The organism is Pseudomonas sp. WHRI 8519, from assembly GCF_040224055.2.
Classification (GTDB): domain Bacteria; phylum Pseudomonadota; class Gammaproteobacteria; order Pseudomonadales; family Pseudomonadaceae; genus Aquipseudomonas; species Aquipseudomonas putida_X.
The window spans coordinates 4,733,201-4,788,025 of record NZ_CP167996.1 but is presented as its reverse complement, the minus strand read 5'-3'; the positions used below and the strand labels follow the sequence as shown (position 1 = coordinate 4,788,025).

Genomic DNA, 54,825 nt, shown 5'->3' with positions numbered 1-54,825 from the left:
TGCGCCATGTGGTCGGCATCGTCCAGGCCAAAGGCTGGAAAGTCGGTAATGTCGACACCACCATCGTTGCCCAGGCGCCGAAAATGGCCCCGCATATCGAAACCATGCGGCAACGGATCGCCGAGGACCTGCAGGTCGAGCTCGACCAGGTCAACGTCAAGGCTACCACCACCGAAAAACTGGGCTTCACTGGCCGCGAGGAGGGTATTGCCGTGCACGCGGTCGCCCTGCTGCTGCCAGCATGACCGAAATGGAACTGCTGGGCCCGCGCGCATCGGGCCAACCCCTGGGCACCGCGATACTCAAGGCTGTGGCCGAAGATTTCCAGGTCGACGAGGTGCTTGACATCCCGCTCTCTGGCCAAGGGGAGCACCTATGGCTGTGGGTGGAGAAGCGTGACCTCAACACCGAAGAAGCTGCCCGCCGCCTGGCGCGAGCCGCAGGCGTGCCGGTGCGCTCGATCAGCTATGCCGGCCTCAAGGACCGCCAGGCCCTGACGCGCCAGTGGTTCAGCCTGCACCTGCCGGGCAAGGCAGACCCTGACCTGTCGCGTGCCGAAGATGCCACCCTGCGCGTGCTCAAACAGGTGCGTCACCAGCGTAAACTGCAGCGCGGCGCCCATTCGGCCAATGGCTTCACCCTGCGCCTCAGGGCGCTGGCGGCTGATCATGCTGCCCTTGATGCCCGCCTGCAGACGCTTAAGCAGCAGGGTGTGCCGAATTACTTCGGCGGCCAGCGTTTCGGGCATGGCGGCGGCAACGTTCAGGATGCCCAGCACTGGGCGGCCCGCAAAGCCCTGCCCGAGCAGCGCAACGTGCGTTCGCGGTTGCTCTCGGCTGCCCGCAGCTACCTGTTCAACCAGGTCCTGGCCGCCCGTGTTGCTGACGGTAGCTGGCAGCAGGCCCAAGTCGGTGATCTGCTGGCATTCACCGATAGCCGTAGTTTTTTTTCGGCGGGTGAACTGGAATGTTCAGATCCTCGCTTGGCCATTCTGGACCTGCATCCTACCGGGCCAATGTGGGGCGAAGGCCCGTCTCCTGCGGCCGGCGCGGCCTTGGCACTGGAGACGGCGATAGGCGAGCAGCATGCAGCGCTGTGCCAATGGCTGGCCAATGCAGGCATGAGTCACGAACGGCGCATCCTGCGGCTCCCTATTGGCGGCCTTACGTGGCATTATCCGGAGCCTGATAACCTGCAACTGGAATTCGTCCTTCCGGCCGGATGCTTCGCCACCGTGGTGGTGCGCGAACTTGTCGATCTGGTGCCGGCAGGGCAGACGGACAGCCCATGCGTATTCTGATTTCGAATGACGACGGTGTTACGGCACCTGGCCTCGCCGCGCTACACGGTGCGCTGGTGGATTATGCCGAGTGCGTGGTGATCGCCCCGGACCAAGACAAGAGCGGCGCCGGCAGTTCGCTGACGCTGGACAGGCCGTTGCACCCGCAAACCCTGGCCAACGGCTTCATCAGCCTCAATGGCACGCCTACCGATTGCGTGCACCTGGGGCTCAATGGCCTGTTGCCGGAAACACCGGACATGGTGGTATCGGGGATCAACCTCGGTGCCAATCTGGGTGACGACGTGATCTATTCCGGCACGGTCGCGGCCGCGCTGGAGGGGCGCTTCCTCGGCGGTACCTCGTTGGCATTTTCATTACTGTCGCGTCTGCCCGACAATCTGCCGAGCGCCGCGTTCATCGCCCGCCGCCTGGTCGAGGCGCAGTCACGCCTGGAACTGCCGCCGCGTACGGTCCTCAATGTCAATATTCCCAACCTGCCGCTGGAACACATCCGTGGCATACAGGTTACCCGTCTCGGTCACCGGGCGCGGGCGGCGGCACCGACCAAGGTGGTCAACCCGCGTGGCAAGGAAGGTTACTGGATTGCCGTGGCCGGTGATGCCGAAGACGGTGGGCCGGGTACCGACTTCCACGCGGTGATGCAAGGTTATGTGTCGATCACCCCGCTGCAACTGGACCGCACCTTCAACGATGCTTTCGAGCAGCTTCATGGTTGGCTGGAGGGCGTGCTCTGATGCGCGAACAGGACGATCTGCAGCGCCGGGGTATCGGTATGACTTCCCAGCGTACCCGCGAGCGGCTGATCCAGCGCCTGTGCGAAGAGGGCGTATCGAACCCCAAGGTGCTCGATGCCATCCGCCGTACGCCGCGCCATCTGTTCGTCGATGAGGCCCTGGCCCATCGTGCCTACGAAGATACTGCGCTGCCGATCGGGCACAATCAGACCATCTCCCAGCCTTTCATGGTTGCACACATGAGTGAGCTGCTACTGGAGGCCGGGCCGCTGGACAAGGTGCTGGAGATCGGAACCGGGTCCGGTTACCAGACGGCCATCCTTGCCCAATTGGTGGAGCGGGTATTTTCGGTAGAGCGCATCAAGGTGCTGCAGGACCGTGCCAAAGAACGCCTGGTCGAACTGAACCTGCGCAACGTGGTGTTCCGTTGGGGGGATGGGTGCGACGGCTGGCAGGCGCTGGCCCCCTACAACGGCATCATCGTTACCGCCGTGGCGCCTGAAGTGCCACAGGCACTGCTCGACCAGCTGGCTCCCGGGGGGCGAATGGTCATCCCGGTAGGCCCTGCTGGCGAAGTCCAGCAGCTGATGCTGATCGTGCGTGAGGAGCAAGGCTTCTCCCGCCGTGTACTGGGCGCCGTGCGCTTCGTACCGTTGCTCAATGGCCCGGTGGCCTGAGCTGCAGGGAATATTTGTGCTGGCGACGAATTCTTGCCGCATTGCCCTGTCTATCTGGCGGGGCATCCCGGCTCTTTACCGAGCCTGTGGCCGAGCCTGCCAATACAGTCGCACTCGGTTATAATTGCAACATTATTGCATTTCTTTGCGTATTTTCGATTTTCGGCACCATGAGGGGAGCGCGGGTGGGGCACACAGTCATTCGGCAGCGCAGGGATTGGTTGAGTTTCAAGCTTCTGGTGATTGCACTGGCCATGGGCGCCCTGCTGACTGGTTGCTCAAGCACCGGCTCAGGCGGCGCACGCGTGGTCGATCGCAGCAATGCGGCGCCCAATCGGCCGACGGTGACCTCGGGGCAGTATGTGGTCAAGCCTGGCGATACGTTGTTCTCCATTGCCTTTCGCTACGGCTGGGACTACAAGGAGCTCGCAGCCCGCAATGGCATCTCTGCGCCTTACACCATCCGGCCAGGTCAGGCGATCCGCTTCAGCAGCGGCGCTACCGGCAGTACCACAGTGGTGTCCAGCCCCTCTTCTTCGAGCAAGACGACGGTCATTCGTCGGCCTGTTGGACAACCTATCACGACCCCCGCCAGCGGCGGGAAAACGACGCCAACAACGCGAACCACGCCTACTCCGGTGGTTACCACGGTGCCCGCCGCAGAGCGCGCGGTGGGCGGTTGGACCTGGCCTGCAAATGGCGTGCTGATTGGAAAATTCGCTTCAAACGGTAGTTTGAATAAAGGCATTGATATCGCCGGTGATTTGGGACAGCCTGTTTTTGCTGCGTCTGATGGTGCGGTGGTCTACGCCGGGAGTGGCTTGCGGGGCTACGGCGAACTGATCATCATCAAGCACAGCGATACCTACGTCAGTGCCTACGGTCACAACCGCAGGCTGTTGGTTCGGGAGGGGCAGCAGGTCAAGGCAGGGCAGTCGATTGCTGAAATGGGGTCCACGGGCACTGATCGGGTGAAGCTGCATTTCGAGATTCGCCGCCAGGGCAAACCCGTCGATCCACTCCAGTTCCTGCCACGTCGTTGATTGTTGTTCCCGGCCTGTTCCTCTGAGGTAGAGGGGAGAGGCTCCAGCGATGCCAGGGATGCAGGCGCCGCTCGAGTCTGAGTTCGAACTCAGCAAAGGACTATAACAATGGCTCTCAATAAAGAAGCGCCGGAGTTTGACATCGACGATGACGTGCTCCTGATGGAGACGGGCATCGTTTTGGAAACGGATGTGGTGTCAGACGAACCTGCTGTACCGTCGGTTCGGACCAAGGCTAAATCAGGCTCTACGCTCAAGCAGCATAAATATATCGATTACAGCCGGGCGCTCGATGCCACCCAGTTGTATCTCAACGAGATTGGTTTCTCGCCTCTGCTTTCGCCGGAAGAGGAAGTGCACTTCGCGCGCTTGTCGCAGAAGGGCGACCCAGCCGGGCGCAAGCGCATGATCGAAAGCAACCTGCGCCTGGTCGTGAAAATCGCCCGCCGTTACGTGAATCGCGGCCTGTCCTTGCTTGACCTGATCGAGGAGGGCAACCTGGGGTTGATTCGAGCAGTCGAGAAGTTCGACCCAGAGCGCGGTTTCCGTTTCTCGACCTACGCGACGTGGTGGATCCGCCAGACCATCGAGCGGGCGATCATGAACCAGACCCGCACCATTCGCCTGCCGATCCATGTCGTCAAGGAGCTCAACGTCTACCTGCGTGCCGCGCGGGAGTTGACCCAAAAGCTCGACCACGAGCCTTCCCCCGAAGAGATTGCCACCCTGCTGGAAAAGCCCGTTGCCGAGGTCAAGCGCATGCTTGGTCTTAACGAGCGGGTATCGTCGGTGGATGTTTCGCTCGGGCCAGATTCGGACAAGACCCTGCTCGATACACTCACCGACGATCGGCCGACCGACCCGTGCGAACTGCTGCAGGATGACGACCTGTCTCAGAGCATCGATCAGTGGCTGGGCGAGCTCACCGACAAGCAGCGCGAGGTGGTGGTACGCCGTTTTGGTCTACGGGGGCACGAGAGCAGCACCTTGGAGGATGTAGGCCTCGAAATCGGCCTTACCCGTGAGCGGGTGCGGCAGATCCAGGTAGAGGGCCTCAAGCGCCTGCGTGAGATCCTGGAGAAGAATGGCTTGTCCAGTGAGTCACTGTTCCAGTAAGCATTCAATGCCAGTATGCAAAACGCCCCGATGACCTCGGGGCGTTTTCGTTTGGTGCGCAGGCCATGGCGGCCGGCCGTTAGCTGAGTACGAGGAATATGTAACTTGCTACCCCTGATGCACTGCGTGTAAGCCTTTGCTTACTTGTTGTGTAAGCCATACACGTAACAGCCAGTAAATCATTGTCGTTTCCAGATCCGATTTTTTCTCAAGCCGCTGAAATAATTGAACTTTTTGGATATGTGGAAATGTGTCCACGGCAATGTCTTGTGAGGGTTCGCGGTTGCCTGGCCTCCAGAAGTCGTTAGTATTCGAACTGTGCACACGGACATGCACAGGCGTTCAGGAAGAGCGCCAAGGACATCGCAAGACGCGATTCATCAGGACGATGTTCAGGACAAGCAGGGACTACGGAAAAAAATGTGGGCGGGTCAAACCGCCCCTTTTTTTCGCCCGCAGAAAATGAAAAAAGGCCCGTTGCGGGCCTTTTTCGTATCCGGGCGATTAACGCTCCAGATCGGCGATCTTGCCGGGCTTGCCATCCCACTCTTCGGCGTCAGGCAGGGCATCCTTACGCTCAGTGATGTTCGGCCAGATCTCCGCCAGCTCGGCATTGAGCTCAAGGAAGTTCTCCATGCCCGCAGGCACTTCGTCTTCCGAGAAGATGGCCTGGGCCGGGCATTCAGGCTCGCACAGTGCACAGTCGATGCACTCGTCCGGGTGAATGACCAGGAAGTTCGGGCCTTCGTAGAAGCAGTCCACCGGACAGACTTCCACGCAGTCGGTGTATTTGCATTTGATGCAGTTGTCGGTGACGACGAAGGTCATTTCTAGTTCTCTCCTCAGGCAACGGCGGCGGCCCTTCCTCTCAGGGCCGCGCGGTTTACGGGCATGTGGCTGCAGGCCAGGCTAATAAACTGCAGCACCAGCAAACCGCGGCGGATTCTACCAGCTTGTAGTGGACGCCGTTATAACAGGTTCTTTAGTTGATATAGCATTTCGATAGCTTGACGCGGGGTCATGTCGTCCAGGTCCAGCTTGCCCAGCTTCTCGATGGCCGGGTGTGGCAGGCTGGCGAACAGGTCGCTCTGGTGCGGTGCTTGTGGCTCGCCCTTGGCTTTTTTCGACACGGGTTGTTCGTGGGGCAGGCTGCTGGTCTCCAGCCGCCCAAGGTGTTCGCGCGCACGCTGGATGACCGGCGACGGCACGCCCGCCAGTTGCGCCACGGCCAGGCCGTAGCTCTGGCTGGCGGGGCCAGGCAGCACGTGGTGCAGGAACACGATGCGCTCGTTGTGTTCGGTAGCGTTCAGGTGGACGTTGGCCACCAGCGGTTCGCTTTCCGGCAGGACGGTCAACTCGAAGTAGTGCGTGGCGAACAGCGTGTACGCACGCAGCTGCGCCAGGCGCTCGGCAGCCGCCCAAGCCAGCGACAAGCCGTCGAAGGTGCTGGTGCCACGGCCGACCTCGTCCATCAATACCAGGCTGCGATCAGTGGCGTTGTGCAGAATGTTGGCGGTTTCGCTCATCTCGACCATGAACGTCGAGCGGCCTCCTGCCAGGTCGTCGCTGGAGCCGATACGGGTGAAGATGCGATCGACCAGCGACAGTTCGCAGCTGGCCGCCGGAACGAAACTACCGATGTGCGCCATCAGCACGATCAGTGCGGTCTGGCGCATGTAGGTGGATTTACCACCCATGTTCGGGCCGGTGATGATCAGCATCCGAGTGCTGTTGTCCAGGCCCAGGTCGTTGGCTACGAACGGCGTGGTCAGTACCTGTTCGACCACTGGGTGGCGCCCCTGCTCGATGCGCAGGCAAGGTTCTTCGACGAAACGCGGGCAGTTCAGGTCCAGGTTCAGCGCCCGCTCGGCCAGGTTGCTCAGCACGTCCAGCTCGGCCAGCGCCGCAGCGCTGTCCTGCAGCGGTGCGAGGTGGCTGATGAGTGTCTCGAGCAACGCGTCGTACAGCATCTTCTCGCGGGCCAGGGCACGGCTCTTGGCCGACAGCGCCTTGTCCTCGAACGCTTTGAGCTCCGGCGTGATGAAGCGCTCGGCCCCTTTGAGGGTCTGGCGACGAATGTAGTCGCCCGGGGCCTGTTCGGCTTGCTTGGTCGGCAATTCGATGAAGTAGCCGTGCACCCGGTTGTAGCCGACTTTCAGGTTGGCAAGCCCGGTGCGGGCCTTCTCGCGGGCTTCGAGGTCTATCAGGAACTGGCCGGCGTTTTCGCTGATCGCCAGCAGATCGTCCAGCTCGTTGTCGTAGCCGGCCTTGAGTACGCCGCCGTCGCGGATAACCGCTGGCGGGTTGTCGATGATCGCCCGCTCCAGCAGGCTGGCCAGTTCCGGGTAGGTGCCGGTGATGGCCGCCAGGCGCGCCAGGTGTGGGGCTTCCAGCTCGGCCATGGCGTTCTGCAGTTCGGGCAGGGCGCCGAGGGCATCACGCAAGCGTGCCAGATCCCGCGGGCGGGCATTGCGCAGGCCGATACGGGCGAGGATCCGCTCGATATCGCCAATTTCCTTGAGCTGGGGCTGCAGTTTTTCGAAGCGGTAGCCATCGAGCAGGCAGCGAATCGAATCCTGGCGCGCCTGCAAGACCTTGAGGTCGCGAAGCGGCCGGTTCAGCCAACGGGTCAGCAGCCGGCTGGCCATTGCGGTCTGGCAGCGGTCGATCACCGACTGCAAGGTATTGTCGCGGCCGCCTGCCAGGTTGATGTCCAGTTCCAGGTTGCGACGGCTGGCCCCGTCGAGGATCACGGTGTCGTCCAGGCGCTCATGGCGCAAGCTGCGCAGGTGGGGCAGGGCGGTGCGCTGGGTTTCCTTGGCGTAGGTCAGCAGGCAGCCGGCGGCGCCGATGGCCAGGGTCAGCTTGTCGCAACCAAAGCCCTTGAGGTCTTTGGTTGCGAACTGCTGGCACAGCGCCTTGCGTGCCGAGTCGCGGTCGAAGTCCCAAGGGGCACGTCGGCGTGCGCCCGGACGTTTCTCGGCCGGCAGGTCGCGGGGCCAGTCGTCGGGGATCAGCAGCTCGACAGGGTTGATGCGTTCAAGCTCGGCCAGCAGGTTTTCCCAGCCTTTGATCTCTTGCACGCTGAAGTTGCCGCTGGTGATATCCAGCACTGCCAGGCCAAACAGGCGCTCGTCCCCCAGCAGTGCGGCAATCAGGTTGTCGCGGCGCTCATCGAGCAACGCTTCGTCGCTGACGGTGCCTGGGGTGATGATGCGCACCACCTGACGCTCCACCGGGCCCTTGCTGGTGGCGGGGTCACCGATCTGCTCGCAGATCACCACCGACTCGCCGAGCTTGACCAGCTTGGCCAGGTAGCCTTCCAGCGAGTGGAACGGAATTCCGCACATGGGGATCGACTGGCCGGCAGACTGACCGCGCGCGGTCAGGGTGATATCCAGCAGTTTTGCGGCTTTTTTCGCATCTTCATAGAAGATTTCGTAAAAGTCGCCCATGCGGTAGAACATCAGCTGGTCCGGGTGCTGGTTTTTCAGCTTCCAGTACTGCTGCATCATCGGGGTGTGTGCGGAAAGATCAGACATTCAGGGCCTTACAGCGGGTATCTGGTTGGCGATTGTGAAACCGGCAATGGTACAGGCTTTTCGGCCGAGATGCAGGCGGCGGGCGAGCGCCTTTGCACCCGGCTGCATCGATTGCATTTCCTGCGGCGGCGCTGCATTATGCACGCTATGCAAAAACGCAATGTAGCTACCGTACTCAGAGAACTGCTCGCCCGCCACGGCTTGTCCCCTACAGAGCTGCATCGGCGCACGGGCGTGCCTCAGTCCACCTTGTCGCGGATCCTCAGCGAGAAGATCGTCGATCCCTCGGACAAGCACGTGTCGAAAATTGCCGACTATTTCGGCGTCAGCACTGAACAGCTGCGCGGCCGCGCGGAACTTGGCGCCTCACGCGAAGCCGCCGTGCCCGCACACGGCCATGCTGACCTCAGTGACATCAGCCTGTGGGATGATGAAACGCCCGTCGAGGACGACGAGGTGTCAGTACCCTTTCTCCGTGAGGTCGAGTTGGCAGCAGGATCAGGAAGATTCGTCATCGAGGAAAGCGAGCGCGCTCGCCTGCGCTTCGGCAAGCGCAGCCTGCGCCATAACGGCGTGCAGTTCGACCAGGCCAAGTGCGTGACCGTGCGCGGCAACAGCATGCTACCGGTGCTGCGAGATGGGGCGACGGTCGGTGTCAATACCGGCAAGTGCTCGATCGGTGACATCATCGATGGCGATCTCTACGCCATCAACCACAATGGCCAATTGCGCGTGAAGCAGGTTTATCGGTTGCCCACGGGTATCCGCCTGCGCAGCTTCAATCGCGACGAACACCCTGATGAAGACTACAGCTTCCTGCAGTTGCAGGAGGAGCAGATCAGCTTGCTCGGTCATGTGTTCTGGTGGGGCATGTACGCCCGCTGACCAGGCGTTTTTTCAGAAAAACCCGCTTTGGCGGGTTTTTTTTCGCCTGGTGAACAGTCCTACAGGCCTGATGAGCAGAGACCTTCATGCGTATCAGCAAAGCCGAGCTTACTTTTCAATGAATAAATGCATTGACTGCATATGCATGTACGCATAGATTGTGTCTCAGGTCGGGCTAGACCTTTATTACGCCGGCAGCGCGGATGCCGGTGGGCATCACACGGGAGACAGGGCAGTGACGAACGAGCACCAAGTGTTACTGGAGATGCCGCTCTGGCTGGTGATCGTCCTGGCATCGCTGGGCGGCCTCAGCGGCGAAATGTGGCGGGCCGACAAGGCGGGCGCCACCGGTTGGTCGCTGCTGCGACGACTGGCGCTGCGCTCCGGCGCCTGTATCGTCTGCGGCGTTTCGACGGTGATGTTGCTCTATGCCGGCGGCCTGTCGATCTGGGCGGCCAGCGCATTTGGTTGCCTGACCGCGGTAGGTGGCGCCGATGTTGCCATGCGCCTTTATGAGTGCTGGGCGATCAGGCGGCTGGGCTTGCGTGAAAACGCGTCGAGCGATGAGTGAATGAAGGATGTGCATGCGAAAGTGTGCGCTTGGGTAAAGCAATGCCTGTCCCGATCAGCCACCTCAAATGCTAGGGTGTGGCTCTGCCTCTCTTCCAGGAACTGCACATGGACCCGATTACCGTTCTCTCCGCCCGGCTGGGCGAGCACCTGCGCCGTTTCAGCGCCCAGGTCACCACCGCCGAATCCTGCACCGGCGGTGGTATCGCCGAAGCTATCACCCGCGTACCTGGCAGCTCCGCCTGGTTCGAGGCTGGCTATGTCACCTACTCCAACGCTCAGAAGACCCGCCAGCTTGGGGTCCCTGAACATTTGTTCGCCCAGGTAGGTGCAGTCAGTCAGGAAGTGGTCGAAGCCATGGTGCGCGGCGCCCAAGCGGCCAGCGGTGCGCGTTTCGCCGTGGCGGTGAGTGGTGTGGCCGGGCCCGATGGTGGCTCGCCGGCCAAACCCGTTGGTACCGTGTGGCTGGCATGGGCCGATGGCAGTCATGTGATCAGTGAGCGTCGCCACTTCGACGGCGACCGTGAAGCAGTGCGCCGACAGACGGTGATCGCCGCGTTAGACGGCTTGTTACAGCTTGGTGCCGAGTAAATCGACGACAGGGGTTTGCTCAAGCGCTTCCCTGTGGAATAATACTGGCTACTTATACAGGTATTCCGGCCATCAGGGCCAAGTCGAACACGTGAGGATTTCAATGGACGACAACAAGAAGCGCGCCTTGGCTGCGGCCCTGGGTCAGATCGAACGCCAATTCGGCAAGGGCGCAGTCATGCGCATGGGCGATCACGAGCGCACTGGCATTCCGGCCATCTCCACCGGCTCCCTGGGCCTGGACATCGCCCTGGGCATCGGCGGCCTGCCAAAAGGCCGTATCGTCGAGATTTATGGCCCGGAGTCTTCGGGTAAAACCACGCTCACCCTGTCGGTCATCGCCGAAGCCCAGAAAAGCGGCGCCACCTGTGCCTTCGTCGACGCCGAGCACGCGCTGGACCCTGAGTACGCCGGCAAGCTGGGCGTAAACGTCGATGACCTGCTGGTTTCGCAGCCGGATACCGGTGAGCAGGCGCTGGAAATCACCGACATGCTGGTGCGTTCCAACGCCGTTGACGTAATCATCGTCGACTCCGTGGCCGCCCTGGTACCCAAAGCGGAAATCGAAGGCGAGATGGGTGACATGCACGTTGGCCTCCAGGCCCGTCTGATGTCCCAGGCGCTGCGTAAGATCACCGGTAATATCAAGAATGCCAACTGCTTGGTCATCTTCATCAACCAGATCCGTATGAAGATCGGTGTGATGTTCGGTAGCCCCGAAACCACCACCGGTGGTAATGCCCTGAAGTTCTATGCCTCGGTGCGCCTCGACATCCGCCGTACTGGCGCAGTCAAGGAAGGCGACGAAGTCGTCGGCAGCGAAACCCGCGTCAAGATCGTCAAGAACAAGGTCTCGCCGCCGTTCCGTCAGGCTGAATTCCAGATTCTTTACGGTAAGGGTATCTACCGTAACGGCGAAATCATCGACCTGGGTGTTTCCCAAGGGTTGGTCGAGAAGTCGGGGGCCTGGTATGCCTACCAAGGCAACAAGATCGGCCAAGGCAAGGCTAACGCGGCCAAGTACCTGCAAGAGAACCCGGCCATTGGCGCCGAGATCGAGAAGCAGATTCGTGAGAAGCTGCTCAAGGCGGGTGTCGTTGCCGAAGCGGGCAAGGCTGCTGCAGCCGATGCCAACGCCGACGACGTGGCTGATGCCGACGCCGGTTATTGATAGCTGCTTGGCCTGATCATGTCCGTCGTACTCGACACCCCCGTCGCCGTTCGGCGGACAGCCATGGACCTGCTTGCGCGCCGCGAGCATGGTCGCGTCGAGCTGACGCGTAAACTGCGTCAGCGCGGCGCTACGGATGAGTTGATCGAGCCAGCGCTCGATCGGCTTGCCGAAGAAGGGCTGCTCAGCGAGGCTCGCTACCTCGAAAGCTTCATCAGGTACCGTTCCAATGCCGGCTATGGTCCAGCGCGTATTCGCGAGGAACTCGGCCAGCGTGGCCTGAACCGTGGCGATGTCGACCAGGCACTGCGTGACTGTGGTGTGAACTGGGCAGAGCGGTTACAGGATGCCTGGCAGCGCAAATATGCCGGTCAACGTCCGCAGGATCCCCGCAGCCGCGCCCAGCAGACCCGATTTCTCGCTTACCGTGGGTTTCCCATGGACATGATCGGCCGCCTGCTCAGCGGCCGAGACTTGGACGACTATTGATCTAACAGCCACATCGCAGGCAGGCGTACTCAGCTGACCTTCAGCGCCTCCCTTGCCCGCTGTGTAGTATGCATCGGCTGGGGCTTGGCCCAGTTCTCCGACAGATTGATGAAATCCACCAGCTCACGCAGGCGCCCTTGGTTGCGCCCATTGAAGGCAAAGGTCAGGCGGGTCAGGTGGTTGTAGTTGCCTACTTCATGCTCTGCGCCACTGTCGGCATGTTGGTAGTACTTACCGCTGAGCCGTAAATCGGCGAAGGCTTCCTGAATTTCATGCAGTGCTGCGTCGCTGAGCCGATGATGCATGCGGATCACGAACTGGTTCTTCAGCCAACGGCTGGAGTGGTAGTTGCTGTAGAACTGGTTGATCTCCTCCACCGCCTCGTCGGCACTGTGCACCAGGCGTAGCAGCTTGAGGTCACTGGGTAGGATGTAGCGGTTTTCTTCCAGTTGCCTGCTGATGAAGTCCAGGCAGTCTTGCCAGAAGCTGCCACCTGGTGAATCCAGCAGCACCACCGGTACCAGTGGGCTTTTGCCAGTCTGAATCAGTGTCAGTACTTCCAGTGCTTCGTCGAGCGTGCCGAAACCTCCGGGGCAAAGGACCAGGGCGTCCGCTTCCTTGACGAAGAACAGCTTGCGAATGAAGAAAAAGTGGAAGGGCAGCAGCTTGTCAGTGCCGTCCACTGTAGGGTTGGCGTGTTGTTCGAAAGGGAGGGTGATGTTGAAACCCAGGCTGTGGTCGCTACCCGCGCCTTCATGCGCAGCGGCCATGATGCCGCCACCTGCGCCGGTAATGACCATCAGGTCGGAGCGGGCCAGTGTCGCGCCCAGTTCCCGGGCCAAGGCATACATCGGGTGTTCCAGCGGTGTGCGCGCCGAGCCAAAAACCGTGACCTTGCGCCGGCCCTTGTAGCGTTGCAGGCTGCGGAAGGAGTGGTCCAGTTCGCGAAGGGCCTGCAAGGTGATCTTGGCACTCCAGCGATCGGTGTCGTCGTGGGCCATGCGCAAGATGGTCAGCATCATGTCCCGGTACAGTGGCAGGTTGGGGCTGTCCGGTGCGACCAATTGCAGTTGTTCGTCTAGCTTGCTCAGGTCGATACCACTGTCCCTGAAGTGATTGAACAGATACTCATTGGGTTGGTAAGGCATTCAACGTCTCCTTCTGCAGCAAAACCTCTGACCGAGCTGATGGCTGGGCTCGGCCGCGACACTACGTGCGTCGCTGGCTGCTCTTGCTCGAGTGTGCGTCCCGAGCATTGCAGTAGGCCTTCAAGGCCCTGATGCAGTGCGTCATTCATCTTGTCGTTTTTGTGCGCTTCGCTATCAATCTAGACCCTTGCGCCACTTCGTGCAGGCACTATCGCTGCGGCCACTCGTCGGCACGCGGCCATTGATGGCAAGGGTTTGGTTAACTGGAGAAGCGAAACGTGTCGATGCAGGAGGTGGCGGTATGCATCGCTTGGTCATCGAGGTAGACCGGCAGCTGTATCAGCAGCTGGAACATGCGGCCCAGGTCCATCATGTGAGCCTGGAAGCGGAGTGCTTGCGGCGGTTGGCTGCGTTGGAATGCCAATCACCCTATCTGCAGGCGCTTTTGGCAGAGATGCGCGCCGACGAAGAGCCGCAGCGCGCGGAGGATGAGCGGGTCAGTTGATCACTTCTTCTTGTTGCCGGCAGTGCAGCTGGCAGCGTCGAAGGCCTGGTCCATGACAGGTTCGTTGGTCTTGTAGACGGTGAAGCGATAGACCATCACGGCGCCTTTGGACATCAGGTTGCGGTAGCCGCTATTGCGGCAGACGCTGTCACCCAATTGGCTACGCACCTCGGCGGGTTTTTCCTGCATGCGTGCGGCGTGCTCGGCGCGTACGCTCAGGTGATTGACCAGTGCTCTGCCTTCAACGGTATAGCCCTGGTCGAGGATATCTTCGTTGATGGCCCTTGGGGTGCCGACGCTGCTTTGCTTGGCGACCTTTTCCAGCAGCTTGTTCAGCTCGAACTCCTGCTTGGAGGCCCCCTGGGCTGCCAGTGGCAGGGTGAGCAACAGGCTCAGGGTCGGGACGATAAGACGCAGCATGAATCTCTCCTGGTTCGGTGACTGGCGCTTCGACATGCGCAGACGGCTGGTGTTCCATGAAACCCGCAGTATCGCGGGTAGGCTCGCGGCCACCAAACGCCGATTATAAAGGACCAGCCCGTCCAGCTGCACGGCAAATGACGCCCGCTCTGATAGAATGGCGCTTTGTTTTCATCGAGTTATCGCAGTGTCCAGTCACAACCTGTTCCGAGGCTTGCCAGCATGAGCCATGCGGTAGCGCGCCTGCGCGCCGAACGGCTGGCCCGCAGCATCAAGCCGTTCATTGCTCGTGGCTCACGTGCCGAACGTTGCCCTGACTGTCGGGTTATCGCCACCCATTGTCTATGTGCCTGGAAGCCAAAGGTGCAGGCCGACTCGGGTGTATGCCTGTTGATGCATGATACCGAGCCACTGAAGCCCACCAACACCGGCTGGCTGATCGCCGACGTCATCGAAGAGACCTCTGCCTTCGGCTGGTTGCGCACGGCGGTGGACGAACGATTGTTGACCCTGCTGGCAGACCCCCAGTGGCAGCCGTACATCGTCTTCCCCGGGGAATTCGTCGCCCAGGAGCGGGTGGTCAGCGAGGTAGTTCGTGTGCCGGGCAAGCGGCCTTTGTTCATCCTGCTGGACGCTACCTGGACCGAAGCCCGCAAAATGTTCCGCAAGAGCCCTTATCTTGACCGCTTCCCGGTGCTCAGCCTGCAAGCTGAGCAGATGTCGCGCTATCGCTTGCGCCGCTCCAAGCGCGATGATCATTTCTGCACTGCGGAAGTGGCTGCCATGTGCTTGGACCTTGCGGGTGACCACCAGGCTTCCCAAGCCCTGGATGCGTACCTGGATGTGTTCAGCCTGCACTACCTCAGTGGCAAGCGTCGTCTGCCACTGGATGAGCAGGACGCTACCCACCAGCGTTTGCATACCTTCCTATAGTCCAAGGGGCACAAGCCCCACTTTGGTTCATAATGACGGGGCTGGCGGCCAGGATGAAGCGAGGCGCCGGGGCGAGTGGTTTGACCCGCCCGGTTGTGCTCGGCACCTTGGCGCCGATTCCCCGCCGGGCGCTATCATTCCGCCGCTGCGCCTGGCACAGAACAGGATCCTTAGATCGATGGCCATGTACGAAATCCTGATTGCCGATGACCACCCACTGTTTCGTAGCGCTCTGCGCCAGGCCGTCACCCTCGGCCTGGGTGCGGATGTGCGCCTGGTCGAGGTGGCGAGCATCGCCGAGCTGGAAAGCCGACTGAGCGAAAAAGCCGACTGGGATCTGGTCCTGCTGGACCTGAACATGCCGGGTGCCTATGGTTTCTCCGGGCTGGTCCTGCTCCGTGGCCAGTACCCTCAGATCCCGGTGGTGATGGTCTCGGCCCAGGAGGAGGCTGCCGTGGTAGTCAAGTCCCGTGAGTTCGGGGCCAGTGGCTTCATTCCAAAGTCCAGTGGGCTGGAAGTGATTCAGGATGCAGTGAGAAAGGTGCTCGATGGCGACGTTTGGTGGCCGCCTCAGGCATTCGAAAGGGTCGATGTGTCGGCCGAGGCCAAAGCCGCCAGCGAAGGCCTGGCCAGCCTTACGCCACAGCAGTTTCGCGTGCTGACCATGGTCTGTGAAGGCTTGCTTAACAAACAGATCGCCTACGAGCTGAATGTGTCGGAAGCGACCATCAAGGCTCATGTGACAGCGATCTTTCGCAAGCTGGGCGTGCGCACGCGAACCCAGGCGGCCTTGCTGCTGCAACAACTTGAATCTGTTGCAAGCAGCTAACTGCTTGCAGCTTCACGCTTTTTTGACTCGTTTTGGACTAGTCTGCTGGCCTTTCATCGGTGAAGTGACGCACATGTCGCCATTCAAAGGCCAGACCGGCCTCAAACGTATCTTCAATGCCGCCGGCTATTCGCTGGACGGCCTGCGCGCCGCCTTCAAAGGCGAGGCTGCTTTCCGTCAACTGGTACTGCTCAATGTGCTGCTGATCCCGATTGCCTTTTGGCTGCCGGTAAGCCGCGCAGAGCGGGCCATCATGATTGCGGTGTGCCTCCTCGGGCTGATCGTCGAACTGTTCAACTCGGCGGTAGAGGCGGCCATTGACCGTATTTCGCTGGAGCGCCACCCGCTTTCGAAAAACGCCAAGGACATGGGCAGTGCTGCGCAACTCGTAGCGTTGACGATGGTGGCGTTGGTCTGGGGCGTTATCCTGCTCTAAGCGATCGGCGGCAGAACAATTTCGTCACTGCGGGTGAAGCCTGCGGTGAAGTTACGGCATAACTCGAGAAACTCGCGCATGGCCGAGGTCTGGTATTTTTGCTTGTGCCAGATGAAATAGAACTGGCGCATCAGGTCCAGCTCCGGGGTTTCAACCGGCACCAGGCTGCCACGCCGGAAGGCATCGCGCAGTGCCAGGCGCGATATGCAGCCAATGCCCAGGCCTGATTCCACGGCGCGTTTGATCGCTTCGGTGTGCTCCAGCTCCAGGCGGATGTTCAGGTTGGCGCGATGATGGCGCATGGCCTGGTCGAACGTCAGTCGTGTCCCAGAACCCTGCTCACGCAGGATCCAGGCTTCCTGGGACAGGCTTTCGATATCTGCATGGCCCACCTCGGCCAGCCGGTGTTGCGGCGCGCAGAACACCACCAGTTCGTCCTCCACCCAAGGCTGCACCTCCAGGTCTGGATGGCTGCAGTCGCCTTCGATCAGACCCAGATCAATTTCGTATTGTGCAACCTGGTGCACGATATGGGCGGTGTTCTGCACGTGCAGTTTGACCTGGCTTTCCGGGTGTACCTGCATGAAGCTGCCGATCAGCAAGGTGGCCAGGTAGTTGCCAATGGTCAGTGTGGCGCCGACTGCCAGTGAGCCAAAACCGGACTTGCCGTTGAGCAGGTCTTCGATCTCCTTGGCCTGGTCGAGCAGCGCAACCGCTTGCGGCAGCAACTGATGGCCCAAGGCATTGAGGGCCAAGCGTTTACCTGCACGGTCGAACAACTGGCAGCTCGATTGCCGCTCCAGTTCAGTGATGGACGTGCTGGCAGCCGACTGCGACAGGGCCAGCACGCTGGCGGCTCGAGAGACGCTCTGATGCTGGGCCACGGCGACGAATACCTGTAGCTGACGAAGTGTGAATCGCATATCTATATAACCGATAACACATATCTTGATAATTCAGTTAACAGATATTGTCGCTGCCCCTAAACTATCGCGCAACTGTGCGCTTTGCGCGCTGCGTTTTCTTCAGGAGCCCCATCGATGAGCAACATGAACCACGAACGTGTCCTCAGTGTGCATCACTGGAACGACACTCTGTTCAGCTTCAAGTGCACCCGCGACCCGGGCCTGCGCTTCGAGAACGGTCAGTTCGTGATGATCGGCCTGCAGCAGGACAGCGGCCGTCCGCTCATGCGCGCCTACTCCATCGCTTCGCCCAACTGGGAAGAGCATCTGGAATTTTTCAGCATCAAGGTGCCGGACGGTCCGCTGACCTCCCAGCTGCAGCACCTGAAGGAAGGCGACGAGATCATCATCAGCAAGAAGCCTACCGGCACGCTGGTCCTCGACGACCTCAACCCGGGCAAGCATCTGTACCTGCTGAGCACCGGCACTGGCCTGGCGCCGTTCATGAGCGTCATTCAGGACCCGGAAACCTACGAGCGCTTCGAGAAAGTGATCCTGGTGCACGGTGTGCGTTACGTGAATGAAGTGGCCTATCGCGAGTTCATCACCGAACACCTGCCGCAGAACGAGTTCTTCGGTGAAGCGGTGCGTGACAAGCTGATCTACTACCCGACCGTGACCCGCGAGCCGTTCGAGAACCAGGGCCGTCTGACCGACCTGATGCGCAGCGGCAAGCTGTTCAGCGACATTGGCCTGCCACCGATCAACCCGCAGGACGACCGCGCGATGATCTGTGGTAGCCCGAGCATGCTCGACGAGACCAGCGAAGTCCTCGACAGCTTCGGCCTGAAGATCTCCCCGCGCATGCGTGAGCCGGGTGACTACCTGATCGAACGTGCCTTCGTCGAGAAGTAATCGACCGGTAGCAAGCTTGGCCTGATGCCAGTCAGCCAAGCGCTTTACGGCCCACCCCCGGCAAGCCGGCCCCCACAGGTACAGCCCAGGCTTCAATGACTGCGCGGTCCCTGTGGGAGCCGGCTTGCCGGCGATGGGCTGCGCAGCAGCCCTGACAAGGCCATTAAGCCTGTGCGCCTGAGGCTGCCAGTCCCTTCAGTTTTCCCCAACGACCTCAAGCACCCGAATCACTTCCGGCTGCGGGTAGTGCCACCTGACCTGCACATCCCAGAACTTCACCCCATACACCCGCTCCGGTACTGGCACCTGATAGGCCGGTCGAGGGTCCTGTGCCAGGCACTGCTCGATCAGCTCCACCAGTGGCTCGCCCAGGCGCAGGGCGTGTTCGCGGGCCTGGGGCAGGGCACTGTCGCCCCATTGCACGGCGATCGCGGCAGGCGCATCGCTGGCCATCAGGTTGCTCGCCCCGGCGATGCTGTCGGCATAGGGAACATACGGTTTGATATCCAGCACCGGCGTGCCATCGAGCAGATCGATGCCGGACAGTAGCAGCCGCCCCGGTTCCACCCCCTCCAGGCGTACCACCGACTGGCCGATGCCATTGGGCCGGTGGGTCGCTCGCGTGGCGAACACGCCCATGCTCTTGTTGCCGCCCAAGCGGGGTGGGCGCACCTTGAGGCGTGGCTTGTCTTCCAGGGCCTGATGGAACAGGAACAACAGCCACACATGGCTGACCTGCTCCAGGCCCGCCACGGCCTCGCCTTGGTCGAACGGTGGCAGCAACTCAAGTATCCCACGTGCAGCCGGCGCCAGCTGTGGCTGCCGTGGGATGGCGAATTTCTCCTTGAAGCAGGAGCGCACGATGCCAACAGGCGAAACCGTATGGTGCATCGCGAGTCAGCCGCGTACGCGCAGGGTCAGGCCCTTGAGGAAGTTGCGCAGCAACTGGTCGCCGCAAGGCCGATAGTTGTCATGGCCCACCTTGCGGAACAGTGCGCTGAGTTCGGGCTTGGAAACCGGGAAGTTGACCGACTTGAGGATCGCATGCAGGTCGTCTTCCTTGAGCTCGAAGGCTACGCGCAGCTTCTTGAGGATGGTGTTGTTGGTCACCGGCAGCTCAACGGGCTGTGGCGGACGGCTGTCGTCCTTGCCGCGGCGATAGAAGACCAACCCGTCGAGAAAGTGCGCCATGACCCGTTCGGGGCAACGCACAAACCCGGCCTCGTCCTCTTTCTTCAGGTAGGTGGCGAGCACCAGCGGATTAACCTCCAGGCCCGAGAGCGCGATGATCTCGGCCATCTTGGCGTCGTTCACCTTGAGCATGTAGCGCAGGCTGCGCAGTACATCGTTGTGGTTCATTGCTGCAAAATCCTGTTCAAATGCCACGCCAGGGCGTGGCGCATTGCTTAGAAACGTTCAGTGCCGGCCAGGTAACGCCAGTTGCCCACTGGCAGCTTGCCCATGGAGACACCACCCAGGCGAATACGGCGCATGCTGAGGATTTCCAGGCGCAGGTAGGCGCAGATCTCGGAGATTTGCCCAGGCTGTGGATTTTTCAGGGCCAGGCGCAGGTGGGTCTCGTTCTGCCAGCTGGCCTTGGCCTTGGGCAGTTCCCGATCATTGCGCGTCGCGCCGCGCGCCAGGCGCTCCAGCGCCTGTGGCGTAGTCTCGCCGCGCACTTCGATGATGTATTCCTGTTCCAGGCGACGCAGGTCGGCTTCGATCTTGCGGGTAACCCGCCAATCCTGGGTGAACACCTGCAGGCCACTGGCTCCGCGCTCCAGGGGGGCCGAACAGGTCAGGCGGGTGAAGTGCCCGTGCAGCGGCCGCACGCCTTCGCGATGCGTTTCGCTGAGGCTGGCCATGTTGATGCTGGCGCGGGCCGTATCCATATCGACACCGGCAGGCTGGTTGAGCAGCAGGGTAACCGGGTCAAGCGCCTCGGCATTGGCGCCCGGCAACAGCTCGACCGCTTGCTGGTCAACCTTGAACTGAGGCTGCTCGACTACCACGCCATCGACCGTGACCCAGCCTCCTTCGATGTACAGCTCTGCCTCCCGGCGTGAGCAACCGAGCTGCTCGATGAGGCGTTTGGACAGGCGGACGGGTTCGGACATGGCGGGCAATTCGCAAGGCAGGGAAAGTCTTGCATTGTACCTGTCCATGGGGGGCTGATGACGGGAATCTGTGCCAAATCCGCCAATTCGGAAGTATTGCACGGCATCCTGCGACAAAGTCTTAGGACGCTGTACGAATAAGCTTCATATGAAGCAATGGATAGGGCTGCCCCAGGCCATCCGTTTCCGAGCGCCCGATCACCTCGAAGCCCTCGTGCCGGTAGAAGCCCAAGGCTTGGGGGTTCTGTTCGTTGACGTCCAGGTACTGGGCGTTCAGTTCGCTGATGGCATAACGCAGCAAGCGCTTGCCCACGCCTCGGCCGCGGTATTCCGGTGCCACGAACAGCATGTCCACACGCCCATTGGCGACACCGGCAAAGCCGCAGATGCGCTGGCGGTCCTTGCAGCAGACCAGCATCACGGCATCCAGGTACTTGCGTAGCACATGATCGCGCAGCAGCAGGATGTAAGCGTCTGGCAGAAAATCATGGGTTGCGCGCACCGAGCTTTCCCAGACCTGAACCAGTTCCGGGTAATCAGACAGGTGGGGCGTTTGCAGCGTCAATGCCGAATGCATGCCGGTGTTCCTCGGTGGCCAATGAGGAAACCATAGATGCAAAAAGCCCCGCCAGTGGGGCGGGGCTCTTTCTACTTGCGCAGCCTCAGACAGGCTCTGCCCACATGTCGTACTCGTCGGCATCGACCACCCGGCAACGGACCTTGTCGCCCGGTTTGAAGCCATGGTCGCCATCGATGAATACGCTGCCATCGATCTCAGGTGCATCGAAGAAGCTGCGGCCAACCGAGCCTTGTTCTTCGACTTCGTCGATCAGCACTTCGATTTCCTTGCCGATACGCAGTTGCAGGCGGGCGCTGCTGATAGCCTGCTGGTGGGCCATGAAGCGGTCCCAGCGCGCCTGCTTGACGTCATCCGGCACCTCTTCCAGGCCCAGATCGTTGGCAGGCGCGCCCTCGACTGGCGAGTACTGGAAGCAGCCGACACGGTCGAGCTGAGCTTCGGTCAGCCAGTCCAGCAGGTACTGGAAGTCTTCTTCGGTTTCGCCCGGGAAGCCGACGATGAAGGTCGAGCGAATCACCAGTTCCGGGCACTGCTCGCGCCAGCGCTTGATGCGCGCCAGGGTGCGGTCTTCGAAGGCAGGACGCTTCATCGACTTGAGCACTTTCGGGCTGGCGTGCTGGAACGGGATGTCCAGATACGGCAGGATCTTGCCGGCGGCCATCAGCGGGATCACGTCGTCGACGTTCGGGTACGGATAGACGTAGTGCAGCCGCACCCAAGCGCCCAGGCTGCTCAGCGCTTCGCACAGCTCAAGCATGCGGGTCTTGACGGGCCGGCCGTTCCAGAAATCGGTCTTGTACTTGACATCGACGCCGTAGGCGCTGGTGTCCTGGGAGATCACCAGGATCTCCTTGACGCCGGCCTTGACCAGGCGTTCGGCTTCGCTCAGCACCTCGCCGACCGGGCGGCTGACCAGCTTGCCGCGCATCGACGGGATGATGCAGAAGCTGCAGCTGTGGTTGCAGCCTTCGGAGATCTTCAGGTAGGCGTAGTGGCGCGGGGTCAGCTTGACGCCCTGCGGTGGTACCAGGTCGATCAGCGGGTTGTGGTCCTGGCGGGGTGGTACCACTTCGTGCACGGCGTTGACTACCTGCTCGTACTGCTGGGGGCCTGTGACCGACAGCACGCTGGGATGCACGTCACGGATGCTGCCTTCCTCGACACCCATGCAGCCGGTGACGATGACCTTGCCGTTTTCCTTGATCGCTTCGCCGATCACTTCCAGCGACTCGGCCTTGGCACTGTCGATGAAGCCGCAGGTGTTGACCACCACCACGTCGGCATCCTCGTAGGTGGGCACGACTTCATAACCTTCCATACGCAGCTGGGTCAGAATGCGCTCGGAATCAACCAGGGCTTTTGGGCAACCCAGGCTGACGAACCCTACCTTGGGGGTGGCGGGAGTGGTGGACATGACTAACCTCGGTATTGAATACAGGCCGCCCGGCCGGAAACGGCGGCGACCCTGACGGGCGCTTTTGGGCGCCTCTGATCAAAAAGTGCGCAATTCTAGCGAGCGCAAGGTCGCTTGACCAGCACAAATGCGACGAACGCTGCGCTATGCTTCGCCCCGTTGCGCCGGGGTATGTGTGTTCCCCTGGCGTGGGGCAGAATTCTACCGGTCTAGATGGCCGTTTGCGGGAGTGGTCGATGGTTCAGGCAAGCAGTCACGCCGAGGGCGGTCAGGGGGCGACGCGGTCGCTGAGCCTGTTGGTGGCAGCTGTTGGGGTGGTCTACGGCGATATCGGAACCAGCCCGTTGTATACCCTCAAGGAAGTTTTCACCGGCGGTTACGGGGTGCCGGTCAATCACGATGGTGTACTGGGGATCCTCTCGCTGATCCTTTGGTCGCTGCTGTGGGTGGTGTCGTTCAAGTACGTGATGTTCATCCTGCGTGCCGACAACCAGGGGGAGGGCGGCACCATGGCCCTGACCGCGCTGGCGCGGCGGGCCACGGCGGCCTACCCACGCCTGCGCACGCTGATGGTCATCTGCGGATTGATCGGCGCCTCGCTGTTCTACGGCGACAGCATGATCACCCCGGCGGTTTCGGTGCTGTCGGCAGTGGAGGGCATGGGCCTGGCATTCGAGGGTATCGACCATTGGGTGGTGCCGCTTTCGCTGGTGGTGCTGGTGGGGCTGTTCCTGGTGCAAAAGCATGGCACCGATAAGATCGGCAAGCTGTTCGGCCCGATCATGGTCACCTGGTTCGTGGTGCTGGCGGCGCTCGGGGTGCATGGCATCTCGCAAAGCCCCGAGGTGCTCAAGGCGTTCAACCCGGGCTGGGCGGTGAATTTCTTCATCGTGCACCCCGGCATGGGCGTGGCCATCCTCGGTGCGGTGGTGCTGGCCTTGACCGGTGCCGAGGCGCTCTACGCCGACATGGGCCATTTCGGGCGCAAGCCGATTGCCCGGGCCTGGTTCGCCCTGGTGCTGCCAGCATTGGTGCTCAATTATTTCGGCCAGGGCGCGATATTGCTGCAAAACCCTGATGCTGCGCGCAACCCGTTCTACCTGCTGGCGCCGGCCTGGGCGTTGCTGCCGCTGGTGGGCTTGGCGACCATGGCCACGGTAATCGCTTCGCAAGCGGTGATCTCGGGTGCTTTCTCCCTGACCCGCCAGGCTATCCAGTTGGGTTACATCCCGCGCATGCATATCCAGCACACCTCCAGCGACGAGCAGGGGCAGATCTACATCGCTGCGGTGAACTGGGCGCTGATGGCGGGTGTGGTGCTGCTGGTGATCGGTTTTGAGTCATCCGGCGCGCTGGCGGCTGCTTACGGCGTGGCGGTGACCGGAACGATGCTGATTACCACCATCCTGGTGGCGGCGGTGATGCTGTTGTTGTGGAAGTGGCCGCCGGTGCTGGCGGTACCGATTCTGATTGGTTTCCTGCTGATCGACGGGCTGTTCTTCGCCGCCAACGTGCCGAAGATTGCCCAGGGCGGCGCCTTCCCGGTACTGGCCGGGGGCGTGCTGTTCCTGCTGATGAGCACCTGGAAGCGCGGCAAGCAGATTCTGGTCGAGCGAATCGATGAGGGTGGGCTGCCGCTGCCGGTTTTCATCAGCAGCATTCGCGTACAGCCACCGCACCGTGTCGAAGGTACTGCGGTGTTCCTCACTGCGCGGCCTGACGCGGTGCCGCACGCGCTATTGCACAACATGTTGCATAACCAGGTGCTGCACAGCCAGGTGGTGCTGCTGACGGTTGTGAGTGAGGACCGGCCGCGGATGCCCGAGCAGGAGCGATTTGAAGTGGAGGCCTATGGTGATGGCTTCTTCCGGGTGCTGTTGCACTTCGGTTTCATGGATGAGCCGGATGTGCCGGCGGCCCTGAAGCTGTGCCACCTGGACGGCTTGGATTTCAGCCCGATGCGTACGACTTATTTCCTTAGCCGCGAAACGGTGATCGCGTCGCGTCTTGAGGGGATGTCGCGCTGGCGGGGCAACCTGTTCGCGTTCCTGCTCAAGAATGCCAACGGTAACCTGCGTTTCTTCAACCTGCCGCTCAACCGGGTGATCGAGCTGGGTACACAGGTCGAGATCTGACGCCCGTGAGGGCCGCAATGCGGCCCTCGCTACGCCTCAGTGCTGTTCTGCCACGCTGGGCTTGCCCTGGCGTGTTTCAATTTCATCGATCAAGCGCTTGGCCAGCGCCGGATAGTTCTCGTCGAAGTGGTGCCCACCGGGCAGCTTCATGCGCTCGCCCACGGCAGTCTTGTCGGTGCAACCGCTTTCGTCGGCCTCTTCCACGCCATAGATGCATACCACTTTGGCCGCCGGCAGTTTCGCCATCTCCGGCCCGGTAGGTGCTTCCTGGCCTTCCTTGCCCAACCAGCCCTCGACTTCGATTTCGAAGCTGCCACTGCGGGCGAAGGCCAGCAGCATCACCGCATCGACACGTTGCTGGTCCTCGGCAGGCAGGCGATTGTAGATGGCCGGCAGCACGTCGGCACCGAACGAATAGCCGGTTAGCACGAAGCGCTTGGTACCCCATTTCTGACGATAATGCTGCATCAGTGCCGACAGGTCGGCAGCGCTTTGCTCGGGTGTCTTGTGCTGCCAGTAGTAACGCAGGGTGTCTATGCCGACCACGGGGTAACCCAATTTGGCCATTTCACCGGCCACATCGCGGTCCAGGTCGCGCCAGCCACCATCGCCTGAGAGGAATAGAGTGACGGTGTCGGTGGTTTGCCCGGCGGGCACTTCCACCACCGGGATAGCCAGCGCGTTACCATCGTGGCCCACCAAGGCCTGGGTCAGCTGCGACTTGAGTACTTGTGGCAGGTGAATGTCGTAGTCGCTGATGCTGGTCTCGGCATTGCGCTGGTCGCGCACGAACGCGGCGCTGGCATCATCCGGGTTGTCGTTCCAGGCGACGCTCCAGTGGCCATGAGGGGCGGACTTGGGCAAGGCTGCAGTGCACCCGGGCTGCTCCATGTTGAAGTCGACGGAGATGGCTCGGGCCTTGTCGTCATTCTGTGTGGCCAGCCAACGCCATGCCTGGGTCGCACCAGGGCCGATACCGGCCACCAGGGTCGGTTTTTCGGCCAGCAGGGTCATGGCCTTGTCCATTGACTGCTGCTGGTGAGTGCAGTCCCCCGACGGCAGGATGACCTGCACCAGCTGGGCCTCACCGGCCTGGCTCAAGTCAAGCAACTGCTTGTCGGTCAGCGCCTGGTCCTGAGGCACGCCGATGGCCACCCAGGCTTTGGCATGAACGCCCGGGGTGACGCGGGTGATGTGGGTGTCATTGACCGGCAGTTGCTCGAGGTGCGCCTCTGGGGCCGGACGGGCCCACAACCAGAAGGCGGTAGCCCCGGCCAGTGCGGCCAGCAGCAGGGGTATCAGTAGGTACAGCCAGTAGCGTCGGATCATCAACGTTTCACCAATCCAGTCAGGCCGCCTGCAATCAGGGCGGCAGTGTCGGCCAGTGCCACCAGCGGGTCGAGCCCGGCCGGCACAGCCATGTAGCGGGGTTCCCAGTCCGGTTGGAACTTGTCCTTGAAGCGGCGTAGCCCCTGGAAGTTGTAAAGCTGTTCACCGCGACGGAACACCATCGAGCCCAGGCGCTGCGCCAGGGGGGCCCCGCGCCGGGGCTGCAAGCCGGAAAGCGGGACCATGCCCAGGCTGAACCGGCTGTAGTCACGGCTTTTGTAGTGCAGGATCAGGCCGATCATCATGAATTCCATGGTCAGCTTGGGTGCCTCGGGGTGGGCGCGCATCAGATCCAGGCTGGCCAGTTCGTGGCCGTGAGTCTCAAGCAGGTTGGCAAACGCCACCGGCCGGCCTTGGTAGCGAATCAGGGCGATGCGAAAATGCTGCAGATACTCAGGGCTGAAACGGCCCAGCGAGAAGCCCTTTTCGCGCACGTTCTTGCCGCCGAGCCAGGCATCCGAGATTTCCTTGAGCTCGGCCAGGGGGGCCTGGCCGGGTTCATGGATCTCCAGGCTCAAGCCGTCGCGGCCGCCGCGGTTCCAGGTGTAGCGCAGGTCTTTCATCTCCTTGCCTTTGGCTTCGATGTCGAAGCGGCGCAAGTCGACCCGGGCCTCTTCGCCGAGCTTGAGTGCGGTCAGGCCGATATCCATGTAAAACGGCAGATTCTCCGCGCGCACCTGGTAGAACACCGGGCGAGCATGGTGCAGGTCGCACAGGTCGCGGAATTGCCAGATCATCTCGGCGCGTTCCTGGGCCGGGCCGATCGGGTCGTACAGCGCTACCAGGCTGCGGCCCCGGCGTGCGTACATCAGGAAGGCGTTGTCATTGGGATGGAACAGCAGGGCCTTGTCACCGGTCAGGGCCAGGCCGCCGTCAGGTTGGTCGGAAGCCAGCAGGATGCGGTTGGCGCGCTGTATCTCCTGGTCGTCTGGTAAGTGTATGACCGGCCGGGCAGTGCGCAGCAGCCAGGTCAGGGCCACGGCCAGCAACAGTATCGCGCTGCCCATGGCGGCGCGCAGGCCGCGTGGGGCATCGGCATCGAGGGTGAATTGCCACCACAGTTCATGGCTATAGGGCACGTCTTGGTAGGCAAAAAGCAGCAGCCACACCGAAGCACCGACCACGCACGCACTCGCTGCCAGGAATACCGGTGAGAACGGCAGTTCCAACAGCCGGCTTGGGCGGTAGAACGAACGGCGGAACAACGCGAGCAGCGCTGCGGTGAAGGTCAGCAGGCAGGCCTCTTCCCAGTCGAAGCCTTTGAGCAACGACAGCAGTGCACCGACCAGTAGCAGAACGGTAGTCAGCAGCCAAGCCGCAGAGAGGCGTCGGCGCAAGCCCTGGGCCAACAACAGGCACAGCACGCCAATCAGGCTGGCACCGAAGTGCGAGGCATCTATAAGGCGGTGGGGTACCAGAAAGCCCATGTGTTCCAGGCGAGTGTCGATTTCTGGTGTGGCGCCAGAGAACAACAGCACCACGCCGGAGAGAAACACCAGGATCGCCAGGACCGGAGCGGCCAGCCCGGAGGCGGCCTTGAGCGCCTGCTGCGCAAACAGCAAGCGCCTGGCTTCGTTGGCCAGCAGCAGCACGCAGGCCAGCAGCAATGGCAGTACCACATAGATCAAACGGTACAGCAGCAGTGCGGCGGCCAGTGGCGCGGCGCCCAGCTGATTGGCGAAGGCAGCGAGCAAGATCGCCTCGAATACCCCGACCCCGCCAGGCACATGGCTAAGTACACCGGCAGCCAGGGCCAGCAGATACACCAGCACGAACGCGCCGAACGGAGGGGCTTCTGGGAGCAGCAGGTAAAGGACCGTCGCGGCGGCGGCTACATCCAGCGCGGTGATGACCAATTGCAGCGCTGCCAGGCGTGCGCCGGGCAGGCGCAGCGTCCGGCGGCCCAGTTGTACCAGCAAGCTGTCTGGCAACGGCTGCTCTGTCAGGCGTCGGCGATACAGGCCGGCCACCAGTAATGCACTCAGTACCAGCACGCCGATAGCGACTGCGGCCATTACAGAGATGGGCAGGTGCAGGGCGGCAGCCGCAGCTGGCAAGTTGCTCAAGGTGGCCAGGGCTGCCAGGGGGGGCAGGGCACAGCCCAAGGAAAGGCTGGCGAACACTGTCATGCGCGCGACTTCGGCGGCCCCCAGGCCTTCTCGAGCATACAGGCGATAGCGCACCGAACCGCCCGAGAGCATCGACAGGCCAATGGCGTTACCTATGGCAAATGCGCTGAAACCGCCCAGCAGAAGCGTACGCCGGGGCAACTTCACGGCGGCGTAGCGGCTGGCCGACCATTCGTACCCCAGCAGGATCAGAAACCCGATTGTCGCCGCGAGGAGTGCGCCGACCAGTGAGCGGGTGGGCACGCTGAGCATCGCATCGTGCAGTGCATAGATATCCAGTTCGCTGAGCAAGTGTCGGCAGGCAATCAGTGCCATCGCGAACAGCACAAGGGTGACTGCCAGGGTGATGGGTTGGCGATAGCGGCTCACCCGCTCCAGCCACGGCAAACGCTGCGCAGCCGTGGGCAGGGTTGAGGCGAGTGGGGCCTGGGCTTCTGGGTTGCGGTCTGTCATGAGTTACCCCGGGCAAGCAGCGCGAGGTAGGGGGATGGTGCGGCCAAGTGAATCTCCCTGTGGAAACGTATCCAGATATTACTCCGGGCAACGTGACTTTCAGTCCTTTGGGAGGGTTAAAGATAGTTCATCCAGCAGGTGGCGCCGCAAAGCCAAGGCTGGCTACGGGGCCCGGATTTTTCAGGAGGGGAAAAACAACAAACCCCGCGCTGCTGTTACACAGGCGGGGTTTGTTCTGACGAATATGGTTGCGGGAGCCGGATTTGAACCGACGACCTTCGGGTTATGAGCCCGACGAGCTACCAGACTGCTCCATCCCGCGTCAGAGGTGCGCATTCTACAGCGTTGACTGCGGCGGTCAAGCATTACTTTTGATTGGTCAGTAACTTACGGGTGGCCTGCTTTTCGAAGGCAAAAGAAAAAGGCCACTGCGTTAACAGTGGCCTTTTCTCGAATCTGGTTGCGGGAGCCGGATTTGAACCGACGACCTTCGGGTTATGAGCCCGACGAGCTACCAGGCTGCTCCATCCCGCGCCTATGGAAACGAATTCTACAGTGAACGTGCAGGGTGTCAAGCGTTACTTATTGATTTACTTACGTTTTCAACCAAAGACTATTGTTAGGGCAAAAGAAAAAGGCCACTGCGTTAACAGTGGCCTTTTCTTGAATCTGGTTGCGGGAGCCGGATTTGAACCGACGACCTTCGGGTTATGAGCCCGACGAGCTACCAGGCTGCTCCATCCCGCGCCTGTGAGATCGAATTCTACGGATTTAACGCCCACTGTCAAGCTTTTCGTTCAAAAAAACCTTTTTCGTTCAAACCCTTAGGCCTTCAATAAGGCAGGCAACTCAGTCGCTCTGCGGCTTTCAGGCCAATTGTCGAGCGCACCCCTGCGTTGGCTGTCTCGCTGACAGAGCATGCGGTACTATCTGTATGAATTTACAGTGCTGACGGTCATCCATGTCTTTGCGCAAGATCATTCACATCGACTGCGATTGTTTCTACGCCGCGATCGAGATGCGTGATGACCCGCGCCTGGCCGGTCGCCCCATGGCCGTGGGTGGCTCGCCGGACCACCGTGGGGTGATCGCCACCTGCAATTATGAAGCGCGTGCCTATGGGGTGCGCTCGGCCATGTCATCGCGCCATGCACTGAAGCTTTGCCCTGACTTGTTGATCGTCAAACCGCGTTTCGAGGCCTACCGCGAAGCATCACGCGAGATTCACGGCATCTTCCGCGACTACACCGACCTGATCGAGCCATTGTCGCTGGATGAGGCCTACCTGGATGTCAGCGACAGCCAGTGGTTTGCCGGCAGCGCTACGCGCATCGCCGAAGATATTCGCAGGCGTGTTGCGCGCACCTTGCACATCACCGTCTCGGCTGGGGTGGCGCCAAACAAGTTTCTGGCCAAGATCGCCAGTGACTGGCGCAAGCCCAATGGTCTTTTCGTGATTACGCCCGATCAGGTGGAAGCTTTTGTCGCCGCATTGCCCGTTGCCAGGCTGCATGGTGTCGGCAAGGTCACTGCAGACAAGCTTGCTCGGTTGGGTATCGACACCTGCCTGGACCTGCGTGACTGGTCGCGGCTGGCGCTGGTGCGGGAATTCGGCAGTTTCGGTGAACGCCTATGGGGGCTGGCGCGGGGTGTCGATGATCGCGCCGTGCACAACGATAGCCGTAGGCAGTCAGTAAGCGTGGAGAACACCTATGACACGGATCTGCCGGACTTGGCCAGTTGTCTGGAGCGCTTGCCTGAACTGCTGGTCAGCCTGAATGAACGGATCGCTCGTATGGACAGCAGCTATCGGCCGGACAAACCTTTCGTGAAGGTCAAATTCCATGACTTCAGCCAGACAACCCTGGAGCAGGCAGGGGCGGGTAGGGACCTGGACAGCTATAGGCAGTTGCTACGGCAAGCATTCGCCCGCGGTGGCAAGCCGGTGAGGTTGCTAGGGGTAGGGGTGAGGTTGCGCGACTTGCGCGGGGCTCACGAGCAGTTGGAATTGTTCGCAGACGAATAAAAGAAGGGCTGCACTGCAGCCCTCTGTTATTACTGTGCGCCTGGGTCAGCCACCAACCGGCCGGTGGCCTTGGTCAGTGCCTGCACAAACTCCTGTTGCAGCTCCGGATCGTTGCGGGTCAGCTCGATCAGGCTCTGCTCCATCTCGCTGGCCTCTTCTTCCAGGCCTAGCTCCGACAGGCGCTTCACCCGGTGTACCCACTGGCCGACATCGTCGTCTTCCAGGTCGTCGAAAATCAGCTCATGGGCTTCACGCAGCTTGTTGCGCAGGGTGGCGCTGACCAGCAGGCTGGCGTCGCCCCGCACAGCATTGTCTTCATCGACCACCTGCAGGTGCAGGGTGCCGACGTGGTTCAGGTGCTGCTCCGAGAAAGGGCTGTCCAGCAGGTTCAGGCGTAGCACGCCGTTTCTGTCGGTGGTCAGCGCGTGGGTCATCTTGCCGGCCTTGACCTCGACCAGGCGCTCGCTCCAGGGCAGGCTGGTGAACTCCTCGCGCTTGTCCTTTTGCACCTCACTGATCCCTGCCAGGTTCTGTTGGGCGCGACCGTTGGACTGCACGTTCATGAACGGGTTGAGCCCGGCGACGCCATAACTGAGCCAGTCGCGCGTCATGCTCTCAGGCAGGTTGCCCAATGCAAAAACGTTGACCACGTTGGCGCCTGCACCGGCCACTACCGCCACCGCGCCCAGCGGGATTTCGTAGATCTCCCGCCAGGGTTGGTAGGGCGTATAGCGGTCATAGCGGCGGGTAACTTCGAACTCGGTGACTTCGAAGCGCCTCTTTTCATTGATGCGTACACGTCGCTGCGGAAGCTCCATCACCTTGGGCTCGCCGACATCAATCTGCAGTGTGTGTTCGAGCAGCTTGCGCTCGACGCGCTCCTCGTGCTCGCTGCGCTGGGACATCTGGTTCGCGCAGCCGCTGAGGAACAGGGCGCCGCACAGTGCGGTGCCCCCCAGGGTAAAGGTACTTCGCTTGGACATGATCACTCGTGCATTGATTATCAGCGGCGAACGCGGGCCTGCAGGAAGGTCAGCACTTCATTGAGTGGCAGCGCTTGAGCATCCTGTTCGGTGCGGTGCTTGTATTCCAGGTTGCCGTCGGCCAGGCCGCGGTCGCTGACGACGATGCGGTGCGGAATACCGATCAGCTCCATATCGGCGAACTTGATGCCTGGGCTGGTCTTCTTGTCGCGGTCGTCCAGCAGCACTTCGAAGCCTGCGGCCGTCAGCTCGGCGTACAACTTGTCGGTGGCCTCGCGAACCACGTCGGTTTCGTAGCGCAGTGGTACCAGGGCAATCTGGAATGGCGCCAGGGCGTCGTTCCAGATGATGCCTTTGTCGTCATGGCTCTGCTCGATGGCGGCGGCGACCACGCGGGAAACGCCGATGCCGTAGCAACCCATGGACAGCACGACCGGCTTGCCGTTTTCGCCCAGTACCTGGCACTTGAGCGCCTCGCTGTACTTGGTGCCGAGCTGGAAGATGTGGCCCACTTCGATGCCGCGCTTGATCACCAGCGTACCCTGGCCATCCGGGCTCGGGTCGCCCTCGACGACGTTGCGCAGGTCGGCAACCTGTGGGACCGGAAGGTCGCGCTCCCAGTTGACGCCGAAGTAGTGCTTGTCGTCGATGTTGGCACCGATGCCGAAGTCGCTCATCAAGGCAACCGAACGGTCGATGATGATTTCCAGTGGCAGGTTGAGTGGGCCGAGGGAGCCGGCGCCGGCACCAATCGCATCGCGCAGCTCGGCTTCGGTGGCCATGACCAATGGGTCGGCAACCTGCTCGAGCTTGGTAGCCTTGATTTCGTTCAGTTCGTGGTCGCCACGTACGATCAGGGCAAGCAGCTTGCCTTCTTCCGCGCCGCGCACGATCAGGGTCTTGACGGTCTTCTCGATCGGCAAGCCGTGGTTCTCGACCAGCTGGGCGATGGTCTTGGCCTCTGGCGTATCGACCAGGCGCAGCTCCTCGGTTGGCGCTGGGCGCACGGTCTCACGCGGGATGGCTTCGGCTTTCTCGATATTGGCAGCGTAGTCGGAGCTGTCGCTGAAGATCACATCGTCTTCGCCAGACGATGCCAGCACATGGAACTCATGCGAGTAGCTGCCGCCGATGGAGCCGGTGTCGGCCTGCACTGGACGGAAATCCAGGCCCAGGCGGGTGAAGATGTTGGAGTACGCCTGGTGCATGCGGTCGTAGGTTTCCTGCAGGGAAGCCTGGTCGGCATGGAAGGAATAGGCGTCCTTCATGATGAATTCGCGGCCACGCATCAAGCCGAAGCGCGGGCGGATCTCGTCACGGAACTTGGTCTGGATCTGGTACAGGTTGAGCGGCAGCTGTTTATAGCTGGACAGCTCGTTGCGGGCCAGGTCGGTGATGACTTCTTCGTGGGTCGGGCCTACGCAGAAATCGCGCTGGTGGCGATCCTTCAGGCGCAGCAGCTCGGGGCCATACTGTTCCCAGCGGCCGGATTCCTGCCACAGTTCGGCGGGCTGGATGCTGGGCATCAGCACTTCCAGGGCGCCGGCGGCGTTCATTTCCTCGCGCACCACGGCTTCGACCTTGCGCATGACCCGCAAGCCCATCGGCAGCCAGGTGTACAGGCCGGAAGCCAGCTTGCGGATCATGCCGGCACGCAGCATGAGCTGATGGCTGATGACCACTGCGTCGGCAGGGGTTTCTTTCTGGGTGGCGAGCAAATATTGACTGGTGCGCATGGTTAGCCGTGTCGATTGCCTAAGACATTGAAATGACCCCGCATTGTACGGGGGCGAAACGAAGGCGTACAGGATGCCCCAGGGCGGGGTAATTGTCAGCCAAGAAAAAGCCCGGCGAGCGTGCCGGGCTTTTTCAGGTGCGGGGCACTATAAGCGTGGCTTACAGGATGCTCAGCGGGTACTCGACGATCAGGCGCAGTTCGTCCAGCGACGGGGAGCCGTAGTAGACGCCGTCGGAGGAGCGGTAGGTGGCCTGACGGACGCGGAAGCTGAGGTCCTTGGCGGGGCCTTCCTGCAACACGTACTTGATGTCGATGTCGCGTTCCCATTCCTTACCGTTGGAAGTGCCTGCGACATTGGCGTCGGTACCGCGCACGTAACGGGTCATGAAGGTCAGGCCGGGTACGCCGAACTCAGCAAAGTTCAGGTCGTAGCGCGCTTGCCAGGACTTCTCGTCTTCTGCGTTGAAGTCGGAACGGGCCACCGAGTTACCCAGGAAGACGGTGCCGCCACCGTCGACGCCGTAACCGTAGTCACCATCACCGTGGACGCGCTGATGCACGATGGTGAAGGTATGAGCGCCGATGTTCCACGCAGCCGACAGGCTGAAAGCGGTGTTGTCGAGCTTGTCGCCGTCGTACGCTTTGTACAGGGCGCTGCCTTCGCTCTTGGTGTCATAGATGTTGAAGTCGAACACCAGGCCTTGCTTGTCCGAAATCGGCAGTGCCCAGTTGACATTGCCGTAGTACTTGCGCCAGTAGTCTTCGACCTTGGAGTAGTACAGGCTGGTGCTGAGGCTGTCGGTCAGGGCATAGGTACCACCGACGATGTTGGCTTCAGTCAGGCGCAGGCTGTCGCGGTAGGTCTGGGCCTGGGCGTTCATGCCGGTGAAGTGACCGGCGTGCAGGGTCAGGCCTTCGATCTCGTCGCTGGTGATCAAGGCGCCTTCGGCGACTTCCGGCAGCAGTCGGCTGTCGTCGGTAGCGAATACCGGCAGGGCGGTGAACTGGTTACCGTACTTCAGCACAGTGTTGGAGATGCGCATTTTCACAGCGCCACCGGCTTCGGAGTAGTCATCCTGCGAGCGGCCGTCTGAGCCTTGCGGGAACAGGCCGGTACCGGCACGGCCTTTGCCGCTGTCCAGTTTCAGGCCGAGCATGCCGATGGCATCGACACCGAAGCCTACGGTGCCTTGGGTGAAGCCCGACTCAAAGGTACCGAGGAAGCCGAGGCCGGTTTCTTCTGTGCGGCTCTGGCGATCGCCGGTAATAGGGTCCCGATCATTGTTACGAGCGTCACGGCTGAAGTACAGCATGCGAGTCTTGACGTTCAGCTGGCTGTCTTCGATGAAACCCTTGGATTCGTCCTGTGCAGAGGCAAAGGCCAGCTGCGAGGTCCCTGCCGAAACGGCCAGGGCGATCATGCTCCACTTCATCACGCGCATCGTGATTTGCTCCTTTGGTTTTTAGGAAGAGTACCGCTGCGCCCAAGTCTTTTAGTTATATGGGGCAGCTCTTTCTTGTTATGTCGGCGGAAATGTATAGCACGCAGACTGTTGTTGGCGATATGGGCATATACAACGTTTCGCGAAGTTTACGGCCATGTCGCTTTCAGGTATTTCCATGTCGCAAATCACGTCCCGGAATTCCGAGCCGTACAACGCCAGCGCTGTTCCTGTCACCGTAACGATTCTGTAACTATCGATTTCGGTTGGGGAAACTCCCTGGTGGATCCAAAGCGGCTGTTGTTATTTGTTGCGTCCATCGCTTTATGCAGATGTCGTGCCGACTTGATGTGAGAAGAATGCAACAAGCGTGCTCAAAATTAACAACGGTTCATGAAATTTTCACAAATGCCGCTCACGTGGCTGGAAAATGCCCGTAAACACGGGGCGGCTGCTGGCTGATGGCGTATCAGGCAGCAGCCCGCCCGCAAATTAAAAACCTGCCTTGCAAGTCAATGTGTTACCGCTCGCTGTTCAAGTTGAGTCATTTGTGTGTGTGAAAGCGTAGTGGTGTACTCGTTTGCGGCCTCATTTTGGTGCGAAAAGTAGCGGAGTGTTACCGCGCCTGTGCAGGCTGAAGCGATTCCTGTGCAATAAGGGTGCAGTCTGGGGGCGTGCAGCATGCTTGCGTGGGCGAAGCAGAGTATCCTTGCGCCATAGACCCGCACGCCGGGCCCCTTTTCGTTGGTGGAGGTTTTCAGTGTTTGAGATGGATTTGCGTTTGCAGCAGGACTCTTTGGTTCTTGGAGACTTCCCGCTGTGCCGTCTGCTGCTTAGCAAGGATGCCAACTACCCTTGGTTCATTCTGGTACCCAAGCGCGCCGGCGTAAGCGAACTGTTCGACCTGAGCCCGGACGATCAGGCGCAGTTGTGGAAAGAAACCACCTGCCTGGCCGAGGCACTCAAAACGGAGTTCGCGGCAGACAAGATGAACGTTGCCACACTGGGTAATGTGGTCAGCCAACTGCACATGCATGTGATTGTCCGTCGCCACGGGGATGCCGCCTGGCCGGCGCCGGTCTGGGGCAAGGTGCCCGCTGTCGAATACGGGCCGGGGCAGGTCGATGCCATTCGCCAGCGCTTGCGCGTTCTGCTCGATGACGCCTATGAGGAGGCCTGACATGTCGCCGGAATCGCGCATAGTCGAATTGGAAACCCGTCAGGCGTTTCAGGACGACACCATTCAGGAACTCAATGACGTGGTGGTCGAGCAGGGGCGGGTGATTCAGCGCCTGCAGTTGCAGATGGCCGAGTTGATCAAGCGTTACGAGGAAATGGTCGGTCAGTATGGCAGTGAGGGCGAGGAAGCGCCGCCGCCTCATTACTGATGGGTGCCAGCCCTGGGGTTGCCCCAGGGCTGCGCAGGGTCAGCGGCGGGATACCGCGACCACGTCTTCGGCCTGCAGGCCCTTGTCGCGGTGCATTACCGAGAACTCCACACGCTGGCCTTCGACCAGGATGCGATGGCCTTCGCCACGAATGGCGCGAAAGTGGACGAAGATATCGTCACCCGAATCGCGGGAAATGAATCCAAAGCCTTTAGAGGTATTGAACCACTTCACCGTGCCGGTATCGCGCGTGCCGGTCTCCTGCGGCGCGCCTTGGCTTGGTCGGCTTTTTCTGGGGCTACGGGCCAAGCCTGCAGCCAGGTGCAGAATGACCGCCAGGCCTGCGCAGACCAAGGCCGCCAGGTTGCCCATTTCGGGGCGGGCCAGCAAGGTCAGGGTTTGCAGTACCACGGCCACCACCAGCAAGGCGCAGGCCAGATGCTGCAATTGCTGGCGGGCGCCGCGGTAATACAGCGGCACGACAGGTGCCAGCAGCAGGTTGAGCAGGCCGAGCAGGGCAAGGTAGACCGCGTCCGGTTGCTGCAGGAAGGGAGTTGCGTCGTATTTCAGGCTGGGTATGAGCGATAGCAGCAAAGCTGCAGCGCCCGTCAACAGATGGACGATCTTGAACATGGGGTTGGCTCGCAATTGATAAGGCCGATCACAGGAAGAGCTGGCGGCATGGTGCGCATGAGGTGTAGAGCGCGAACACATGGTGAGCCAGCCTATGCACCCGGCAATAACAGCACGCACGGGTGGCACAGTGCCTATTTAACAGCAAACGCGGGGCCTTCTCAAACCGCAGGTGGCTGCCGGCGATGAGTTGCCCTGTGTCATGGGCGCGTGGCGCGAAGTATTGATACAGTGTGTGAGGCCCGCTTGATCATCATCAAGCCATATGAAAAAGGGGAACTTCAATGGCAATCGATATCGGTATCAGTGAAGAAGATCGCAAGTCCATCGTCGAAGGGCTGTCCCGTCTGTTGTCGGATACCTATGTGCTGTATCTGAAAACCCACAACTTTCACTGGAACGTCACCGGTCCTTCGTTCCGTACCCTGCACCTGATGTTCGAAGAGCAATACAACGAGCTGGCGCTGGCCGTTGATTCCATCGCCGAGCGGATCCGCGCCCTGGGCTTTCCGGCGCCGGGTTCTTATGCTTTTTATGCACGGCATTCTTCCATCAAGGAAGAGGAAGGGGTGCCCGCAGCGGACGAGATGATCCATCAGCTTGTCCAGGGGCAGGAGGCGGTCGTGCGTACCGCCCGCAGTATTTTCCCGGTAGTGGACAAGGTCAGTGATGAGCCAACTGCCGATCTGCTGACCCAGCGTATGCAGGTGCACGAAAAGACTGCATGGATGCTGCGGGTACTGCTTGACGGTAAATGATCAGCCGCTTGTATGAAAAGCGGCCTGCAAAGCCCGGTCGAGTGACGCTCACCGGGCTTTTTCGTTTGTGCGGGAAGGCTTTGCCGCTGCTTTGCGCCCGGCCGCACGCGCTTCATTGGGCCTCTGGTTCCTGCTCCGTGCCTGTCTTGCGGTGCAGGGGAACATACCTGTGGCGAGGATGTGGGCGCATGATGCAAGCGAGCAAGCGTGTAGTAGGCAAAGGCCGCTGCCTGGGCAGGCAAAGCATTGATCCGTTCAAGGCGGATTTCGACATGATGCAGATTCAGCCGGTATCGCGCTCGGTCCGGCTCAACGGTTTTTCCACCTGCTTGCGCCTGGAGGCAGTCTATTGGCGCATCCTCGAGCGCATCGCAGAGGCCAATGAGTGCTCCGTCAGTGCCGTACTTTCCTATGTGGACCGTGAAGTGCACCTGCGCCAGGGCGGGGTGCGCAACTTCAGCGGCCTGGTGCGGGTGATCTGCGTCGCGTGGTTGCAGGACGCTGATCGCCAGGCGGGCTGCGCAGTGCCTGTTAACCATATATAATCCCGCTTTTTGCTGCCCCGGGCAGCCAGCGTAATGGTTGACGAGAGACACCCATGCCCCTTTATGACTATCAATGTGCATCCTGCGATCACCGGATGGAAGCGTTGCAGAAGATCAGTGCAGCGCCGCTGACCGACTGTCCGGCCTGCCAGGCGCCGGCATTGAAGAAACTGTTGTCGGTCCCTGGATTTCGCCTGAGCGGTAGCGGCTGGTACGAAACCGACTTCAAGACCGGGGCTAAAAAGAATCTGGCAGGCGGCGACAAGGCCGACTGAGTTGAATTGCAGTAGCCGGGTCTTGCAGTATTAGCCCCCTGGGGCGGCCAAGGCCTCCATCGAATACACGAATCACGAGAAGCGAAACCACCATCATGATGCGCAGCCATTATTGCGGCCAACTGAACGAGAGCCTGGACGGCCAGGAAGTCACCCTTTGCGGCTGGGTCCATCGTCGCCGCGACCACGGCGGGGTGATCTTCCTCGACATCCGTGACCGCGAGGGCATGGCCCAGGTCGTCTTCGATCCCGATCGCGCCGAAACCTTCGCTGCGGCCGACCGCGTGCGCAGCGAATACGTGGTGCAGATCACCGGCAAGGTGCGCAAGCGCCCCGAGGGCGCGGTGAATGCCAACATGGCTTCCGGTGCCATCGAAATCCTCGGTTACCAGCTCAACGTGCTCAACGAAGCTGAAACCCCGCCGTTCCCGCTGAACGAATACTCTGACGTCGGCGAGGAAACCCGCCTGCGCTACCGCTTCATCGATCTGCGTCGCCCGGAAATGGCCGACAAGCTGCGCCTGCGTTCGCGCATCACCAGCAGCATTCGTCGCTTCCTGGACGAAAATGGCTTCCTCGACGTCGAAACGCCGATCCTCACCCGCGCAACGCCAGAAGGCGCGCGTGACTATCTGGTGCCCAGCCGTACCCACGCTGGTAGCTTCTTCGCGCTGCCGCAGTCGCCTCAGCTGTTCAAGCAGCTGCTGATGGTCGCCGGCTTCGACCGCTACTACCAGATCGCCAAATGCTTCCGTGACGAAGACCTGCGCGCTGACCGTCAGCCGGAGTTCACCCAGATCGACATCGAGACCAGTTTCCTCGATGAGTCCGAGATCATGGGCCTGACCGAGAGCATGATCCGCAAGCTGTTCAAGGAAGTGCTGGACCTGGAGTTCGGCGAATTCCCGCACATGACCTTCGAAGAAGCCATGCGCCGCTACGGTTCCGACAAGCCAGACCTGCGTAACCCGCTGGAACTGGTTGACGTCGCCGACCAGCTCAAAGATGTCGACTTCAAGGTCTTCGCAGGCCCGGCCAACGATCCGAAGTGCCGCGTTACCGCACTGCGCCTGCCAGGTGGCGCCAGCATGCCGCGCAGCAAGATCGACGAGTACACCAAGTTCGTCGGCATCTACGGCGCCCGTGGCCTGGCGTACATCAAGGTCAACGAGCGTGCCAAAGGCGTCGAAGGCCTGCAGTCGCCGATCGTCAAGAACATCCCTGAAGCCAACCTCAACGTGATCCTCGATCGCGTAGGTGCCGTAGACGGCGACATCGTGTTCTTCGGTGCCGACAAGTTCAAGGTCGTCAGCGAGGCCCTGGGCGCGCTGCGTATCCGTTTGGGCCACGACTTCGAACTGCTGACCTGCGAGTGGGCACCGATGTGGGTCGTCGACTTCCCGATGTTCGAAGAGAACGAAGACGGCAGCTTCACCGCCCTGCACCACCCGTTCACCGCGCCCAAGTGCACCCCCGAAGAGCTCGAGGCCAACCCGGCCACCGCGCTGTCGCGTGCCTACGACATGGTGCTGAACGGCACCGAACTGGGTGGCGGTTCGATCCGTATCCACCGCAAAGAGATGCAACAGGCGGTGTTCCGCCTGCTGGGGATCGAAGCAGCAGAACAGGAAGAGAAGTTCGGCTTCCTGCTCGATGCCCTGAAGTTCGGTGCTCCGCCTCACGGTGGCCTGGCCTTCGGTCTGGACCGCCTGGTCATGCTGATGACCGGTGCCCAGTCGATCCGTGAAGTGATTGCCTTCCCGAAAACCCAGAGCGCCGCGTGCGTGATGACTCAGGCGCCTGGTTTGGTTGATGCCAAGGCCCTGCGCGAGCTGCATATCCGCCTGCGCGAACAGACCAAGGTCGAGTAAGCGGACCCCGGGCGCATCCAGATGGATGCGCCTTTGCGTTTCGGCGCAGGAATTTGTCGTTGCGCCCCTCTCGGGGGCGCAATTGTTTGTGTTTCAAGAGTTTGGAGTCGTTATGGCTGGTCATTCCAAGTGGGCGAACATCAAGCACCGCAAAGAGCGCCAGGATGCCAAGAGAGGCAAGATCTTCACCAAGTGGATCCGTGAGCTGACCGTCGCTGCCAAGCAGGGTGGTGGTGATCCGGCTTCCAACCCGCGCTTGCGCCTGGCGCTGGACAAGGCCCTGGGTGCCAACATGAGCCGCGATATCATCGATCGCGCTGTGGCCCGTGGTGCCGGTACCAACGAAAGCGATAACGTTGAAGAGCTGAGCTACGAGGGTTACGGCCCGGGCGGGGTGGCGATCATGGTCGAGGCCATGACCGACAACCGCAACCGTACCGCAGCCGCTGTGCGGCATGCCTTCACCAAGTGTGGCGGCAACCTTGGTACCGATGGCTCGGTGGCCTACCTGTTCGAGCGCAAGGGGCAGATCAGCTTTGCGCCGGGCGTGGACGAAGATGCGCTGATGGAAGCCGCCATGGAAGCCGACGCCGACGATGTGGTGGCCAACGAAGATGGCTCGTTCGAGGTGTTCACCTCGTTCAACAGCTTCTATGCCGTGCGTAACGCCTTGGAAGAAGCCGGCTTCAAGGCCGCAGACGCGGAAATCGTCATGCAGCCGACCACCAGTGCCGAGCTGGATCAGGAGGGCGCGGAGAAAGTGCTCAAGCTGATCGACATGCTCGAAGACCTGGATGATGTGCAGAACGTCTATTCCAATGCACAGATTTCCGACGAGATCATGGAAAAACTCGGCTAAGGTGTCGCCAGCAAGGTTGTAATTGGGGCCGCTGGGCGGCCCATCGCCGGCAGGCCTGCTCCTGTAGTCAAGCGCACCCCTCAAGCGTTGCGCTGCATCTGTGGGAGCAGGCTTGCCGGTGATGGGCTGCGCAGCGGCCCAATAGCCTTGAATTGAGCTCAGGCTTTCAAGCCCCCCCTACACGAAAGGCGTTATGACTCTGATTCTTGGTATCGACCCCGGCTCGCGCATCACCGGTTATGGCGTTGTGCGCCAGACTGCCCGTGGTTGCGAGTACGTGGCGTCGGGTTGTATCCGAACCGGCAGCGGCGAGCTGCACGAGCGCCTGCAGATCGTTTTTCGCGGTGTCAGTGAAATCATTGCCCAACATGGCCCCGTGACCATGGGTATCGAGCGCGTGTTCATGGCGCGCAACCCTGATTCGGCCCTCAAACTTGGCCAGGCACGCGGCGCGGCCATCGTCGCCGCCGCCGAGGCCGGCCTGGAAATCGCCGAATACAGCGCGACTCAGGTCAAACAGGCCGTGGCCGGTACTGGCGGGGCTAACAAGGAGCAGGTGATGCTGATGGTCATGCACCTGCTCAAGCTGACCCAGAAACCACAGATCGATGCCTCTGATGCCCTGGCGATTGCCCTGTGCCATGCCCATACCCGTTCCAGCCTGGTGCCGCACGGCCTGGCCACGGCGCGGCGGCGCGGTGGGCGCTTGCGTCTGTAGCTGCTTCATGAGCTGATACACATTTTGTCAGGGTGGCACGTTCACCCGACGTATTTGCTGATAGGGTTGAGCGGTCTTTGATCGGCTCCCCGAGAGGAAGGATCGAAACGTGATTGGACGTTTGCGCGGCACCCTGGCGGAAAAGCAACCGCCGCACCTGATTATCGACGTCAATGGCGTGGGTTATGAGCTTGAAGTGCCCATGACCACCCTGTACCGCCTGCCGAAAGTCGGCGAAACGGTCACCGTGCATACCCATCTGGTGGTGCGCGAAGATGCCCACCTGCTCTATGGCTTTCATGAAAAGCGCGAGCGCGAACTGTTCCGCGAGCTCATCCGCCTCAATGGCGTGGGCCCGAAGCTGGCGCTGGCCTTGATGTCGGGCCTTGAGGCTGACGAACTGGTGCGTTGCGTCCAGGCCCAGGACACCTCGGCGCTGGTGCGTGTGCCTGGTGTGGGCAAGAAGACCGCCGAGCGCTTGCTGGTCGAGCTCAAAGACCGCTTCAAGGCCTGGGAAACCTCACCGGCCATGTTCACGCTTGTTTCGGATGGGCCGGTGCCGGTCAGCAGCGCCTCCAGCGCCGAGGCCGATGCCGTCAGCGCCCTGGTTTCTTTGGGCTACAAGCCGCAGGAAGCCAGCAAGGCAGTGTCCGCGATCAAGGACAAGGCCGGGCTGAGCAGTGAGGAGCTGATCCGTCGCAGCCTCAAAGGGATGATTACCAAGTGATCGAAGCCGACCGCCTGATTGCCGCCAGTGGCCGCGACCGCGAAGAAGTCCAGGACCGTGCCATCCGCCCGCTGCGCCTGGACGAATACATCGGCCAGCCGGTGGTGCGCGAGCAGATGGCGCTGTTCATCCAGGCTGCCCGCGGTCGCAACGAATCGCTCGACCACACGCTTATCTTCGGTCCGCCAGGCCTGGGCAAGACCACCTTGGCCAATATCATCGCCCAGGAAATGGGCGTATCGGTCAAGAGTACCTCAGGGCCGATTCTCGAGCGCCCGGGCGACCTGGCGGCCATGCTGACCAACCTCGAACCGCATGACGTACTGTTCATCGACGAGATTCACCGGCTGTCGCCGGTGGTCGAGGAGGTGCTGTATCCGGCCATGGAGGACTTCCAGCTCGATATCATGATCGGCGAAGGCCCGGCTGCCCGCTCGATCAAGCTGGACCTGCCGCCCTTCACCCTTGTGGGGGCCACGACCCGCGCCGGCATGCTCACCAACCCGCTGCGCGATCGCTTCGGGATCGTCCAGCGCCTCGAGTTCTACAGCGACAAGGACCTGGCGACCATCGTCAGCCGTTCGGCCAATATTCTGGGGCTGGTCATCGAGGACCAGGGGGCTTACGAGATCGCCCGCCGTGCCCGCGGCACGCCGCGTATCGCCAACCGCTTGCTGCGCCGCGTGCGTGACTATGCCGAGGTGCGCGGCAAGGGGCAGATCACCAAGGCGGTGGCCGACATGGCGCTCAACCTGCTGGACGTCGACGAGCGTGGCTTCGACCATTCCGACCGCCGCCTGCTGCTGACCATGATCGAAAAGTTCGATGGCGGCCCGGTGGGCGTGGATAACCTGGCGGCAGCGATCAGCGAAGAGCGTCATACCATCGAGGATGTGCTCGAACCTTATCTGATTCAGCAGGGTTACATCATGCGCACGCCACGCGGGCGCGTGGTCACCCGCCATGCCTACCTGCACTTTGGCCTGAATGTTCCCGGGCGCTTGGGTGAGGGGGCAGAATTTTCCGAAGCAGGCGATGAATGACAGATCGAAACCCGCTTTTCGTGGTCCTACCGCTGGCATGCCTCGGGTGCGCTGGCAATACGACATTAATGAAGAAAAAACAGTTGCTGCAGCGGATTGGCAAGCTGAGGAGTAAGCACTAGAGTATGCGCGCGCAAAATGGCCTGGAACCTTTCGCTCACCGCTGTCGCGTCTATTACGAAGATACCGATGCCGGTGGCGTGGTGTATTACGTCAACTACCTGAAATTCATGGAGCGCGCGCGGACCGAGCGCCTGCGGCACCTGGGTTTTTCCCAGCAGCAACTGGCCGGTGAGAACCTGTTGTTCGTGGTCCATTCGAGCGAAGCGCGCTATCACGCGCCGGCGCGCCTGGACGACGAACTTCGAGTGACCGCGCAAGTACTTGAACTCAATCGCGCCAGCCTGCGTTTCGTGCAGCAGGTCTGGCGGGAAAAGGATGAAACGCTGCTCTGCGAAGGGCAGTTCCTGGTGGCCGCCGTGCGCGCCGACACTTTCAAACCCCGAGCCATACCCCCCAAGCTGCGCGACGCCTTTGTGGCGGACGGCTCGGGTACTCAATCGAATGCAGGAGAATAAGCGTGGAAGCTAACGTCGTCGACCATACCTCCATGTGGAGTCTGGTCAGCAATGCCAGCGTGGTGGTACAGCTGGTAATGCTGACCCTGGTGGCCGCCTCGGTCACCTCATGGATCATGATCTTCCAGCGCAGCACCATGCTGCGCGCCGGTCGTCGTGCGCTGGATGCCTTCGAGGAACGCTTCTGGTCGGGTATCGACCTGTCCAAGCTGTACCGTCAGGCAGGCAGCAACCCGGACCCGGATTCGGGCGTTGAGCAAGTGTTCCGTGCCGGCTTCAAGGAGTTCTCTCGCCTGCGCCAGCAGCCGGGTGTGGACCCCGACGCGGTCATGGAAGGCGTTGGCCGGGCCATGCGCGTAGCCATCTCGCGTGAGGAAGAAAAACTCGAGCAGAGCTTGCCGTTCCTCGCCACTGTCGGTTCCACCAGCCCATACATCGGTCTGTTCGGTACCGTGTGGGGCATCATGAACTCCTTCCGCGGCCTGGCCAGCGCCCAGCAGGCGACCCTGGCCACCGTGGCCCCGGGTATCGCCGAAGCGCTGATCGCTACCGCCATCGGTCTGTTCGCGGCAATCCCGGCGGTTATCGCCTACAACCGTTTCGCCGCACGCAGCGAAGTGCTGATCGGTCGTTACTACACCTTCGCCGACGAGTTCCAGGCGATCCTGCACCGCAAAGTGCACACCAGCGAAGAGTAATCAGGTACAAACCCATGGCCCGAGTTCGCCACAAACGCAAGCCGGTCGCCGAGATGAACGTGGTGCCCTACATCGACGTGATGCTGGTGCTGCTGGTCATCTTCATGGTGACGGCTCCCATGCTCAATCAGGGCGTGAAGGTCGACCTGCCCAAGGTTTCCAGCGAAGCCTTGCCGCAGGACAACAATGTCCAGATCCTGACCATCTCCATCAAAGCCGACAAGACGTATTACTGGAACCTGGGCAGCGAAGTCGATACCGACAAGCAGATGGACAAGGCCATGACCTTGCCCGAAATGACCAGTGCAGTGACCAAGATCATTGCCGCCGGTCGCGACCAGGGCAAGCAGACCCAGGTCTTCATTCGTGGCGACAAGGCTGTCGACTACGGCGCGGTCATGGGTGCCATGGGCGGGTTGCAGAAGGCCGGTGTCGGTAACGTTGGCCTGATTACCGAGGCGCCCTGATGCAACAGCGAGAGCCATCCGCCTCGGAAAGCTACTTCTGGCCCAGTGTCTGGGCCATCGGCCTGCATGTGCTTGTGTTCGCATTGCTGTTCGTCAGTTTTGCCATGACGCCAGAATTGCCGCCTTCCAAGCCGATCGTTCAGGCTACGCTGTATCAGCTCAAGTCCAAGAGCCAGGCGACCACCCAGACCAATCAGAAGATTGCCGGGGAAGCGAAGAAAACCGCCGCGCGTCAGACCGAAGTCGAGCAGCTGGAGCAGAAGAAGGTCGAGCAGGAAGCCGTGAAGGCCGCGGAACAAAAGAAAGCCGATGCCGCTCAAAAGGCCGAAGAGGCTCGCGAAGCTGCTGAGGCGAAGAAGGCAGAAGACGCTGCCAAGGCCGCCGAAGCCAAGAAAGCCGCCGAAGCCAAAAAGGCCGACGAGGCGAAAAAGGCCGCTGAAAAGCAGCAGGCCGACATCGCCAAGAAAAAGGCTGAGGAAGAGGCCAAGAAGCAGGCTGCCGAAGAGGCGAAGAAACAAGCCGCCGAGGATGCCAAGAAGAAGGCAGCCGAGGAGGCCAAGAAGAAAGCAGCCGAGGACGCCAAGAAAAAAGCGGCGGCTGAGGAAGCGAAGAAGAAGGCAGCTGAAGAGGCCAAGAAAAAGGCCGCTGCAGATGCCCAGAAGAAAAAGGCACAGGAAGCGGCCCGCAAGGCGGCAGAAGACAAGAAAGCCCAGGCCCTGGCCGAGCTGTTGTCTGATTCCACCGAGCGGCAGCAGGCGCTGGCCGACGAGCAGGGCGACCAGGTGGCCGGCGATTTCGACGACCTGATCCGCATGCGAGCGGCCGAAGGTTGGGCGCGTCCCCCTTCAGCGCGCAAGGGCATGACGGTAGTCCTGCAGATCAACATGCTGCCCGATGGCACCATCACCAATGTCAGCGTATCGCGCTCCAGTGGTGACGGCCCGTTCGACAGTTCGGCGGTGGCAGCGGTCAAGAACATCGGTCGTCTGACCGAAATGCAGGGCTTGAAGCCGAACGAGTTCAATCCGTATCGTTCGTTCAAGATGACATTTACACCTGAGGATCTAGCGTTGTGATTAAACTCCTTCGAGGACTGCTGGTCATGCTGTGCTGCGTGGCAGGCATGGCCATGGCAGAGGAAAAGAACATCCTGGTCACCAGCGGCAGCGATCGGGCAACGCCTATCGCGGTAGTGCCGTTCGGTCTGCAGGGTGGCAGTGTGCTGCCGGAAGACATGGCCGATATCATTGGTAATGACCTGCGCAACTCCGGCTACTACGCGCCCATCCCGCGGCAGAACATGATCAGCCAGCCTACCCAGGCCAGCGAAGTGATCTTCCGTGACTGGAAAGCCCTGGGCGCCCAGTACGTGATGGTCGGCAGCATCGTACCGTCGGGCGGCCGCCTGCAGGTGCAGTACGCGCTGTTCAACGTCGCCACCGAGCAGCAAGTGCTGACCGGCAGCGTTGCCGGCAGCGTCGACCAGCTGCGCGACATGTCGCACTACATTGCCGACCAGTCGTTCGAGAAGCTCACCGGTATCAAGGGTGCGTTTTCCACCCGCATGCTGTACGTGACCGCCGAGCGCTTCTCGACCAACAATACCCGCTACACCCTGCAGCGTTCGGACTACGACGGTGCGCGTGCAGTGACGTTGCTGCAGTCGCGTGAGCCTATCCTGTCGCCGCGTTTCGCCCCGGATGGCAAGCGTATCGCCTATGTCTCGTTCGAGCAGAAGCGTCCGCGCATTTTCATCCAGCACATCGACACAGGCCGCCGTGAACAGGTGACCAACTTCGAAGGCCTCAACGGCGCGCCTGCCTGGTCGCCGGATGGTTCGCGCCTGGCGTTCGTGCTGTCCAAGGACGGTAACCCGGACATCTACGTGATGAACGTGGCTTCGCGCCAGATCAGCCGTGTCACTGCCGGCCCAGGTATCAATACCGAGCCGTTCTGGGGCAAGGATGGCAACACCCTGTATTTCACCTCCGACCGTGGCGGCAAGCCGCAGATCTACAAACAGTCGGTCAGTGGCGGCAGCGCCGAGCGTGTGACGTTCGTTGGTAACTACAACGCCAACCCGAAGCTTTCGGCGGATGAAAAGACGTTGGTAATGATCCATCGTCAGCAGGGTTTCACCAACTTCAAAGTGGCGGCGCAAGACTTGCAAAGAGGAAGTGTAAAGATTCTCTCGGAAACAAGTCTTGATGAGTCTCCCACTGTTGCGCCAAACGGCACCATGCTAATCTACGCCACCCGCCAGCAGGGCCGGGGAGTCTTGATGCTCGTGTCGCTTAATGGCCGCGTGAGGCTCCCACTTCCTACCGCTCAAGGCGAAGTCAGAGAACCGTCCTGGTCCCCTTACCTGAACTGATTGCGGCGTAATACGTTTTGCTTAACACACTGGGGTTTCATTAGGAGTTTCACGATGGAAATGCTGAAGTTTGGTAAATTTGCTGCGCTGGCTCTGGCCATGGCTGTAGCTGTAGGTTGCTCCTCGAAGGGCGGTGACAACGCTGGCGAAGGCGCTGTCGATCCTAACGCTGGCTACGGTGCCAACACTGGCGCTGTTGACGGTTCCCTGAGCGAAGAAGCCGCCCTGCGCGCAATCACCACCTTCTACTTCGAATACGACAGCTCGGACCTGAAGCCAGAAGCCATGCGCGCTCTGGACGTTCACGCCAAGGACCTGAAGGCCAACGGCAACCGCGTTGTTCTGGAAGGCAACACCGACGAGCGCGGTACTCGCGAGTACAACATGGCTCTGGGCGAGCGTCGTGCCAAGGCCGTTCAGCGCTACCTGGTTCTGCAGGGCGTTTCCCCTGCTCAGCTGGAACTGGTTTCCTACGGCGAAGAGCGTCCAGTTGCCACCGGCAACGACGAGCAGTCCTGGGCTCAGAACCGCCGCGTAGAACTGCGTAAGTAAGTTCTTATGCGTATGTGCCGTCGTGCTGTGACCGTCCTCGCACTCAGCCTTCCGCTTTCGGCGTGGGCTGCGGTTCCTGTAGTAGATGACAACGCAGGTGCTTATCCACCTTCGGGTTATGGCACGAGCGGCGCCTATGCCGGGGCAGGGGCTTCGACCCCTGCCTCAGCACAGGGCCAGCTGTTCATGCAGCTGCAACAGATGCAGGACCAGATATCCCGCCAGCAAGGCATCATCGAAGAGCTGCAAAACGATGTCGCCCGCATGAAGCAGGAAAGCCTGGAGCGTTACCAGGATCTGGACCGCCGCATCAACAGTGGTGGCGCGCCTGCCGCGACCCCCGATAATTCCTCCACCGGTAGTGCACCCGATGCCGCCGCCGGTGCAGCAGCAGGCGCCGCTGGCGCTGCTGCACAGCAGCCGGCCGCCAACAGCGAGCCGGGTGATCCGGCGAAAGAAAAGCTCTATTACGATGCGGCTTTCGACCTGATCAAGCAGAAGGACTTCGACAAGGCCAGCCAGGCGTTCGCCGCCTTCCTGCGCAAGTACCCGAACAGCCAGTACGCAGGCAACGCCCAGTACTGGTTGGGTGAGGTGAACCTGGCCAAGGGTGACCTGCAAAGTGCCAGCCAGGCTTTTGCCCAGGTCAGCCAGAAGTATCCCAAGCACAGCAAGGTACCGGACTCCCTGTACAAGCTGGCCGACGTCGAGCGCCGCATGGGCCATACCGACAAGGTCAAGGGCATCCTGCAGCAAGTCATTACCCAGTACCCCGGCACCTCCGCCGCACAGCTGGCGCAGCGTGACCTGCAGAAGCTCTAAGTAACACCGTTCAAAAGAAACCCGCGCCAGTCGCGGGTTTTTTCGTTAGAATCAGCGCCCTTTTTCTTAAACACGCTGCTGCGGATAACGCCATGTCGAGTCCGCGACAGTGCCTGACGGAGGCGGACAGCCTGTTTAGCTGTCACGCCCGTGGCGATCATGCAAGACACATTACGCATCACCGAAATCTTTTACTCTTTGCAGGGTGAAACACGCACGGCTGGGCTGCCCACGGTATTCGTGCGCCTGACCGGTTGCCCCCTGCGCTGTCAATATTGCGACAGTGCCTACGCCTTCAGTGGCGGTACTGTGCGTAGCCTCGATTCGATCATGGAGCAGGTGGCCGGCTTCAAGCCACGTTACGTCTGCGTAACCGGCGGCGAACCCCTGGCTCAGCCAAATGCCTTGCCGCTGCTGCAGCGTCTGTGTGATGCGGGCTATGAGGTTTCGCTGGAAACCAGTGGTGCCCTGGATATCTCGGCTACCGATGTGCGCGTCAGCCGCGTGGTGGACCTCAAGACCCCGGGCTCCGAAGAGTCCCACCGCAACCTCTACGAAAACATCGAGCACCTGACCCGCAATGACCAGGTCAAGTTCGTCATCTGCTCGCGCGAAGACTATGACTGGGCGGTGTCCAAGCTGATTCAGTACAACCTCGCCGAGCGAGCCGGTGAGGTGCTGTTTTCGCCAAGCCATCACCAGGTGAAGGCCAGTGATCTGGCCGACTGGATCGTTGCCGACAACCTGCCCGTGCGTTTCCAGCTGCAGCTGCACAAGCTGCTGTGGAACGACGAACCCGGACGTTGATTAGGAGCAAAAGCACATGACTGAGAAACGCGCAGTAATCCTGCTGTCCGGCGGCCTGGACTCGGCCACTGTCGTCGCCATGGCCAAAGCTGAAGGCTACAGCTGCTACACCATGAGTTTCGATTATGGCCAGCGCCATCGGGCTGAATTGAACGCTGCGGCGCGGGTCGCCAGTGACCTTGGCGTGGTCGAGCACAAAGTCATCGGCTTGAACCTTGATGGCATAGGTGGTTCGGCGCTGACCGACAGCAGCATCGATGTACCGGAAGCCCCGGGCGAGGGCATTCCGGTGACCTACGTGCCGGCGCGCAATACCGTGTTCCTGTCCTTGGCCCTGGGCTGGGCAGAAGTGCTGCAGGCGCGCGACATCTTCATCGGTGTCAATGCCGTGGACTACTCGGGCTACCCCGATTGCCGACCTGAGTTCGTCGAAGCGTTCGAGCGCATGGCCAACCTCGCTACCAAGGCCGGTGTCGAGGGGCAGGGCTTCCGCATCCAGGCGCCACTGCAGAACATGAGCAAGGCGCAGATCGTACAGGCCGGTATGGCCCGTGGTGTGGACTACAGCCTGACAGTGTCCTGCTACCAGGCCGACGATGACGGGCGTGCCTGTGGCAAGTGCGACAGCTGTCGCCTGCGCGCCGATGGCTTCAAGGCTGCCGGTGTAGACGACCCAACCCGTTATTTTTGAAAAAAGTTTTGATGGGGTGTTGATTTCTCGTTAGAAATCAGTATTATACGCGCCATCCAACGGGTCGTTAGCTCAGTTGGTAGAGCAGTTGGCTTTTAACCAATTGGTCGTAGGTTCGAATCCTACACGACCCACCATATGCAAAGCGGTTCGTGAGTGCTGGAGAGGGGCTTGTATCAGCCAGCTTTCTAGTCTTTCAACCGAATGGAGCGAGCAACAGGCGCGCTTCACCGTGACGTAAATATGATAAAGCCCGCAACCTTCATTGGTTTGCGGGCTTTTTCGTTGGTCCAGCCTGACTAGGCACATTGTTTTGCTCACATCCTGCCTGCCCGCATGGGTCAAGCATTTATCCTATGCAAAACAGCTTCATAGCTGATGCGGGTCATCGTTTTTCGGCGACTATCGGTTCTACCGACTCCGGCATGCATTCAAAAATGCAGCAGTTATAGCTGAGGTTTCAACTCCACCTATGCGACCAGACAACGTTGGCAGATGGCACCATGTCCATCAACGCGGTAGGGTCGAAACAATCTTCTGGGAGCTTGCACAGGGGAGAGACCAGTCATGTCACGACTCACATGGTCTTGCGTTCAGCGAGATCACGTCGAGGCGTTTTTTCGCCGTGTGGCTTCGCTTCAATAAACGATAGCAACCGCAGCCCGAAGATCGCGCCAGGAAATAGTTATTTGGATATGCAGTGTTTTCGCTATGAGGTTTGATCTGGGCATGCGGTGCTTGCAGCGCCCCTTACTGCTCGACGCAGCGTTCTTGAGCAAGGGGCTCCCCGAAGCGCGCGGCAATTTTTGCTGGTTGTTTGTGTGGACATTAGACAGCTGGGAGGGGCAGGGGAGATGGGGGCGAAGATCAGTCCTTACCACCAGAGGTATCACGAACGACGCCTTAAAAGTATAGTCAGCTCATCTACAAGCAATTTTGTACACTTCTAACTAGGACTTAAAATGATTAAAGTTGGCCAGCTGGGACGAGGCCATCTATCTGGCCATCGTCCCGATAATGCCAGTCAATTATTTTCAGCGATCTGCATAATGGGAAATGGTAAGCGCAATGAGCAGTACGATTTGGATGGCTAACATGCTTACCAGTAATCGTTTCATGTTGGGCGGGAAACGTTTGACTTCATTTAAGTCAATTAAGCCTCTGCGCAAAAAGATTGTCGGTATCGCCAGCACCAGAGAGATCGACCCCGTGCGCATGACTTTGCCCAGTAAGCCTGCATGCTGGAATATTTTTTTATTGCCGGTCACGTACGTACAGTTCGGAAGAAACGACTCAAAGTACTCAGTGTGCTTATGTGCGATGTAACACAGCACGATCATCAACAGAATTATGGGCGCAAGGATCAACAGCGCAATCAATCCAGGGTCAACTCCACTCACTCCGATACCTCACGATATAAAAATTCACCCACCTTTTCGCCTCTCTCGCTCCCGAAGTCACCGGCGATTTTACCGCCTACTGCACCGCCTATTACAGCACAAGCCAGCGCTCCTGGGCCGCCTGTACTAATCCCCAGGACGACTACACAAACACCAGTCCCTGCCATACCTCCCGCAGCCCCCCCCGAGGCTGCCGCCTCCCAGGCCACCTATCAACGCCGAGCTTTCAACATATTTGGCGCGGCGGCACTGCTCCTCCCGGCCCATTGTGCAGGCTTTATGAATCGACAAGCCTGTGGCAGCCACATCCAGCGCAGTACCGATATACGTGCCTTTCTTGACCAGATTCGACGCTTTGGCAACACCAGATACCTTATCGGCATAGCCGGCGATCTCGCCTGTATGGAGGTAGCTGCGGGTCGAGATGCCAAATGCCTGCTTGACCTTTCCTTGGTTACGTAACCCTGAACCGTACGCGGCGAAGTTTCCCAACTGCTTTTCGAGCTTCATGAACAAAGCGGTGCGCTTGGTATAAAACGCGTCGCGGGCACTCAAGGTGCCAGAGCCGAGGTAATCGCGATGTAATTTCTCGATCTCCTCAAGTGTGTCCTTGATATTTTGCAGATGCCTGCTCCAGCCGTCACCGACTGCACCAACTCCCATTGAAGCGTTGGCAAGAACGCTTTGCAGCAAGTCGAAGTGCTCCAGGAAAAAATCATCCGCGTCCACCCCACTTGTAAGCAAGCCAGCGTGCACCTGAGCAGCCTTGGCCATGAGAGCGGACGGGATTGCTCTTGGCTTCAGCATTTCATACGTCGCGGAAGCCCTTTCACCAACGCATTCCGGGCCTGTATCGTCCAGGAATACCTGTAACTGGCGCAATGCTTTGTCACCGCCAGCCTGTGTTCATCGCATCAAGCTGTGAGACCGGTAGGCTTAGGTGGGAAACTGTAAGCCATACCTACAGAACGTGGTGCCGTGTGAATGAAACCAAACTGTGCGTAAAGGTCTTGTGCTTGGCCATCCGCAATAAGGCTGACGTACCCACTTTCAGGGACGTTGGCTTGAATGTATTTAATAACTTCAGCCATGATTCGTTTTCCTAAGCCTTTGCCTTGATGCGCGGGAAGGACGGCTATATCCACAACTTGGAAGAAGCATCCTCCGTCACCGATTACGCGCCCCATTCCCACGGGTACCGTCCCATAAAGGATCTGAACGGCGAAGAGCGTATTGGGCAGGCCTCGTTCAGAGGCTTCATCCGTCTTGCCGCTAAGGCCGGAGCCCCTCCGTAGTGCTTGGTAAGTCTGCACTGACGGCAGTTCCAGTAAACATGAATATGAGGTCATCCGCGCCACCGTCCTACAAGGACTCTCAAGAGTAATGACATAGGTGCGTCCATTTATGCGGCAACACCGGATAAATTTCAAATGCTTGCTACGTAGCAAGCCGCATTAGCAAGACACAGCTGGATAAAGCGGTGCATTATCTTTCGGCGCTGGAGGGGGGCGCCTCAGCTCCAGGCCCCTATTGGCATTGCGATCAATACTGGAGTCACGCCGCAACAACTGCGCCATGTGAGTCGGCTGTTGGCCGAGCAAGTCAGTGCAGAGGCATCACGGCGTACCACCGATGCACTGAAGTTGCAGATTGCTCCACAGTAAGCACCGTCAGTAACCCCTTCCCGGGGCTACTTCCCCAAGCATCGGTTGCCCATGCTGGTAGTTGCGCAGGTTATCCAGCAATACCCAGAATGCTGATTCTGGCTGGGTCACTGCACCAATGTGCGGAGTCACCCACACATTGGGATGTCGCATGAGTTTATGTTCCGCCTGCGGTGGCTCATGGACCAGCACATCCACAATCGCTTGGCGCAGGTGACCGCTGTCCAGTGCCTGGATCAAGTCTTCCTCTACCAGGTGAGCACCGCGTCCGAGGTTGATAATGCTGGCGCCCCGCGGCAGGGCGGCGAACAGGTCGGCATCGAGGATCGCGGTGGTGTGTGGGGTAAGCGGAAGCAGGCAGATCAGAATTTCACAACCGTCGAGAAAGTCCGCTAAGCCAGCGTCACCTGCATGGCAAGCTACCCCCTCCAACTGTTTCAATGTGCGCGACCATCCCCGCAAGGCAAAGCCAAAACCTTGCAATCGGCGCAGTACCGCCTGGCCCAGATTACCCAGCCCCATCACGCCAACGCTGCGCTGCCGGGCTGGCACATTTTGCTGCACTTGCCATCGCCCCTCACGCTGCTGTTGAAGATAACGCGGCAAGTCTCGGTGCAGTGCCAGTACCGCCATCGTCGCGTACTCGACGATGCCCTCGACGATACCGGGATCAAGCATCCGCACGATCTGTACGCTCGATGGCAGTGCAGTGGTGTCGAATTGATCGACGCCTGCCGACGTCGCGAACAGCACCTCAAGGTTGGGAAAACGCTCGGCGATACCTTCCGGCGGTTGCCACGTGGCAAGGTAGCGGATATCCGTGGGTTCGCCGACCTCCGGCCAGAGCCGTACTTCGATATCCGGCGCGTGTTCGGCGAACAGGGCTTTCCAGGCCCGGCCTCGGTCTGGGTCGACTTTGAAGAGCAGTGTCATGGTGCTCGCTTCCTGGGTAGCTGGAGGGGCCTCAAGCATGTCAGAGGTGCACGCAACATTCGTCTGGGCGCCGGGGGAAATTCAGCAGGTTATGCCTGCCTCGAACGGTGAAAACGGAACATTGGCGCAGGTGATGGCGCCGATACTGTTTGCACACCGTCACTCACCCCAGCGGAGCGCCCCATGTCCTTCACGTCATTCAAAGCCTTGACCTTCGATGTTGTCGGTACCCTGATCGATTTCGAGGCTGGCATCCTCAATCATATCCGTGGCGTAGTCGCCGAGGCCGCCAAGCCCTACACCGACGACGAAATCCTCAAGGCCTACCGTGAAGCCCGCGCGGAGTCGGATGCAGGCTGGTGGCCTGACGACCTGGAGCGCTGCTACCACCGCATCGCTGCCAA

At 60.6% G+C, this 54,825-nt stretch carries 57 protein-coding genes, 4 tRNA genes and 1 pseudogene (2 of these 62 only partly in view); 39 read left to right on the top strand and 23 right to left on the bottom strand.

Annotated features, from left to right (window positions below; genetic code table 11):
* The 6 genes from ispF to rpoS form a co-directional block, all read left to right on the top strand.
* Nucleotides 1-245, top strand: the 3' portion of a protein-coding gene (gene ispF, locus ABRP30_RS21870; protein ID WP_349974733.1) for a 2-C-methyl-D-erythritol 2,4-cyclodiphosphate synthase. Its footprint begins 229 nt before the window's first position; 245 of the gene's 474 nt are visible here — the last part of the coding sequence; the start codon falls outside the window, past its left edge; it ends in the stop codon at nucleotides 243-245.
* Nucleotides 242-1,300, top strand: coding sequence for a tRNA pseudouridine(13) synthase TruD (gene truD, locus ABRP30_RS21865; RefSeq protein WP_349974732.1), 1,059 nt, complete (start codon nucleotides 242-244; stop codon nucleotides 1,298-1,300). Before ispF ends, truD begins: the two co-directional genes overlap by 4 nt.
* On the top strand, nucleotides 1,288-2,037 hold the full coding sequence (gene surE / locus ABRP30_RS21860) for a 5'/3'-nucleotidase SurE (protein WP_012315875.1): 750 nt from the start codon (nucleotides 1,288-1,290) through the stop codon (nucleotides 2,035-2,037). The genes truD and surE overlap by 13 nt, the downstream gene beginning before the upstream one ends.
* A 38-nt stretch (nucleotides 2,038-2,075) precedes the next feature.
* Nucleotides 2,076-2,714 carry a protein-L-isoaspartate(D-aspartate) O-methyltransferase gene (locus ABRP30_RS21855; protein ID WP_161872020.1) on the top strand — a complete coding sequence of 213 codons (639 nt, stop codon included), beginning with the start codon at nucleotides 2,076-2,078 and terminating at the stop codon, nucleotides 2,712-2,714.
* A gap of 185 nt (nucleotides 2,715-2,899) precedes the next feature.
* Nucleotides 2,900-3,757, top strand: a complete 858-nt coding sequence (locus ABRP30_RS21850; protein ID WP_349974843.1) for a peptidoglycan DD-metalloendopeptidase family protein — start codon at nucleotides 2,900-2,902, stop codon at nucleotides 3,755-3,757.
* A gap of 108 nt (nucleotides 3,758-3,865) precedes the next feature.
* The gene (gene rpoS / locus ABRP30_RS21845; RefSeq protein WP_241804432.1) at nucleotides 3,866-4,873 is read left to right on the top strand and encodes an RNA polymerase sigma factor RpoS; all 1,008 of its coding nucleotides are present in this window, start codon (nucleotides 3,866-3,868) and stop codon (nucleotides 4,871-4,873) included.
* A gap of 504 nt (nucleotides 4,874-5,377) precedes the next feature.
* Here rpoS and fdxA read toward each other — a convergent pair.
* Together fdxA and mutS are read right to left on the bottom strand one after the other, a co-directional pair.
* Nucleotides 5,378-5,701, bottom strand: coding sequence for a ferredoxin FdxA (fdxA, locus tag ABRP30_RS21840; protein WP_012315871.1), 324 nt, complete (start codon nucleotides 5,699-5,701; stop codon nucleotides 5,378-5,380).
* Between the two features lie 140 nt (nucleotides 5,702-5,841).
* Complete coding sequence (gene mutS, locus ABRP30_RS21835; protein ID WP_241805932.1) at nucleotides 5,842-8,415, bottom strand: DNA mismatch repair protein MutS; 2,574 nt, start codon at nucleotides 8,413-8,415, stop codon at nucleotides 5,842-5,844.
* 138 nt (nucleotides 8,416-8,553) lie between these two features.
* On the opposite strand from mutS, the gene ABRP30_RS21830 reads away from it, so the two are divergent.
* From ABRP30_RS21830 to recX, 5 genes are all read left to right on the top strand, one after another.
* Complete coding sequence (locus tag ABRP30_RS21830; protein ID WP_267818188.1) at nucleotides 8,554-9,300, top strand: XRE family transcriptional regulator; 747 nt, start codon at nucleotides 8,554-8,556, stop codon at nucleotides 9,298-9,300.
* Nucleotides 9,301-9,535: 235 nt separating this feature from the next.
* The gene (locus ABRP30_RS21825) at nucleotides 9,536-9,871 is read left to right on the top strand and encodes a phage holin family protein (protein WP_267818186.1); all 336 of its coding nucleotides are present in this window, start codon (nucleotides 9,536-9,538) and stop codon (nucleotides 9,869-9,871) included.
* Between the two features lie 107 nt (nucleotides 9,872-9,978).
* Nucleotides 9,979-10,461 carry a CinA family protein gene (locus ABRP30_RS21820; protein WP_241805949.1) on the top strand — a complete coding sequence of 161 codons (483 nt, stop codon included), beginning with the start codon at nucleotides 9,979-9,981 and terminating at the stop codon, nucleotides 10,459-10,461.
* Nucleotides 10,462-10,564: 103 nt separating this feature from the next.
* Nucleotides 10,565-11,632, top strand: a complete 1,068-nt coding sequence (gene recA / locus ABRP30_RS21815; RefSeq protein ID WP_241805950.1) for a recombinase RecA — start codon at nucleotides 10,565-10,567, stop codon at nucleotides 11,630-11,632.
* 18 nt (nucleotides 11,633-11,650) lie between these two features.
* A complete protein-coding gene (gene recX, locus ABRP30_RS21810; RefSeq protein ID WP_241805951.1) occupies nucleotides 11,651-12,121 on the top strand; it encodes a recombination regulator RecX in 471 nt (156 codons plus the stop codon).
* A 29-nt stretch (nucleotides 12,122-12,150) separates the two neighbouring features.
* On the opposite strand, the gene ABRP30_RS21805 is transcribed toward recX, so the two are convergent.
* The gene (locus tag ABRP30_RS21805) at nucleotides 12,151-13,269 is read right to left on the bottom strand and encodes an LOG family protein (protein WP_349974731.1); all 1,119 of its coding nucleotides are present in this window, start codon (nucleotides 13,267-13,269) and stop codon (nucleotides 12,151-12,153) included.
* 301 nt (nucleotides 13,270-13,570) lie between these two features.
* Here ABRP30_RS21805 and ABRP30_RS21800 point away from each other — a divergent pair, with 301 nt between their 5' ends.
* A complete protein-coding gene (locus ABRP30_RS21800; protein WP_241805953.1) occupies nucleotides 13,571-13,774 on the top strand; it encodes a hypothetical protein in 204 nt (67 codons plus the stop codon).
* On the opposite strand, the gene ABRP30_RS21795 is transcribed toward ABRP30_RS21800, so the two are convergent.
* A complete protein-coding gene (locus ABRP30_RS21795) occupies nucleotides 13,775-14,194 on the bottom strand; it encodes a quorum-sensing-regulated virulence factor family protein (RefSeq protein ID WP_267818178.1) in 420 nt (139 codons plus the stop codon). It lies immediately after the preceding gene.
* A 222-nt stretch (nucleotides 14,195-14,416) separates the two neighbouring features.
* Between ABRP30_RS21795 and ABRP30_RS21790 the strand changes: the two genes are divergently transcribed.
* The 3 genes from ABRP30_RS21790 to ABRP30_RS21780 all read left to right on the top strand — a co-directional run bounded on the left by ABRP30_RS21790 (nucleotide 14,417) and on the right by ABRP30_RS21780 (nucleotide 16,392).
* Nucleotides 14,417-15,127 (top strand): tRNA-uridine aminocarboxypropyltransferase, encoded by a 711-nt coding sequence (locus ABRP30_RS21790; protein WP_267818177.1) that lies wholly within the window; start codon nucleotides 14,417-14,419, stop codon nucleotides 15,125-15,127.
* A gap of 178 nt (nucleotides 15,128-15,305) precedes the next feature.
* Nucleotides 15,306-15,956 (top strand): response regulator transcription factor ErdR, encoded by a 651-nt coding sequence (gene erdR, locus ABRP30_RS21785; RefSeq protein ID WP_012315844.1) that lies wholly within the window; start codon nucleotides 15,306-15,308, stop codon nucleotides 15,954-15,956.
* A 73-nt stretch (nucleotides 15,957-16,029) separates the two neighbouring features.
* The gene (locus ABRP30_RS21780; RefSeq protein WP_008094698.1) at nucleotides 16,030-16,392 is read left to right on the top strand and encodes a diacylglycerol kinase; all 363 of its coding nucleotides are present in this window, start codon (nucleotides 16,030-16,032) and stop codon (nucleotides 16,390-16,392) included.
* Here ABRP30_RS21780 and finR read toward each other — a convergent pair.
* Nucleotides 16,389-17,315, bottom strand: a complete 927-nt coding sequence (gene finR / locus ABRP30_RS21775) for a LysR family transcriptional regulator FinR (RefSeq protein ID WP_241805956.1) — start codon at nucleotides 17,313-17,315, stop codon at nucleotides 16,389-16,391. The two genes, ABRP30_RS21780 and finR, sit on opposite strands and share 4 nt — an antisense overlap.
* Nucleotides 17,316-17,432: 117 nt before the next feature.
* Here finR and fpr point away from each other — a divergent pair, with 117 nt between their 5' ends.
* A complete protein-coding gene (gene fpr / locus ABRP30_RS21770) occupies nucleotides 17,433-18,212 on the top strand; it encodes a ferredoxin-NADP reductase (RefSeq protein WP_012315841.1) in 780 nt (259 codons plus the stop codon).
* Nucleotides 18,213-18,407: 195 nt separating this feature from the next.
* On the opposite strand, the gene tsaA is transcribed toward fpr, so the two are convergent.
* The 5 genes from tsaA to rimO all read right to left on the bottom strand — a co-directional run bounded on the left by tsaA (nucleotide 18,408) and on the right by rimO (nucleotide 22,323).
* Entirely contained in the window at nucleotides 18,408-19,103 is a 696-nt protein-coding gene (gene tsaA, locus ABRP30_RS21765; protein WP_349974730.1) for a tRNA (N6-threonylcarbamoyladenosine(37)-N6)-methyltransferase TrmO, read from the bottom strand.
* 6 nt (nucleotides 19,104-19,109) lie between these two features.
* A complete protein-coding gene (locus ABRP30_RS21760) occupies nucleotides 19,110-19,571 on the bottom strand; it encodes a DUF1456 family protein (RefSeq protein WP_241805958.1) in 462 nt (153 codons plus the stop codon).
* Between the two features lie 47 nt (nucleotides 19,572-19,618).
* A complete protein-coding gene (locus ABRP30_RS21755) occupies nucleotides 19,619-20,329 on the bottom strand; it encodes an rRNA pseudouridine synthase (RefSeq protein WP_349974729.1) in 711 nt (236 codons plus the stop codon).
* Between the two features lie 121 nt (nucleotides 20,330-20,450).
* Nucleotides 20,451-20,906, bottom strand: a complete 456-nt coding sequence (locus ABRP30_RS21750) for a GNAT family N-acetyltransferase (RefSeq protein ID WP_241805960.1) — start codon at nucleotides 20,904-20,906, stop codon at nucleotides 20,451-20,453.
* Between the two features lie 85 nt (nucleotides 20,907-20,991).
* Nucleotides 20,992-22,323, bottom strand: a complete 1,332-nt coding sequence (gene rimO, locus ABRP30_RS21745; protein WP_241805961.1) for a 30S ribosomal protein S12 methylthiotransferase RimO — start codon at nucleotides 22,321-22,323, stop codon at nucleotides 20,992-20,994.
* Nucleotides 22,324-22,559: 236 nt separating this feature from the next.
* On the opposite strand from rimO, the gene ABRP30_RS21740 reads away from it, so the two are divergent.
* Nucleotides 22,560-24,458: a potassium transporter Kup gene (locus tag ABRP30_RS21740; RefSeq protein WP_349974728.1), complete on the top strand. Its 1,899-nt coding sequence runs from the start codon at nucleotides 22,560-22,562 to the stop codon at nucleotides 24,456-24,458.
* A gap of 36 nt (nucleotides 24,459-24,494) precedes the next feature.
* Here ABRP30_RS21740 and ABRP30_RS21735 read toward each other — a convergent pair whose 3' ends face one another.
* From ABRP30_RS21735 to ABRP30_RS21715, 5 genes are all read right to left on the bottom strand, one after another.
* Nucleotides 24,495-25,787 carry a virulence factor family protein gene (locus tag ABRP30_RS21735; protein WP_267818162.1) on the bottom strand — a complete coding sequence of 431 codons (1,293 nt, stop codon included), beginning with the start codon at nucleotides 25,785-25,787 and terminating at the stop codon, nucleotides 24,495-24,497.
* Nucleotides 25,787-28,429: a bifunctional lysylphosphatidylglycerol flippase/synthetase MprF gene (mprF, locus tag ABRP30_RS21730; protein WP_267818160.1), complete on the bottom strand. Its 2,643-nt coding sequence runs from the start codon at nucleotides 28,427-28,429 to the stop codon at nucleotides 25,787-25,789. The genes ABRP30_RS21735 and mprF overlap by 1 nt, the downstream gene beginning before the upstream one ends.
* 245 nt (nucleotides 28,430-28,674) lie before the next feature.
* Nucleotides 28,675-28,751 (bottom strand) — tRNA-Met (locus tag ABRP30_RS21725).
* Between the two features lie 135 nt (nucleotides 28,752-28,886).
* Nucleotides 28,887-28,963 (bottom strand) — tRNA-Met (locus ABRP30_RS21720).
* 136 nt (nucleotides 28,964-29,099) lie between these two features.
* Nucleotides 29,100-29,176: transfer RNA gene (locus ABRP30_RS21715), tRNA-Met, on the bottom strand.
* Between the two features lie 220 nt (nucleotides 29,177-29,396).
* Between ABRP30_RS21715 and dinB the strand changes: the two genes are divergently transcribed.
* Complete coding sequence (dinB, locus tag ABRP30_RS21710; RefSeq protein WP_241806130.1) at nucleotides 29,397-30,455, top strand: DNA polymerase IV; 1,059 nt, start codon at nucleotides 29,397-29,399, stop codon at nucleotides 30,453-30,455.
* A gap of 29 nt (nucleotides 30,456-30,484) precedes the next feature.
* Here dinB and ABRP30_RS21705 read toward each other — a convergent pair whose 3' ends face one another.
* The 3 genes from ABRP30_RS21705 to ABRP30_RS21695 form a co-directional block, all read right to left on the bottom strand.
* Entirely contained in the window at nucleotides 30,485-31,438 is a 954-nt protein-coding gene (locus ABRP30_RS21705) for a hypothetical protein (protein WP_349974727.1), read from the bottom strand.
* Nucleotides 31,439-31,458: 20 nt separating this feature from the next.
* A complete protein-coding gene (locus tag ABRP30_RS21700) occupies nucleotides 31,459-33,174 on the bottom strand; it encodes a proline--tRNA ligase (protein WP_349974726.1) in 1,716 nt (571 codons plus the stop codon).
* 160 nt (nucleotides 33,175-33,334) lie between these two features.
* A complete protein-coding gene (locus ABRP30_RS21695) occupies nucleotides 33,335-34,618 on the bottom strand; it encodes an OprD family porin (RefSeq protein WP_267818153.1) in 1,284 nt (427 codons plus the stop codon).
* Between the two features lie 760 nt (nucleotides 34,619-35,378).
* Here ABRP30_RS21695 and ABRP30_RS21690 point away from each other — a divergent pair.
* Nucleotides 35,379-35,798 carry an HIT domain-containing protein gene (locus ABRP30_RS21690; RefSeq protein WP_267818151.1) on the top strand — a complete coding sequence of 140 codons (420 nt, stop codon included), beginning with the start codon at nucleotides 35,379-35,381 and terminating at the stop codon, nucleotides 35,796-35,798.
* A gap of 1 nt (nucleotide 35,799) precedes the next feature.
* Nucleotides 35,800-36,006, top strand: coding sequence for a SlyX family protein (locus ABRP30_RS21685; RefSeq protein WP_039602955.1), 207 nt, complete (start codon nucleotides 35,800-35,802; stop codon nucleotides 36,004-36,006).
* 39 nt (nucleotides 36,007-36,045) lie between these two features.
* On the opposite strand, the gene ABRP30_RS21680 is transcribed toward ABRP30_RS21685, so the two are convergent.
* On the bottom strand, nucleotides 36,046-36,639 hold the full coding sequence (locus ABRP30_RS21680) for a cold shock domain-containing protein (protein ID WP_349974725.1): 594 nt from the start codon (nucleotides 36,637-36,639) through the stop codon (nucleotides 36,046-36,048).
* Nucleotides 36,640-36,923: 284 nt separating this feature from the next.
* Between ABRP30_RS21680 and ABRP30_RS21675 the strand changes: the two genes are divergently transcribed.
* The 18 genes from ABRP30_RS21675 to ABRP30_RS21590 all read left to right on the top strand — a co-directional run bounded on the left by ABRP30_RS21675 (nucleotide 36,924) and on the right by ABRP30_RS21590 (nucleotide 50,561).
* Entirely contained in the window at nucleotides 36,924-37,397 is a 474-nt protein-coding gene (locus ABRP30_RS21675; RefSeq protein WP_012315825.1) for a Dps family protein, read from the top strand.
* A gap of 188 nt (nucleotides 37,398-37,585) precedes the next feature.
* Nucleotides 37,586-37,942, top strand: a complete 357-nt coding sequence (locus ABRP30_RS21670) for a ribbon-helix-helix domain-containing protein (RefSeq protein WP_267818146.1) — start codon at nucleotides 37,586-37,588, stop codon at nucleotides 37,940-37,942.
* Between the two features lie 53 nt (nucleotides 37,943-37,995).
* Nucleotides 37,996-38,217: an FmdB family zinc ribbon protein gene (locus ABRP30_RS21665; RefSeq protein WP_046787975.1), complete on the top strand. Its 222-nt coding sequence runs from the start codon at nucleotides 37,996-37,998 to the stop codon at nucleotides 38,215-38,217.
* Nucleotides 38,218-38,312: 95 nt separating this feature from the next.
* Nucleotides 38,313-40,088 carry an aspartate--tRNA ligase gene (gene aspS, locus ABRP30_RS21660; RefSeq protein ID WP_241805970.1) on the top strand — a complete coding sequence of 592 codons (1,776 nt, stop codon included), beginning with the start codon at nucleotides 38,313-38,315 and terminating at the stop codon, nucleotides 40,086-40,088.
* A gap of 112 nt (nucleotides 40,089-40,200) precedes the next feature.
* Complete coding sequence (locus tag ABRP30_RS21655) at nucleotides 40,201-40,947, top strand: YebC/PmpR family DNA-binding transcriptional regulator (RefSeq protein ID WP_012315821.1); 747 nt, start codon at nucleotides 40,201-40,203, stop codon at nucleotides 40,945-40,947.
* 193 nt (nucleotides 40,948-41,140) lie between these two features.
* Nucleotides 41,141-41,665: a crossover junction endodeoxyribonuclease RuvC gene (gene ruvC, locus ABRP30_RS21650; RefSeq protein WP_012315820.1), complete on the top strand. Its 525-nt coding sequence runs from the start codon at nucleotides 41,141-41,143 to the stop codon at nucleotides 41,663-41,665.
* A gap of 109 nt (nucleotides 41,666-41,774) precedes the next feature.
* On the top strand, nucleotides 41,775-42,392 hold the full coding sequence (gene ruvA, locus ABRP30_RS21645) for a Holliday junction branch migration protein RuvA (RefSeq protein WP_241805971.1): 618 nt from the start codon (nucleotides 41,775-41,777) through the stop codon (nucleotides 42,390-42,392).
* Nucleotides 42,389-43,435, top strand: a complete 1,047-nt coding sequence (gene ruvB, locus ABRP30_RS21640) for a Holliday junction branch migration DNA helicase RuvB (RefSeq protein WP_241805972.1) — start codon at nucleotides 42,389-42,391, stop codon at nucleotides 43,433-43,435. Before ruvA ends, ruvB begins: the two co-directional genes overlap by 4 nt.
* 125 nt (nucleotides 43,436-43,560) lie before the next feature.
* Nucleotides 43,561-44,013: a tol-pal system-associated acyl-CoA thioesterase gene (gene ybgC, locus ABRP30_RS21635; RefSeq protein WP_012315817.1), complete on the top strand. Its 453-nt coding sequence runs from the start codon at nucleotides 43,561-43,563 to the stop codon at nucleotides 44,011-44,013.
* 2 nt (nucleotides 44,014-44,015) lie between these two features.
* Nucleotides 44,016-44,711 carry a protein TolQ gene (gene tolQ / locus ABRP30_RS21630; protein WP_010952367.1) on the top strand — a complete coding sequence of 232 codons (696 nt, stop codon included), beginning with the start codon at nucleotides 44,016-44,018 and terminating at the stop codon, nucleotides 44,709-44,711.
* Nucleotides 44,712-44,725: 14 nt separating this feature from the next.
* Nucleotides 44,726-45,178: a protein TolR gene (gene tolR / locus ABRP30_RS21625; RefSeq protein WP_012315816.1), complete on the top strand. Its 453-nt coding sequence runs from the start codon at nucleotides 44,726-44,728 to the stop codon at nucleotides 45,176-45,178.
* Complete coding sequence (gene tolA / locus ABRP30_RS21620) at nucleotides 45,178-46,254, top strand: cell envelope integrity protein TolA (protein WP_241805974.1); 1,077 nt, start codon at nucleotides 45,178-45,180, stop codon at nucleotides 46,252-46,254. Before tolR ends, tolA begins: the two co-directional genes overlap by 1 nt.
* A gap of 26 nt (nucleotides 46,255-46,280) precedes the next feature.
* A complete protein-coding gene (gene tolB, locus ABRP30_RS21615) occupies nucleotides 46,281-47,552 on the top strand; it encodes a Tol-Pal system beta propeller repeat protein TolB (RefSeq protein ID WP_267824068.1) in 1,272 nt (423 codons plus the stop codon).
* 54 nt (nucleotides 47,553-47,606) lie between these two features.
* A complete protein-coding gene (gene pal / locus ABRP30_RS21610; protein WP_023381906.1) occupies nucleotides 47,607-48,104 on the top strand; it encodes a peptidoglycan-associated lipoprotein Pal in 498 nt (165 codons plus the stop codon).
* 6 nt (nucleotides 48,105-48,110) lie between these two features.
* Nucleotides 48,111-48,926: a tol-pal system protein YbgF gene (gene ybgF, locus ABRP30_RS21605; RefSeq protein ID WP_349974724.1), complete on the top strand. Its 816-nt coding sequence runs from the start codon at nucleotides 48,111-48,113 to the stop codon at nucleotides 48,924-48,926.
* Nucleotides 48,927-49,085: 159 nt separating this feature from the next.
* Nucleotides 49,086-49,733 carry a 7-carboxy-7-deazaguanine synthase QueE gene (gene queE, locus ABRP30_RS21600; protein ID WP_267818129.1) on the top strand — a complete coding sequence of 216 codons (648 nt, stop codon included), beginning with the start codon at nucleotides 49,086-49,088 and terminating at the stop codon, nucleotides 49,731-49,733.
* A gap of 16 nt (nucleotides 49,734-49,749) precedes the next feature.
* A complete protein-coding gene (gene queC / locus ABRP30_RS21595) occupies nucleotides 49,750-50,424 on the top strand; it encodes a 7-cyano-7-deazaguanine synthase QueC (protein WP_241805977.1) in 675 nt (224 codons plus the stop codon).
* Nucleotides 50,425-50,485: 61 nt separating this feature from the next.
* Nucleotides 50,486-50,561 (top strand) — tRNA-Lys (locus ABRP30_RS21590).
* 897 nt (nucleotides 50,562-51,458) lie between these two features.
* Here the strand turns inward: ABRP30_RS21590 and ABRP30_RS21585 are convergent.
* From ABRP30_RS21585 to ABRP30_RS21570, 4 genes and pseudogenes are all read right to left on the bottom strand, one after another.
* Nucleotides 51,459-51,824, bottom strand: a complete 366-nt coding sequence (locus tag ABRP30_RS21585) for a hypothetical protein (protein ID WP_349974723.1) — start codon at nucleotides 51,822-51,824, stop codon at nucleotides 51,459-51,461.
* A pseudogene (locus ABRP30_RS21580) lies at nucleotides 51,821-52,601 on the bottom strand (hypothetical protein); the annotation flags it as partial. The gene ABRP30_RS21585 and the pseudogene ABRP30_RS21580, both read right to left, overlap by 4 nt.
* Nucleotides 52,602-52,738: 137 nt before the next feature.
* The gene (locus ABRP30_RS21575) at nucleotides 52,739-53,011 is read right to left on the bottom strand and encodes a GNAT family N-acetyltransferase (protein WP_372490504.1); all 273 of its coding nucleotides are present in this window, start codon (nucleotides 53,009-53,011) and stop codon (nucleotides 52,739-52,741) included.
* A 483-nt stretch (nucleotides 53,012-53,494) separates the two neighbouring features.
* A complete protein-coding gene (locus ABRP30_RS21570; RefSeq protein ID WP_349974722.1) occupies nucleotides 53,495-54,421 on the bottom strand; it encodes a glyoxylate/hydroxypyruvate reductase A in 927 nt (308 codons plus the stop codon).
* A gap of 183 nt (nucleotides 54,422-54,604) precedes the next feature.
* Here ABRP30_RS21570 and ABRP30_RS21565 point away from each other — a divergent pair, with 183 nt between their 5' ends.
* Nucleotides 54,605-54,825 carry the 5' end (the start) of an HAD-IA family hydrolase gene (locus tag ABRP30_RS21565; protein WP_267818119.1) on the top strand. 484 nt of this gene lie beyond the right edge of the window, so only the first 221 of its 705 coding nucleotides appear in the window; it begins with the start codon at nucleotides 54,605-54,607; its stop codon lies beyond the right edge, outside the window.

Bases quoted from the DNA above. Each gene is read 5' to 3' on its own strand.
- truD (WP_349974732.1), top strand. From the start codon at position 242: ATGACCGAAATGGAACTGCTGGGCCCGCGCGCATCGGGCCAACCCCTG.
- surE (WP_012315875.1), top strand. From the start codon at position 1,288: ATGCGTATTCTGATTTCGAATGACGACGGTGTTACGGCACCTGGCCTC.
- ABRP30_RS21855 (WP_161872020.1), top strand. From the start codon at position 2,076: ATGACTTCCCAGCGTACCCGCGAGCGGCTGATCCAGCGCCTGTGCGAA.
- rpoS (WP_241804432.1), top strand. From the start codon at position 3,866: ATGGCTCTCAATAAAGAAGCGCCGGAGTTTGACATCGACGATGACGTG.
- fdxA (WP_012315871.1), bottom strand. From the start codon at position 5,701: ATGACCTTCGTCGTCACCGACAACTGCATCAAATGCAAATACACCGAC.
- mutS (WP_241805932.1), bottom strand. From the start codon at position 8,415: ATGTCTGATCTTTCCGCACACACCCCGATGATGCAGCAGTACTGGAAG.
- ABRP30_RS21830 (WP_267818188.1), top strand. From the start codon at position 8,554: ATGCACGCTATGCAAAAACGCAATGTAGCTACCGTACTCAGAGAACTG.
- ABRP30_RS21820 (WP_241805949.1), top strand. From the start codon at position 9,979: ATGGACCCGATTACCGTTCTCTCCGCCCGGCTGGGCGAGCACCTGCGC.
- recA (WP_241805950.1), top strand. From the start codon at position 10,565: ATGGACGACAACAAGAAGCGCGCCTTGGCTGCGGCCCTGGGTCAGATC.
- recX (WP_241805951.1), top strand. From the start codon at position 11,651: ATGTCCGTCGTACTCGACACCCCCGTCGCCGTTCGGCGGACAGCCATG.
- ABRP30_RS21805 (WP_349974731.1), bottom strand. From the start codon at position 13,269: ATGCCTTACCAACCCAATGAGTATCTGTTCAATCACTTCAGGGACAGT.
- ABRP30_RS21800 (WP_241805953.1), top strand. From the start codon at position 13,571: ATGCATCGCTTGGTCATCGAGGTAGACCGGCAGCTGTATCAGCAGCTG.
- ABRP30_RS21795 (WP_267818178.1), bottom strand. From the start codon at position 14,194: ATGCTGCGTCTTATCGTCCCGACCCTGAGCCTGTTGCTCACCCTGCCA.
- ABRP30_RS21790 (WP_267818177.1), top strand. From the start codon at position 14,417: ATGAGCCATGCGGTAGCGCGCCTGCGCGCCGAACGGCTGGCCCGCAGC.
- erdR (WP_012315844.1), top strand. From the start codon at position 15,306: ATGGCCATGTACGAAATCCTGATTGCCGATGACCACCCACTGTTTCGT.
- ABRP30_RS21780 (WP_008094698.1), top strand. From the start codon at position 16,030: ATGTCGCCATTCAAAGGCCAGACCGGCCTCAAACGTATCTTCAATGCC.
- finR (WP_241805956.1), bottom strand. From the start codon at position 17,315: ATGCGATTCACACTTCGTCAGCTACAGGTATTCGTCGCCGTGGCCCAG.
- fpr (WP_012315841.1), top strand. From the start codon at position 17,433: ATGAGCAACATGAACCACGAACGTGTCCTCAGTGTGCATCACTGGAAC.
- tsaA (WP_349974730.1), bottom strand. From the start codon at position 19,103: ATGCACCATACGGTTTCGCCTGTTGGCATCGTGCGCTCCTGCTTCAAG.
- ABRP30_RS21760 (WP_241805958.1), bottom strand. From the start codon at position 19,571: ATGAACCACAACGATGTACTGCGCAGCCTGCGCTACATGCTCAAGGTG.
- ABRP30_RS21755 (WP_349974729.1), bottom strand. From the start codon at position 20,329: ATGTCCGAACCCGTCCGCCTGTCCAAACGCCTCATCGAGCAGCTCGGT.
- ABRP30_RS21750 (WP_241805960.1), bottom strand. From the start codon at position 20,906: ATGCATTCGGCATTGACGCTGCAAACGCCCCACCTGTCTGATTACCCG.
- rimO (WP_241805961.1), bottom strand. From the start codon at position 22,323: ATGTCCACCACTCCCGCCACCCCCAAGGTAGGGTTCGTCAGCCTGGGT.
- ABRP30_RS21740 (WP_349974728.1), top strand. From the start codon at position 22,560: ATGGTTCAGGCAAGCAGTCACGCCGAGGGCGGTCAGGGGGCGACGCGG.
- ABRP30_RS21735 (WP_267818162.1), bottom strand. From the start codon at position 25,787: ATGATCCGACGCTACTGGCTGTACCTACTGATACCCCTGCTGCTGGCC.
- mprF (WP_267818160.1), bottom strand. From the start codon at position 28,429: ATGACAGACCGCAACCCAGAAGCCCAGGCCCCACTCGCCTCAACCCTG.
- ABRP30_RS21705 (WP_349974727.1), bottom strand. From the start codon at position 31,438: ATGTCCAAGCGAAGTACCTTTACCCTGGGGGGCACCGCACTGTGCGGC.
- ABRP30_RS21700 (WP_349974726.1), bottom strand. From the start codon at position 33,174: ATGCGCACCAGTCAATATTTGCTCGCCACCCAGAAAGAAACCCCTGCC.
- ABRP30_RS21695 (WP_267818153.1), bottom strand. From the start codon at position 34,618: ATGCGCGTGATGAAGTGGAGCATGATCGCCCTGGCCGTTTCGGCAGGG.
- ABRP30_RS21685 (WP_039602955.1), top strand. From the start codon at position 35,800: ATGTCGCCGGAATCGCGCATAGTCGAATTGGAAACCCGTCAGGCGTTT.
- ABRP30_RS21680 (WP_349974725.1), bottom strand. From the start codon at position 36,639: ATGTTCAAGATCGTCCATCTGTTGACGGGCGCTGCAGCTTTGCTGCTA.
- ABRP30_RS21675 (WP_012315825.1), top strand. From the start codon at position 36,924: ATGGCAATCGATATCGGTATCAGTGAAGAAGATCGCAAGTCCATCGTC.
- ABRP30_RS21670 (WP_267818146.1), top strand. From the start codon at position 37,586: ATGATGCAAGCGAGCAAGCGTGTAGTAGGCAAAGGCCGCTGCCTGGGC.
- ABRP30_RS21665 (WP_046787975.1), top strand. From the start codon at position 37,996: ATGCCCCTTTATGACTATCAATGTGCATCCTGCGATCACCGGATGGAA.
- aspS (WP_241805970.1), top strand. From the start codon at position 38,313: ATGATGCGCAGCCATTATTGCGGCCAACTGAACGAGAGCCTGGACGGC.
- ABRP30_RS21655 (WP_012315821.1), top strand. From the start codon at position 40,201: ATGGCTGGTCATTCCAAGTGGGCGAACATCAAGCACCGCAAAGAGCGC.
- ruvC (WP_012315820.1), top strand. From the start codon at position 41,141: ATGACTCTGATTCTTGGTATCGACCCCGGCTCGCGCATCACCGGTTAT.
- ybgC (WP_012315817.1), top strand. From the start codon at position 43,561: ATGCGCGCGCAAAATGGCCTGGAACCTTTCGCTCACCGCTGTCGCGTC.
- tolR (WP_012315816.1), top strand. From the start codon at position 44,726: ATGGCCCGAGTTCGCCACAAACGCAAGCCGGTCGCCGAGATGAACGTG.
- tolA (WP_241805974.1), top strand. From the start codon at position 45,178: ATGCAACAGCGAGAGCCATCCGCCTCGGAAAGCTACTTCTGGCCCAGT.
- tolB (WP_267824068.1), top strand. From the start codon at position 46,281: ATGCTGTGCTGCGTGGCAGGCATGGCCATGGCAGAGGAAAAGAACATC.
- pal (WP_023381906.1), top strand. From the start codon at position 47,607: ATGGAAATGCTGAAGTTTGGTAAATTTGCTGCGCTGGCTCTGGCCATG.
- ybgF (WP_349974724.1), top strand. From the start codon at position 48,111: ATGCGTATGTGCCGTCGTGCTGTGACCGTCCTCGCACTCAGCCTTCCG.
- queE (WP_267818129.1), top strand. From the start codon at position 49,086: ATGCAAGACACATTACGCATCACCGAAATCTTTTACTCTTTGCAGGGT.
- queC (WP_241805977.1), top strand. From the start codon at position 49,750: ATGACTGAGAAACGCGCAGTAATCCTGCTGTCCGGCGGCCTGGACTCG.
- ABRP30_RS21575 (WP_372490504.1), bottom strand. From the start codon at position 53,011: ATGGGGCGCGTAATCGGTGACGGAGGATGCTTCTTCCAAGTTGTGGAT.
- ABRP30_RS21570 (WP_349974722.1), bottom strand. From the start codon at position 54,421: ATGACACTGCTCTTCAAAGTCGACCCAGACCGAGGCCGGGCCTGGAAA.